Source organism: Kitasatospora kazusensis (genome assembly GCF_039529945.1).
GTDB lineage: Bacteria > Actinomycetota > Actinomycetes > Streptomycetales > Streptomycetaceae > Kitasatospora > Kitasatospora kazusensis.
Map to the genome: position 1 here is coordinate 1 of NZ_BAAANT010000011.1, position 57471 is coordinate 57471.

At 73.1% G+C, this 57471-nt stretch carries 47 protein-coding genes and 1 tRNA gene (1 of these 48 only partly in view); 16 read left to right on the forward strand and 32 right to left on the reverse strand.

All coding sequences use genetic code 11. The features are described 5' to 3' along the window. Window positions 1-578: 578 nt before the first annotated feature. Window positions 579-1298: an SDR family NAD(P)-dependent oxidoreductase gene (locus tag ABD330_RS11920; protein WP_344463851.1), complete on the forward strand. Its 720-nt coding sequence runs from the start codon at window positions 579-581 to the stop codon at window positions 1296-1298. A gap of 63 nt (window positions 1299-1361) precedes the next feature. On the opposite strand, the gene ABD330_RS11925 is transcribed toward ABD330_RS11920, so the two are convergent. Continuing rightward, window positions 1362-3635 (reverse strand): heavy metal translocating P-type ATPase, encoded by a 2274-nt coding sequence (locus tag ABD330_RS11925; protein WP_344463853.1) that lies wholly within the window; start codon window positions 3633-3635, stop codon window positions 1362-1364. A gap of 65 nt (window positions 3636-3700) precedes the next feature. Next, window positions 3701-3919, reverse strand: coding sequence for a heavy-metal-associated domain-containing protein (locus tag ABD330_RS11930; protein WP_344463855.1), 219 nt, complete (start codon window positions 3917-3919; stop codon window positions 3701-3703). A 252-nt stretch (window positions 3920-4171) separates the two neighbouring features. On the opposite strand from ABD330_RS11930, the gene ABD330_RS11935 reads away from it, so the two are divergent. Then, complete coding sequence (locus tag ABD330_RS11935) at window positions 4172-5359, forward strand: PP2C family protein-serine/threonine phosphatase (protein WP_344463857.1); 1188 nt, start codon at window positions 4172-4174, stop codon at window positions 5357-5359. A gap of 40 nt (window positions 5360-5399) precedes the next feature. Here the strand turns inward: ABD330_RS11935 and dhaL are convergent, their stop codons facing one another. After that, the gene (gene dhaL / locus ABD330_RS11940) at window positions 5400-6050 is read right to left on the reverse strand and encodes a dihydroxyacetone kinase subunit DhaL (protein WP_344463859.1); all 651 of its coding nucleotides are present in this window, start codon (window positions 6048-6050) and stop codon (window positions 5400-5402) included. 12 nt (window positions 6051-6062) lie between these two features. Continuing rightward, a complete protein-coding gene (dhaK, locus tag ABD330_RS11945) occupies window positions 6063-7058 on the reverse strand; it encodes a dihydroxyacetone kinase subunit DhaK (protein ID WP_344463861.1) in 996 nt (331 codons plus the stop codon). Between the two features lie 58 nt (window positions 7059-7116). On the opposite strand from dhaK, the gene dhaM reads away from it, so the two are divergent. Next, window positions 7117-7515 (forward strand): dihydroxyacetone kinase phosphoryl donor subunit DhaM, encoded by a 399-nt coding sequence (gene dhaM, locus ABD330_RS11950; RefSeq protein WP_344463863.1) that lies wholly within the window; start codon window positions 7117-7119, stop codon window positions 7513-7515. Between the two features lie 150 nt (window positions 7516-7665). Here dhaM and ABD330_RS11955 read toward each other — a convergent pair whose 3' ends face one another. Continuing rightward, complete coding sequence (locus ABD330_RS11955) at window positions 7666-9345, reverse strand: bifunctional 3'-5' exonuclease/DNA polymerase (RefSeq protein WP_344464143.1); 1680 nt, start codon at window positions 9343-9345, stop codon at window positions 7666-7668. 188 nt (window positions 9346-9533) lie between these two features. Between ABD330_RS11955 and ABD330_RS11960 the strand changes: the two genes are divergently transcribed. Further along, a complete protein-coding gene (locus tag ABD330_RS11960; RefSeq protein WP_344463865.1) occupies window positions 9534-11564 on the forward strand; it encodes a M3 family metallopeptidase in 2031 nt (676 codons plus the stop codon). A gap of 105 nt (window positions 11565-11669) precedes the next feature. On the opposite strand, the gene ABD330_RS11965 is transcribed toward ABD330_RS11960, so the two are convergent. Further along, window positions 11670-12368, reverse strand: coding sequence for a G1 family glutamic endopeptidase (locus tag ABD330_RS11965; protein ID WP_344463867.1), 699 nt, complete (start codon window positions 12366-12368; stop codon window positions 11670-11672). Window positions 12369-12593: 225 nt separating this feature from the next. On the opposite strand from ABD330_RS11965, the gene ABD330_RS11970 reads away from it, so the two are divergent. Next, window positions 12594-13556: a helix-turn-helix domain-containing protein gene (locus tag ABD330_RS11970; RefSeq protein WP_344463869.1), complete on the forward strand. Its 963-nt coding sequence runs from the start codon at window positions 12594-12596 to the stop codon at window positions 13554-13556. Window positions 13557-13610: 54 nt separating this feature from the next. Here ABD330_RS11970 and ABD330_RS11975 read toward each other — a convergent pair whose 3' ends face one another. Together ABD330_RS11975 and ABD330_RS11980 are read right to left on the reverse strand one after the other, a co-directional pair. After that, the gene (locus ABD330_RS11975) at window positions 13611-15053 is read right to left on the reverse strand and encodes a glycoside hydrolase family 5 protein (RefSeq protein ID WP_344463871.1); all 1443 of its coding nucleotides are present in this window, start codon (window positions 15051-15053) and stop codon (window positions 13611-13613) included. A 60-nt stretch (window positions 15054-15113) separates the two neighbouring features. Next, window positions 15114-15860, reverse strand: coding sequence for a TetR/AcrR family transcriptional regulator (locus ABD330_RS11980; protein WP_425555509.1), 747 nt, complete (start codon window positions 15858-15860; stop codon window positions 15114-15116). A gap of 103 nt (window positions 15861-15963) precedes the next feature. Between ABD330_RS11980 and ABD330_RS11985 the strand changes: the two genes are divergently transcribed. Next, window positions 15964-17184 carry an acyl-CoA dehydrogenase family protein gene (locus tag ABD330_RS11985; RefSeq protein ID WP_344463875.1) on the forward strand — a complete coding sequence of 407 codons (1221 nt, stop codon included), beginning with the start codon at window positions 15964-15966 and terminating at the stop codon, window positions 17182-17184. A 57-nt stretch (window positions 17185-17241) separates the two neighbouring features. Here the strand turns inward: ABD330_RS11985 and ABD330_RS11990 are convergent, their stop codons facing one another. The 4 genes from ABD330_RS11990 to ABD330_RS12005 all read right to left on the reverse strand — a co-directional run bounded on the left by ABD330_RS11990 (window position 17242) and on the right by ABD330_RS12005 (window position 19755). Further along, on the reverse strand, window positions 17242-17829 hold the full coding sequence (locus ABD330_RS11990; RefSeq protein WP_344463877.1) for a phosphatase PAP2 family protein: 588 nt from the start codon (window positions 17827-17829) through the stop codon (window positions 17242-17244). Window positions 17830-17914: 85 nt separating this feature from the next. Continuing rightward, complete coding sequence (locus ABD330_RS11995) at window positions 17915-18700, reverse strand: enoyl-CoA hydratase/isomerase family protein (protein ID WP_344463879.1); 786 nt, start codon at window positions 18698-18700, stop codon at window positions 17915-17917. Window positions 18701-18731: 31 nt separating this feature from the next. Next, window positions 18732-19151 (reverse strand): RidA family protein, encoded by a 420-nt coding sequence (locus tag ABD330_RS12000; protein ID WP_344463881.1) that lies wholly within the window; start codon window positions 19149-19151, stop codon window positions 18732-18734. 58 nt (window positions 19152-19209) lie between these two features. After that, window positions 19210-19755: a GNAT family N-acetyltransferase gene (locus tag ABD330_RS12005; RefSeq protein WP_344463883.1), complete on the reverse strand. Its 546-nt coding sequence runs from the start codon at window positions 19753-19755 to the stop codon at window positions 19210-19212. Window positions 19756-19819: 64 nt separating this feature from the next. Between ABD330_RS12005 and ABD330_RS12010 the strand changes: the two genes are divergently transcribed. Continuing rightward, window positions 19820-20554, forward strand: coding sequence for a TetR/AcrR family transcriptional regulator (locus tag ABD330_RS12010; protein ID WP_344463885.1), 735 nt, complete (start codon window positions 19820-19822; stop codon window positions 20552-20554). A 97-nt stretch (window positions 20555-20651) separates the two neighbouring features. On the opposite strand, the gene ABD330_RS12015 is transcribed toward ABD330_RS12010, so the two are convergent. Then, a tRNA-Arg gene (locus tag ABD330_RS12015) sits at window positions 20652-20727 on the reverse strand. A gap of 631 nt (window positions 20728-21358) precedes the next feature. On the opposite strand from ABD330_RS12015, the gene ABD330_RS12020 reads away from it, so the two are divergent. The 5 genes from ABD330_RS12020 (at window position 21359) to ABD330_RS12040 (ending at window position 27029) form a co-directional block, all read left to right on the forward strand. Then, window positions 21359-21949, forward strand: a complete 591-nt coding sequence (locus ABD330_RS12020) for a single-stranded DNA-binding protein (RefSeq protein WP_344463887.1) — start codon at window positions 21359-21361, stop codon at window positions 21947-21949. A gap of 329 nt (window positions 21950-22278) precedes the next feature. Next, on the forward strand, window positions 22279-23661 hold the full coding sequence (locus ABD330_RS12025) for a Cys-Gln thioester bond-forming surface protein (RefSeq protein ID WP_344463889.1): 1383 nt from the start codon (window positions 22279-22281) through the stop codon (window positions 23659-23661). A 321-nt stretch (window positions 23662-23982) separates the two neighbouring features. Then, window positions 23983-25647, forward strand: coding sequence for an energy-dependent translational throttle protein EttA (gene ettA, locus ABD330_RS12030; protein WP_344463891.1), 1665 nt, complete (start codon window positions 23983-23985; stop codon window positions 25645-25647). Window positions 25648-25782: 135 nt separating this feature from the next. Next, window positions 25783-26229, forward strand: a complete 447-nt coding sequence (locus tag ABD330_RS12035) for an acyl-CoA thioesterase (RefSeq protein WP_344463893.1) — start codon at window positions 25783-25785, stop codon at window positions 26227-26229. A gap of 41 nt (window positions 26230-26270) precedes the next feature. Continuing rightward, window positions 26271-27029 carry a DUF8185 domain-containing protein gene (locus tag ABD330_RS12040; protein ID WP_344463895.1) on the forward strand — a complete coding sequence of 253 codons (759 nt, stop codon included), beginning with the start codon at window positions 26271-26273 and terminating at the stop codon, window positions 27027-27029. A gap of 117 nt (window positions 27030-27146) precedes the next feature. On the opposite strand, the gene ABD330_RS12045 is transcribed toward ABD330_RS12040, so the two are convergent. From ABD330_RS12045 to ABD330_RS12090, 10 genes are all read right to left on the reverse strand, one after another. Next, the gene (locus ABD330_RS12045; RefSeq protein WP_344463897.1) at window positions 27147-27551 is read right to left on the reverse strand and encodes a globin; all 405 of its coding nucleotides are present in this window, start codon (window positions 27549-27551) and stop codon (window positions 27147-27149) included. A 123-nt stretch (window positions 27552-27674) separates the two neighbouring features. After that, on the reverse strand, window positions 27675-28775 hold the full coding sequence (locus ABD330_RS12050) for an ABC transporter permease (protein ID WP_344463899.1): 1101 nt from the start codon (window positions 28773-28775) through the stop codon (window positions 27675-27677). Further along, window positions 28772-29623 (reverse strand): ABC transporter ATP-binding protein, encoded by an 852-nt coding sequence (locus ABD330_RS12055; protein ID WP_344463901.1) that lies wholly within the window; start codon window positions 29621-29623, stop codon window positions 28772-28774. Before ABD330_RS12055 ends, ABD330_RS12050 begins: the two co-directional genes overlap by 4 nt. A gap of 170 nt (window positions 29624-29793) precedes the next feature. Beyond that, window positions 29794-30858, reverse strand: coding sequence for an FHA domain-containing protein (locus tag ABD330_RS12060; RefSeq protein WP_344463903.1), 1065 nt, complete (start codon window positions 30856-30858; stop codon window positions 29794-29796). Between the two features lie 112 nt (window positions 30859-30970). Then, window positions 30971-32305, reverse strand: a complete 1335-nt coding sequence (locus ABD330_RS12065; protein WP_344463905.1) for a VWA domain-containing protein — start codon at window positions 32303-32305, stop codon at window positions 30971-30973. A 138-nt stretch (window positions 32306-32443) separates the two neighbouring features. Beyond that, window positions 32444-33568 carry a protein phosphatase 2C domain-containing protein gene (locus ABD330_RS12070; protein ID WP_344463907.1) on the reverse strand — a complete coding sequence of 375 codons (1125 nt, stop codon included), beginning with the start codon at window positions 33566-33568 and terminating at the stop codon, window positions 32444-32446. Window positions 33569-33572: 4 nt separating this feature from the next. Further along, window positions 33573-36050 (reverse strand): serine/threonine-protein kinase, encoded by a 2478-nt coding sequence (locus tag ABD330_RS12075; RefSeq protein WP_344464145.1) that lies wholly within the window; start codon window positions 36048-36050, stop codon window positions 33573-33575. A 5-nt stretch (window positions 36051-36055) separates the two neighbouring features. Continuing rightward, entirely contained in the window at window positions 36056-37387 is a 1332-nt protein-coding gene (locus ABD330_RS12080; RefSeq protein ID WP_344463909.1) for a hypothetical protein, read from the reverse strand. 99 nt (window positions 37388-37486) lie between these two features. Further along, on the reverse strand, window positions 37487-38503 hold the full coding sequence (locus ABD330_RS12085) for a glutamate ABC transporter substrate-binding protein (protein WP_344463911.1): 1017 nt from the start codon (window positions 38501-38503) through the stop codon (window positions 37487-37489). 12 nt (window positions 38504-38515) lie between these two features. Next, window positions 38516-39799 (reverse strand): hypothetical protein, encoded by a 1284-nt coding sequence (locus ABD330_RS12090; protein ID WP_344463913.1) that lies wholly within the window; start codon window positions 39797-39799, stop codon window positions 38516-38518. 367 nt (window positions 39800-40166) lie between these two features. On the opposite strand from ABD330_RS12090, the gene ABD330_RS12095 reads away from it, so the two are divergent. After that, the gene (locus tag ABD330_RS12095; protein WP_344463915.1) at window positions 40167-40742 is read left to right on the forward strand and encodes a nucleosidase; all 576 of its coding nucleotides are present in this window, start codon (window positions 40167-40169) and stop codon (window positions 40740-40742) included. A 42-nt stretch (window positions 40743-40784) separates the two neighbouring features. Here ABD330_RS12095 and ABD330_RS12100 read toward each other — a convergent pair whose 3' ends face one another. Next, window positions 40785-41399, reverse strand: a complete 615-nt coding sequence (locus ABD330_RS12100) for a cysteine hydrolase family protein (RefSeq protein WP_344463917.1) — start codon at window positions 41397-41399, stop codon at window positions 40785-40787. A 71-nt stretch (window positions 41400-41470) separates the two neighbouring features. Here ABD330_RS12100 and ABD330_RS12105 point away from each other — a divergent pair, with 71 nt between their 5' ends. Further along, complete coding sequence (locus ABD330_RS12105) at window positions 41471-42421, forward strand: GlxA family transcriptional regulator (RefSeq protein WP_344463919.1); 951 nt, start codon at window positions 41471-41473, stop codon at window positions 42419-42421. A 129-nt stretch (window positions 42422-42550) separates the two neighbouring features. Here the strand turns inward: ABD330_RS12105 and ABD330_RS12110 are convergent, their stop codons facing one another. The 7 genes from ABD330_RS12110 to ABD330_RS12140 form a co-directional block, all read right to left on the reverse strand. Then, window positions 42551-43582 (reverse strand): N-acetylglucosamine kinase, encoded by a 1032-nt coding sequence (locus ABD330_RS12110; RefSeq protein WP_344463921.1) that lies wholly within the window; start codon window positions 43580-43582, stop codon window positions 42551-42553. Window positions 43583-43675: 93 nt separating this feature from the next. Beyond that, complete coding sequence (locus tag ABD330_RS12115; protein WP_344463923.1) at window positions 43676-44962, reverse strand: 6-phospho-beta-glucosidase; 1287 nt, start codon at window positions 44960-44962, stop codon at window positions 43676-43678. After that, a complete protein-coding gene (locus ABD330_RS12120; RefSeq protein WP_344463925.1) occupies window positions 44962-45852 on the reverse strand; it encodes a carbohydrate ABC transporter permease in 891 nt (296 codons plus the stop codon). The genes ABD330_RS12115 and ABD330_RS12120 overlap by 1 nt, the downstream gene beginning before the upstream one ends. A gap of 8 nt (window positions 45853-45860) precedes the next feature. After that, entirely contained in the window at window positions 45861-46820 is a 960-nt protein-coding gene (locus tag ABD330_RS12125) for a carbohydrate ABC transporter permease (protein WP_344463927.1), read from the reverse strand. 10 nt (window positions 46821-46830) lie between these two features. Beyond that, window positions 46831-48153, reverse strand: coding sequence for an extracellular solute-binding protein (locus ABD330_RS12130; protein WP_344464147.1), 1323 nt, complete (start codon window positions 48151-48153; stop codon window positions 46831-46833). A 138-nt stretch (window positions 48154-48291) separates the two neighbouring features. Further along, window positions 48292-49539, reverse strand: coding sequence for an ROK family transcriptional regulator (locus tag ABD330_RS12135; RefSeq protein ID WP_344463929.1), 1248 nt, complete (start codon window positions 49537-49539; stop codon window positions 48292-48294). Between the two features lie 336 nt (window positions 49540-49875). Continuing rightward, window positions 49876-50994, reverse strand: coding sequence for a mechanosensitive ion channel family protein (locus ABD330_RS12140; RefSeq protein ID WP_425555510.1), 1119 nt, complete (start codon window positions 50992-50994; stop codon window positions 49876-49878). Window positions 50995-51389: 395 nt separating this feature from the next. On the opposite strand from ABD330_RS12140, the gene ABD330_RS12145 reads away from it, so the two are divergent. Further along, window positions 51390-52028, forward strand: a complete 639-nt coding sequence (locus ABD330_RS12145) for an HNH endonuclease (RefSeq protein WP_344463931.1) — start codon at window positions 51390-51392, stop codon at window positions 52026-52028. Window positions 52029-52189: 161 nt separating this feature from the next. On the opposite strand, the gene ABD330_RS12150 is transcribed toward ABD330_RS12145, so the two are convergent. Then, window positions 52190-56170, reverse strand: coding sequence for a beta-N-acetylglucosaminidase domain-containing protein (locus ABD330_RS12150; protein WP_344463932.1), 3981 nt, complete (start codon window positions 56168-56170; stop codon window positions 52190-52192). A 402-nt stretch (window positions 56171-56572) separates the two neighbouring features. On the opposite strand from ABD330_RS12150, the gene malQ reads away from it, so the two are divergent. Next, window positions 56573-57471, forward strand: partial view of a 4-alpha-glucanotransferase gene (gene malQ, locus ABD330_RS12155; RefSeq protein ID WP_425555511.1) — the 5' portion only. Its footprint extends 1273 nt past the window's final position; only the first 899 of its 2172 coding nucleotides appear in the window; its start codon is at window positions 56573-56575; its stop codon lies beyond the right edge, outside the window.

Genomic DNA, 57471 nt, shown 5'->3' on the forward strand with positions numbered 1-57471 from the left:
GCAAAACGCTCGGCTGGAGAACTCCAGCCGAGCGCCTGCGTGATCTACTGACGACCACATAGATCATCAGGTGTTGCGAGGACCCCAAGAATCCGCCGTGCGGCCGGGCCCCTTCGCGTTCCCCTGGACGAGGGGAGGAGCAGGTCGGCGCACGACGCCCGGAGGCGGCTCGGGGAGGGAACGGCCGCTCAAAGCGTTCCCGGCCCACCGCCCCCGGCGTCGTGCGCGAAGACCGCCGAACCGGTCGGCAGTCGTCCCGGGGCCCGCCGGAGCCCCGTCGGCGGCAGTGGTGGCCGCGCGGAGACACGTCGCCGTTCAACGTGTCGCCGCCCACCGAAAAGCTGCCGCACTACAAAAGGTAAGACGTATCAGGGGGTGCAAAGTTACGGGTCGGGAGTGTGAGTTGCCTCTCTCCACGCTCCGTGTGCGTTTGGTGCCCCGTGCATACCACATGCTCCACGGCGAGTGACCTCACCCTCCCCGCAGTGATGGCAACCCAGCGTGATAGGAATCGTCTCATTCCGGTACGGACCGCCCGCACCCTCAGCGGCGCGGCCGGGCGGGGAGGGAGTGCGCAGATGGCCAGGAACGTAGTCGTCACGGGCGGTGGCACCGGTATCGGTTACGAGGTGGCCCGCCGGTTCGCCCAGGCGGGGGAGCGGGTCGTCATCGTCGGCCGCCGACGGGCGGTGCTGGAACAGGCCGCGGCCGATCTCGGGCCCAATGTCACGCCGCTGGTCTGCGACCTGGCCGACCCGGATGCCGTGGAGGCGACGCTCGGTGACCTGCCCGCCCAGATCGACGTCCTGGTCAACAACGCCGGCAGCCGGGAGACCGTGATCGGGGCCGGGCCGCACGCGGTGCTGGCGCGCTGGCGCGGGGACTTCGAGCGCAACGTGCTGACCGTGGTGCTGCTCACCGAGTCGATCCGGGACCGGCTCACCCAGGGCACCGGCCGGGTGGTCACCGTCAGTTCGATCGCGGCGCTGCGCGGAGCCGGCTCGTACGGGGCCGCCAAGGCCTCGCTGCACGCCTGGAACCACTTCCTCGCCGCCCAGCTCGGCGCCTCCGGCATCACCGCCAACATCGTGGCCCCCGGCACCGTGTCGGGCACCGAGTTCTTCGGGCCGCGGCTGGACGAGGCGGAGGTGTCCCGGCGCGCGGCCCGTACGCTGCTCGGCCGGATCGGCGAGTCGGGCGAGGTCGCGGCGGCCGTCCACTTCCTGGCCTCGGCGGAGGCAGGGTTCATCACCGGCGAGATCCTGCACTGCAACGGTGGCGAGCTGCTCGGCCGCTGAGGGACACCGCTGCGGACGGCCCGGCGCGGACCGACAGGCACGGACCGTCCGGAGCCGGGCGGATCACGCCGGGGTGAAGTGGCGCAGGCGGAGGCTGTTGGTGACCACGAAGACCGAGGAGAAGGCCATCGTGGCGGCGGCCACCGTGGGGCCCAGCAGGCCGGCCGCGGCCAGCGGGATCGCGGCGACGTTGTAGGCGAAGGCCCAGAACAGGTTCGCCCGGATGGTGGCGAGGGTCCGGCGGGCGAGCCGGATCGCGTCGGCGGCCGCGCGGAGGTCGCCCCCGACCAGGGTCAGGTCGCTCGCCTGGATCGCCGCGTCCGTCCCGGTGCCCATGGCCAGGCCCAGATCGGCCCGGGCCAGCGCGGCGGCGTCGTTCACGCCGTCGCCGACCATCGCCACCGAACGGCCCTCGGCCTGGAGCCGCCGGATGACGGCGGCCTTGTCCTCGGGCAGTACCTCGGCGATCACGTCGGTGGCCGCGATGCCGACCTCGGACGCGACCGCCGCCGCAGCGGCCCGGTTGTCGCCGGTCAGCAGCACCGGGCGCAGCCCCAGCGCGCGCAGCCGGGCGACGGCCTCGGCGCTGGTGGGCCGGACGGTGTCGGCGACCACCAGGACGGCCCGGGTCGCGCCGTCCCAGCCGACCACGACGGCCGTCCGCCCGGCCGCCTCGGCCGCCGCCTTGGCCTCGGCGAGGCCGGGCGGCAGGTGCTGGGCCAGATCCGCCAGCAGGGCCTCGCGGCCCGCGACCACGGCGTGGCCGTCCACCGTGCCCCGGACACCCCGGCCCGGGATGTTCTCGAACCCCTCCACCGCGGGCAGCTCGCCGACCCGGGCCGCCGCCGCGGCGGCGACGGCGGCCGCGATGGGGTGCTCGGAGGCGTGCTCCAGGGCGCCGGCCAGGCGCAGCGCCTGCTCCTGCGGCACGTCGTCGACGGTGTGCACGGAGAGCAGCGCCATCCGCCCGGTGGTCACCGTGCCGGTCTTGTCCAGCACGACGGTGTCCACCCGCCGGGTGGTCTCCAGCACCTCCGGGCCCTTGATCAGGATGCCCAGCTGGGCGCCCCGGCCGGTGCCGACCAGCAGGGCGGTCGGGGTGGCCAGGCCGAGGGCGCACGGGCAGGCGATGATCAGCACGGCCACGGCGGCGGTGAACGCGGCGGCCGCGCCGTCGTCGGCGAGCAGACGGCCGACCAGGGTGGCCAGCGCGATCAGGATCACCACCGGGACGAAGACCGCCGAGATCCGGTCGGCCAGCCGCTGCGCCGCCGCCTTGCCGTTCTGCGCCTCCTCCACCAGCTTCGCCATCTGGGCGAGCCGGGTGTCGGCGCCGATCCGGGTCGCCTCGACCACCAGCCGGCCGCCCGCGTTGACCGTCCCGCCGGTCACCTGGTCGCCGACGGCGACCTCGACGGGTACGGACTCGCCGGTGAGCATCGAGGCGTCCACGGCGGAGCCGCCCTCGACCACGCGGCCGTCGGTGGCGATCTTCTCGCCGGGCCGGACCACGAAGTGCGCCCCGACGGCCAGCCGGGAGACCGGCAGCCGGGTCTCCCGGCCGTTCAGCAGGACGGTGGCGTCCTTGGCGCCCAGGTCGAGCAGTGCGTGCAGGGCGGTGCCCGCGCGGCGCTTGGCGCGGGCCTCCAGGTGGCGGCCGAGCAGGACCAGCGTGGTGACGGCGGCGGCGGTCTCCAGGTAGAGCATCGAGGAGGCGCTGCCGGCGGCGGCCGTGAGCGCGAACTCGTGCCTCATCCCGGTCATTCCGGCGTGCCCGAGGAAGAGCGCCCAGACGGACCAGCCGAAGGCGGCCAGGGTGCCCAGCGAGACCAGGGTGTCCATGGTGGCGGCGCCGTGCCGGAGGTTGCTCCAGGCGGCCCGGTGGAAGGGCAGGCCGCCGTAGGCCACCACCGGGCCGGTCAGCGCGAAGGCCAGCCACTGCCAGTTGTCGAACTGGAGCGCCGGGACCATCGAGAGCAGCACGACCGGGACGGTCAGCGCCGCGCTGATCCGCAGCCGCTCCAGCGCCGGGTCGGCCCCGGCTCCGGCGGTGGTGTCGGGCTCGGTGGTGTCGGGTTCGGGGGCCGGCGGCGGGGGGAGCTCGGCGGTGTAGCCGGTGCGTTCCACGGTGGCGATCAGGTCGGCGACGCCGACCCCCGGGCCGAAGTCCACCCGGGCCTTCGCGGTGGCGTAGTTGACCGTCGCCTCGACGCCGTCCAGCCGGTTGAGCTTCTTCTCGATCCGGGCGGCGCAGGAGGCACAGGTCATGCCCCCGATGGACAGCTCCACCCGCTCGCGCAGGGCGCCGGGGTCCGTGTCGGGGGTCGTGGTGCTCATGCTCTTCCGCTCCTCTGTGCGCTGCGTGCGGGGGCGCGCGGGCGGCGTGCGCCCCCGCACCGGGCTCAGGCCGTCCGGCCGACCAGCTCGTAGCCCGCCTCGTCGACGGCGCTGCGGACCTGGGCGTCGTCGATCGGGGACTGCGAGGAGATCGTCACGGTACCCGCCTTGGCGTCCGCCGCGACCTCGGTGACGCCGGGGATGCCCGAGACCTCGGAGCTGACCGACTTCTCGCAGTGCCCGCAGCTCATTCCGCTGACGGTGTAGGTGATGGTGCTGGACATCGGGGCCTCCGGATGGGTCCTGTCCCGGGTCGGGGCCCGGGCTTGTTTTCCTGCACAACGATGATACCCCCAAGGGGTATTCCGGCAGGGGTGGCGGGTGTTGCCGCACTCCCGTCGATAGCAGAGGGTATTGGTTCGGTCACCCGTTGCGCCGGTTGCCGCCGCGCGGGGGCGTGTCCCGGCGGCCCCGGCGGGCTCCGGATCGGTGTCAGGGGCGGAGCGCGGGCCTGCGACGTCCGATATGTTCGGTATGTGTTCCGGATCCGCCGCGCCCAGTCGCTCTCGGCCCCCAGAGCCAGCGGGCTCCCGCGGGCCCGGCGGGAGCGTGCGATCCTCGCCACCGATCTGCAGGACCTCCCCTGGTGGCGCCGGGCCGGGCCGGCCCTGCTGGCCATCCTGGTGATCTCGCTGGCCGACTTCCTCTCCGGCCGGGACAGGTACCTCGCCCCGCTGATGGTCGTGGTGCCGTCGATCGCCGCGCTCACCCTGCGGCCGGTGGAACTGCTGCTGGTCTGCCTGTTCGGCCTCGCCGCCCTGATCGGGCTCAGCCGGTACGACCAGGTGAGCGAGCTGCACGACGGCCGGTTCCTGTTCGGGGCGATGGCCAGCTACACGGCGCTGACGCTGTTCAGCGCCGTCCTCGCCCGGCTCCGGATGCGCCGCGCCGCCGCGTTCGCCGCCGTCAGCTCCGTCGCGGAGGCCGCACAGCGCGCGCTGCTCAGCCATCCGGGCCCCTCGGTCGGGCCGCTGCGGCTCGCCGTCCGCTACGTCTCGGCCGCCGACGCGGCCCGGATCGGCGGCGACCTGTACTCCGTCCTGGAGACCCCGCACGGGACGAGGGTGCTGGTCGGCGACGTCCGCGGCAAGGGGCTCGGCGCGGTGCAGACCGCCGCCGTGGTGCTCGGGGCCTTTCGCGAGGCGGCGTACGACGAGAACGGGCTGTACACGGTCGCCGACCGGATCGAGGCGAGCGTCGAGCGGCACGTGCCGGACGGCGAGTTCACCACCGCGCTGTTCGCCGAGTTCCGCCGGCCGGGCGCGGTCGAGCTGCTGCACTACGGGCACGTGCCGCCGATCCAGGTCAGCCGGGAGGGGCTGGTGACGGTACTGGAGGCCGCCGACCCGTGGGTGCCGCTCGGCCTCGGCCGGCTCGCCACCGGCCGCCCGCAGAGCATGGACCTGCCGTTCGGCGCGGACGACGTCCTGGTGCTCTGCACCGACGGCGTCGTGGAGGCCCGGCACCACCGCTCGGGCGAGTTCTACCCGCTCGCCGAGCGGGCCGGCCCGCTGGTCCGGGACGCGGCCCGCTCGGCGGCCGAGCTGGAGTCGGCCGTCGGGCGGCTGTTCGACGACCTGTTGGCGCACACCGGCGGCGAGCTGGGCGACGACGCCCTGCTGCTGCTCATCACCCGGACCGACCGGGACCGCGCGCGGCTCTGAGCCTGCCGGGCGGGCCGGACGGTACGGACGCGGCGCTACGTCAGCCGGGCGAGCCGGACGGGCCGGACGCGGCGGTGACCCGGGCCAGGGCCTGGAACAGCAGCTCGGTGGAGGCCGCCCCCGGGTCCGGATGTCCGATGCTGCGCGGCCCCAGGTAGGAGGCCCGGCCCTTGCGGGCCTGGAGCGGGACGGTGTCGCGGACGCCCTGGGCGGCGGCCTCGGCAGCCGCCGAGGCAGCGGCGGCCAGGGTGGCGTCCGGCTGGCCGAAGGCGGCCAGCGCGGGCGTCCAGGCGTCGACGACGGTCTTGTCGCCCGGCTCGGCCGCGCCCAGCTTCCGGATCGCCGCCAACCCGGCCGCCAGCGCGGCGGCGAACTCCGCCCGGTCGGCGCGCTCGCCGGGCAGCGCCGCGCCCATCGCCCGGAAGGCGCTCCCGTACAGCGGGCCCGAGGCACCGCCCACCTTGGAGATCAGCGTGGTGCCGGTCCTGGTCAGAACGGCTCCGACGGAGGCCGGGGTCAGGTCGTCGAGCGCGGCCAGCACGGCCGTGAAGCCCCGGCGCAGGTTGCTGCCGTGGTCGCCGTCGCCGATCGCGGAGTCGAGCTCGGTCAGGCGGCCCTCCTGCTGTTCGACCGCGGCGGCGATCTCGCGGACCCAGGCGAGGGCGAGCGGGATGTCGACGGTGTCGTGCATCCGGAGCTCCTTTCAGGACCAGGTCAGGGCGGCGGTCGTGACGGGGGCGTCCCACAGGTCCAGCAGGTCCGGGTCGGCCTTGGTGAGGGTGAGCGAGAAACCGGCCATGTCCAGACTGGTGACGTAGTTGCCGACCAGGTTGCGGGCGATCCGGATGCCGCGCTCGGCCAGCCGGGCGTGCACCTCGCCGTACACCACGTACAGCTCCAGCAGCGGCGTGCCGCCGAGCCCGTTGACCAGGGCGATCACCTCGTCGCCCGCCGCCAGGTCGTGGTCGGCCAGGATGGTGTCGACCACCTCGGCCACCAGCTCCCGGGCCGGGCGCAGCGCCTCCCGGCGGCGGCCGGGCTCGCCGTGGATGCCGACGCCGACCTCGATCTCGTCCTCGGGCAGGTCGAAACCCGGCTTGCCCGCCGCCGGTACGGTCGCGGCGGTCAGCGCGATCGCGAAGGACCGGGACGCGGCGTTGACGCGCTCGCCGAGCGCCGCCACCTCGGCCAGGCCGGCGCCGCGTCCGGCCAGTGCGCCGACCGCCTTCTCGACCACGACGGTCGCGCCGGTGCCCCGGCGCCCGGCCGTCCAGGTCGAGTCCTCCACGGCGACGTCGTCGTCGACCAGGACGGTGCGGACCTCGATGCCCTCCTCGGCGGCCAGCTCGGCGGCGAGGCCGAAGTTCATCACGTCGCCGGTGTAGTTCTTCACCACCAGGAGCACGCCCGCGCCGCTGTCCACGGCCCGCGCGGCGGCGAGCACCTGGTCCGGTACGGGCGAGGTGAAGACCTCGCCCGGGCAGGCCGCGTCGAGCATCCCCGGGCCGACGAACCCGCCGTGCAGCGGCTCGTGGCCGGAGCCGCCGCCGGAGACCACCGCCACCTTGGGGGCGGCCGGGCGAGAGCCTCTGACGATCACCCGGTTGTCGAGGTCCACCGTCAACTCGGGGTGCGCGGCGGCGAATCCGGCCAGCGCGTCGGCGAGCACGGTGTCCGGAGTATTGATCAGCTTCTTCAAGGCGGGCTCCTTCGTCAGCTCTTGCAGGCGACGTTACGCCGAGCCCCGCTCTAAGGTCGTGAGCATGGCAGAACATGTTGGCATCGTCCTCGTCTCGCACAGCGCCGCGATGGCGGCCGGACTCCGGGAGCTGCTGCTCGAACTCGGTTCCGGGAGCGTCCCCGTGCTGCTCGCCGGAGGCACCGAGGACGGCGGGCTCGGGACGAGTTACGACCTGATCGTGCGGGCGGTCGCGGCAGCGGACCGTGGCGCCGGCGTGGTGGTGCTGCCGGACCTGGGCAGCTCGGTGCTCACCGCGCGGACCGCGCTGGAGGACCACCCCCGCGAGGACGTGGTGCTGGTGGACGCCCCCTTCGTGGAGGGCGCGGTCGCGGCGGTCGTCACCGCCTCGGCCGGGGCCGGCCTGGCGGCGGTGGTCGGCGCAGCCGAAGGGGCCCGGGACTTCCGCAAGTTGTGACGGTGCAACGTGCGCAAACGGGTAACCCGAGCAGGGGCGCGGGGAACTGCGCGATCAACCGTGCACCACCGTTGCTCCCGCTTCGCGCAGTCTCCGCGCCCCCAGGGGGGCACCCCGTCCCGAACGGTCAACCCGTGCCCCCCGGGGGGGCTATTTCGCGTCGGCGTAGCACCCCACCACCGCGGTGCTGAGCGGAAAGCGGACGGGGGTGTCGCCGAAGACCAGGGCCCGGGCCTCGTCGCCGGCGGCGGCGACCGCCGCGGAGACCTGGTCGGCGAGGTTGGCGGGGGTGTGGACGACGACCTCGTCGTGCTGGAAGAAGACCAGGTGCGGGCGGTCCGGGCCGGACTCCAGGGCGGTGAGCCGCCGCCGCAGGCCGGCCAGGAGGGCGAGAGCCCAGTCGGCGCCGCTGGCCTGGATGACGAAGTTGCGGGTGAAGCGTCCACGTGCCCGGGCCGAGCGCCCGCCCGCCTCGCCGGAGGTCTCCGGGGCCTCCGTCAGGTCGAGCCACTCGTCGGACGGCGGCGGGCAGGCCCGGCCCAGCCGGGAGTGCACGATGCCGCCGTCCTCGCCGGTGCGGGCGGCCGCCTCGACGTAGCCCATCGCCGTCGGGTACTGGCGGCGCAGGGTGGCCAGCAGCGGGCCGATGTCGCCGCTGGTCTGGCCGTACATCGCGCCGAGCAGGCCGAGCTTGGCCTTCTCCCGGTCGCCCTGGAAGGCGTGGGCGGCCAGGGCCGCGTACAGGTCGCCCTCGGCGGCCGTCCGGGCCAGGCCCGCGTCCTGGGAGAGGGCGGCCAGGACGCGTGGTTCGAGCTGGGCGGCGTCGGCGACCACCAGGGACCAGCCCGGGTCGGCGACCACCGCGCCGCGCAGGATGCGCGGGATCTGCAGCGCCCCGCCGCCCCGGCTGGCCCAGCGGCCGGAGACCACGCCGCCGACCACGTACTCGGGGCGGAACCGGCCGCCGCGCGCCCAGGTGTCCTGCCAGGCCCAGCCGTGGGCGGCGTGGATCCGGGACAGCTCCTTGTAGCGGATCATCAGCCGGGCGGCCGGGTGGTCGACCTTCTCCAGCTCCCAGGAGCGGGTGGATTCCAGCCGGATGCCCTGGTCGGCGAAGGCGCGCAGCACCTGGGTGTGCGAGTCGGGGTTGAACGGGCGGGAGCCGAGCGCCTGTTGCAGCTCGGCCGTGAGGTCGGCGAGCAGCCTGGGCTGGGTGCCCGGTACCTGCGGGCGCGGGCCGAGCAGGTCGGTGAGCAGCCGGTCGTGCAGATCGGCCCGCCAGGGCAGCCCGTCGTAGGTGATCTCGGTGGCGAGCAGGGCGCCCGCCGACTCGGCGGCGATCAGCAGCCGGAAGCGGTACCGGGCCGCCTCGTCCTCGATCGCCAGGAGCCGGCGCTGCTGGTCGGCGTGGACGGCGACCACCGCCGCCAGCGGGTCGGTGCCGGGCGGGAGTTGCAGCCGGTCGGGGGCGAAGAGGCTGTCCTGGTCGTCCGCCGTGCCGCTGTCCGCCAGGTCGGCGGGGACGGGCAGCCGGTGCAACCGGGCCCAGGCGGCGCCGAGCGAACGCGGACTGCCCCAGTGGCCCTCGTGCCCGAGCAGCAGCGCCTCGGTCAGCCGCAGGTCGTGGCAGCGGGCCACCCGCAGCGGCAGCAGCGGCGCGTAGGCGCTGTCGGCGGCGGCCCAGACCCAGCGCGGGCCCTCCGCGCGTTCGTGCCGCGTGACGGCGGCGGCCAGATCCGGGGCGTGGACGGGCGCGCCGAGGGCGCTGCCGTCGTCGGCGAGCGGCTGGAGACGGCCGCCCGGACCGTGCTGGTCGGGTACCAGGGCCATGCGGGGTGCCACGGGCGGTTCTTCTCTCGGAGGCGGATCGGACGTGAGTTCGTCCGACGGTAGCGCTCCGCACCGACAATCGCGCGGACCCGGGGCCGGGGCGCGGCCGAGCCCGCCCGGCAGGGCCGCCGGGGCGGCTTGCCGAGGCCGTCTGCCGCCCGGTCCTGACACCCAATAGGCTCGGAAGAATGAGTGACAACCCCTTCTTCGCCGCCAGCACCCTGGTCCACGAACTGCCGCCGTTCGCCGAGATCCGGGAGGAGCACTACCTGCCCGCCTTCGAACGCGGTATGGCCGACCAACTCGCCGAGATCGCGGCCATCGTGGCCGACCCCGAGGCGCCGACCTTCGACAACACCGTGGTCGCCCTGGAGCGGTCGGGTGCGCTGCTGGGGCGCGTCCGGCTGGTCTTCGAGAACCAGGACGCCTCCGACAACACCCCGGCCGTCCAGGAACTGAGCGCGCGGATCAGCCCCCGGCTCGCCGCGCACCGCGATGCGATCCACCTCGACGCCGCGCTCTACGCCCGGGTCAGCGCCCTGTACGAGGCCCGCGACACGCTGGGGCTCGACCCGCAGGACCTGCGCCTGCTGGAGCGGCACCACCTGCGGTTCGTCCGGGCCGGCGCCCGGCTGTCGGCGGCGGACCAGGACCGGCTGCGCGAGATCAACGCCCAGCTCGCCACGGACGCCACGGCCTTCCAGCAGAACGTGCTCGCCGCCAGCAGGGCCGGCGCCGTCGTGCTGGACAGTGCCGAGCAGCTCGACGGCCTGTCCGCCGACGCGGTCGCGGCGGCCGCCGAGAACGGCCGGGTGCTGGGCCACCCGGGCAAGTACGTCCTGAACCTGAAGAACACCTCGCACCAGTCCGAGCTGAGCCGGCTCACCGACCGCGGGCTGCGCGCCCGGCTGCTGGCGGCCTCCGTCGACCGCGCCGCCGACACCAACGGCCCGCTGGCCATCCGGCTGGCCGGGCTGCGTGCCGAGCGGGCCGCCCTGTTCGGCTACCCGAACCACGCCGCGTACGTGGTCGCCGACGAGACCGCCGGGACGGTCGAGGCCGTGGACACCATGCTGGCAGGCCTGGTCCCCGCCGCCGTCGCCAACGCCGAGCGGGAGGCCGCCCGGCTGGCCGAGGCCGCTGCGGCGGACGGCGTCACCGGGATCGCCGCGCACGACTGGGCGTACTATTCGGAGCGGGTCCGGCAGAGCGCCTACGACCTGGACGCGGCCTCGCTGCGCCCGTACTTCGAGCTGGAGCGGGTGCTGCGGGACGGTGTGTTCTTCGCCGCCGGGCTCGCCTACGGGCTGACCTTCACCGAGCGGCCCGACCTGCTCGGGTACCACCCGGACGCCCGGGTCTTCGAGGTGTTCGAGGCTGACGGCACCCCGATCGGGCTCTTCCTCGGCGACTTCCACGCCCGCGACTCGAAGATCGGCGGGGCCTGGATGAACGAACTGGTCCACCAGTCCGGGCTGTTGGGCCAGCTTCCGGTGGTGGTCAACAACCTCAACATCCCCAGGCCGCCCGCCGGGGAGCCGGTGCTGCTCATCTGGGACGAGGTGCGCACGCTCTTCCACGAGTTCGGGCACGCGCTGCACGGGCTGTTCTCGGACGTCCGCTACCCGTTCTTCGCGGGGACCGAGGTGCCCCGGGACTTCGTGGAGTTCCCGTCCCAGGTGAACGAGATGTGGATGACCTGGCCCGAGGTGCTCGCCAACTACGCCCGGCACCACGTGACCGGCAAGCCGCTGCCGGAAGAGGTGGTCCGGAAGATGGCCGCCGCTGAGAAGTTCGGCGAGGGCTTCAAGACGGTCGAGTACCTGGCCGCCGCGCTGCTCGACTGGGCCTGGCACACCGTCCCGGCCGGGCAGGAGATCGCCGACGCCCGGGAGTTCGAGGCGGCGGCGCTGGCCGCGGCCGGGCTGGCGGTGCCGGCGATCCCGCCGCGCTACCGCAGCACGTACTTCACCCACGTCTTCGCGAACGACTACAGCGCCGGGTACTACGCCTACATCTGGTCCGAGGTGCTGGACGCCGACACCGTCGAGTGGTTCCGGGGCAACGGCCGCACGGTGCGCGAGAGCGGCGGGGTGTTCCGCGCCGAACTGCTCTCCCGGGGCGGCAGCGTCGACGCGCTCGACTGCTTCCGTGCGGTGGTCGGGCGCGACCCGGAGATCGCGCCGCTGCTCGCCCGGCGCGGGCTGGCCGGGGTCTGACGGGTGCCCGGTCGCTCGGCAGCGCGGGCCGGGCCGCGCTGCCGAGCGGGTCGTCAGGTCAGGTCGTCAGGTCAGGCCGTCAGAGCGGTTCATCAGACCGGGTCGTCAGGCCGGGACGATCGAGAACGACCCGTTGCTGATCCCGGTCTCGGTGTACTGGCCGCTGTCGATGGCCTGCGGGTTGTAGGCGTCGAAGATGCTGCCGTTCACCACGACGTTGGAGAAGTCCAGGCTGTCGAACGAGGGGTAGCTCTGGCTCGGGGACTCGATCACGGCCTCCGCGCTGACGTTCTGCGCGCGGATGGACTTCTGGACGGTCCTGGTCCAGCCCCGGGAGTTGTCGGTGAGCTTCAGGGTGTAGCTGGTGCCGCCGGTGTAGACGACCGAGGCGGTGAACCTGTCGCCCGCGCCCACCGGGTTGCTGAAGAACACCGGCGGGGCCGGGTACATCTCGTACCAGCCGGAGTAGACCGGCGAGCCGCTGGAGCAGTCCACCTGGACGCCGGTCTGCTCGACGGTCTGCGAGCCGTAGCCGTCGATGCCGACCCACGGGGCGAACAGGTCGTTGTAGCTGTTGCACTGGACGTCGGGCATCGTCCAGGAGCCGGAGATCGACCGGAAGCCGCGGCCCTGGGCGACGTAGCCGCCCCAGACGCCGCCGGCGTAGCCGCGCGGCGAGCCGTAGGTGTGCGCGGCGCCGTAGCCGTGGGTGGCGGCGGAGGCGGACCCGGGGAAGGCCAGCGCGGCGCCGGAGAGGGTGAGTACCGCGGCGAGGGCGAGCCGGCCGGTGCGGGCGAGGGACATGAAGGACTCCTTGTGGGGGGTGGGATCCTGAGCGGTCCGGGTGGTCGAGAGGTGGGGTCGACCAGCGGGCCGGAGCTCCAAGGCTGCTGGTGACCTGGGCCGTTCGGAAGGCGTACGGGGGGTCAGGAACCCGACATGGCGGAAACATGTCATGCGATCAAAGCCTTGATTTCCGGACAGCGGTGCCGCACAGTCTGGACTCGTCAGGGATTGAGGAGGAGGCCCGTGCCGGGTACAGGCAGGTTCGCCGGGCTGGGCCTGGGCAGTACCGAGGAGGAGGTTTACCTCCACCTGCTCAGCACCTCGGGCGGCTCCGTCCAGCAGCTCGGCTCCCGGCTCGGGCTGACCCCTGAGCAGGTCGTCGACGCACTGGAGGGGCTGTCCGGCAACGGGCTGGTCGACTGCCCGCCCGGGCAGCCCCCGGTCTGGAGCGCCGTCCCGCCCGACGTGGCGCTGGAGGAGCTGCTGCTCCGGCGGGAGATCGAACTGCGCCGGGCCCGGGGCCGGATCGCCGAGCTGGTCCGGACGTACCGGCGCGGCCGTCCGGACTCCGGGGCGGGCGAGCTGGTGGAGGTGATCACCGGGCGGGAGTCCATCGCGGAGCTGTGGCGCACCCTCCAGCTCGGCGTCCGGAAGCAGTTGCTGATCCTGGACCGGCAGCCCCACATCCGCCGGAGCGATCCGGAGACCGAACTCGCCGTGCTGAGACGGGGAGTGTCCGTGCGGGTGGTGTACGAGAGCCGGGTGCTGCGGGAGCCGGAGCGGCTGGCCGAGATCCGGACCTTCGTCCACGCGGGGGAGCAGGCCCGGGTGCTCCCCGGGCTGCCGCTCAAACTGGCCCTGGTGGACGACCGGTGGGCGCTGCTCCCGGTCAGCGCAGGGAGCGAGCTGCAGAGCGTACTGCTGGTCCGCCCCTCCTCGCTGCTGGACGCGCTGTTCGGGATGTTCGAGCTCTACTGGTCGCAAGCCGTGCGGATGCCCACGGCGGACTCCGGCGCCGCGCCGGTGGACCGGCACCGGCAGCTGCTGGCACTGCTCGCGGCCGGGCTGACGGACGAGAGCATCGCCCGCCAGATGGGCGTCTCGCCCCGGACGGTGCAGCGCTGGGTCCGTGAGCTGATGGACCGCTTCGGCGCGCGGACCCGCTTCCAGGCGGGCATCCAGGCGGCCAGGGCCGACCTGCTCTAGCGCTGCGCCGCGCGGGGCGGGTGGGTGCGGCGCCGTCGCCGCCGGCGCGCCCGGTCAGCGCGGGCTCAGGGTCAGCGTCACATGGCGGCCGGGTGGCAGCAGTACGCGGGCCGATCCGGCCCGGTCGCCGCGTGGTTGGTCGAGGTCGACCGCGTAGGGCCGCGCGCCGCCGACGGCCAGCCGCGCGCCGTGGGGGTACGCGGTGCCCGGGACGACCAGGTCCGTCCAGCCGTCGCCCGTGGTGAAGGCCGCCGAGTAGACGCCGCCCGCATAGGACTCGGTGGCGGGCGTACCGGCGACCGCGGCGGCGTACGGGGCGAAGGCGGGTTCGTCGCCGGGCGCGGGCCGCCCGTCCGGGCCCAGCCCGCAGTAGCCGCCGCTGCCCTGGCACCAGTACCACATCGTCCACGCGGTGGCGAAGCCGGACATCGCCGCGACCTGCCGCCGCACCAGCTCGGTGTTGCCCGGGGTGCGGGAGTCCGGCGGCCCCCACTCGCCGACCAGTACGGGCAGGTGGCCGGCCTGCGGGTAGGCGGTGATGGCGGCGGTGTAGTGGTCGACGAAGCCGTCGGACGGGTCCCAGTCCTGGCCCGCCTCGACCGCGGTGTCGTAGAAGTGCGGCGCGTAGCCCAGCCGGGCGGCGCCGGGCCGGGGGTCGGTGAAGGCGGGCAGCCGGGTCGGCACTCCCTCGCCGACCAGCACGGTCGGCTCGACGAACAGCCAGGAGCGGCTGTCCACCCCGCGGACGGCCGCGATCAGCCGCTGGTACATCGCGGGCAGCCGGCCCTGTTCGAGCTCAGCGGAGGCGGCGGCCAGGACGGCGGGGTCGGACGGGTCGCCGTCGATCGGCCCGGACGGCTCGTTGAACAGGTCGTAGCCCAGCAGCGAGCGGTGGCCGCGCAGTTCACGGGCGATCCGGGTGTAGAAGTCCGCCTGCCACTGCCGCAGGTCCGGGTCGTCGTAGAGGTGGCGGAAGGCGGCCTGCACGGCGGGCTGGAAGTACCCGGCGAACCAGTCGTCCGGGTCGGGGACGAACGGGAGGCCTTCGTCGCGGGTGGCCCACTCGGGGATGCCCCGGTCTCCGCCGCCGTACTTCGGCCCGTACACGTCCTGGTGGAAGTCGACGACGGCGAGCAGCCCGTACCGGTCCGCCCAGCCCAGCACCCTTTGGAGCTTGGCCAGTTCGCCCTGGTCGTAGTGGTCGCGGGCGGGCTCCAGCCGGGCCCAGGAGATCGCCACCCGGACGAGGGTGAACCCGTGCCCGGCGATCGACCTGACGTCGGCCTCGGTGGTCTCGTCGTACTTGTCGATGTTGAAGCCGCGCAGTTGGAGCGCGCGGCCGAGGGGGTCGGCGAGGACCGTCCGGCCGTCCGGGGCGGTCGTGCTGCCGGTCGGGAAGTCGGCGTACCGGTAGCCGCTCGCGGCCTGGGCCGGGGTGCTGCTCAGCAGGGCGGCGGCGGCCAGGGACAGGGCGACGGCGGTTCGGCGGACACGCACGGTGCACCTCGCGAAGCGGCGGGGGAGTGGTGAGCGCCGATCCTGCCGCACCGCCCTGCGCTACACAAGAGGTGAGTCAGGCTCATGTTCGCTCGACCCCACGGCCGGTGGCGCGGCCGGCGGCGGGGGCGTGATCGCCTGCGGCAGCTCGGCCGCCGCCGCCAGCCGGCCCCAGAGCAGGTCGGCCAGGGCCTGCACCATCCGTGCGCGCGGGCAGGGGCGCTGGTCCAGCCACCAGTCGCCGGCCGCCAGCACCATGCCGGTGATCGCCCGGCCCCAAGTCTCGGAGATCAGCGGGCTGTCCGCGCCCAGGTCCACCTGGGCCTGCACGGCTCGGGTGATCTCCTCGGCGATCTGCCGCAGCGCGGGCGCGAGGGCGTTGCCGGCCCCGGTCGGGTCGCCCGCCTCCGGGTGGGTGAGCAGCCGGTACACCTGCGGGCGGGCCTCGATGCCGGCCAGGTACGTGTCGAGCACCCGCTCGACCAGGTCGCGCCGCTCCAGCGGTTCGGCGAGCGCGGCCCGTACGGCGGTGAGCAGGCCCGAGGTGTGGCGTTCCGTCAGGGCGCGGATCAGGCCGTTCCGGTCGCCGAAGTGCCGGTACAGGATGGGCTTGGTGATGCCCGCCTCGGCGGCGATCGCGTTCATGCTCGCGCCCGGCCCCTCGCGCTGGACGACCCGGTCGGCGGCGTTGAGCAACTGCTCGCGGCGGGGCTCGCCGGTGGCGGGGGTGGCTGGGGCGGACACGGTGGTGCTCCTTGCTGCGAGAGGCCGGAGGGGCGTTTGGAGGCGGTCGGCGGACGTTGACATGCCTGACCTATCAGTAGCAGACTCGCCAGGTGTTACCGAAGGTAACACCCCTGTGGCGTGGGCGGTCGTGCCCGCCCGGACCCCCTGACCGGAGGCATCCACCATGAGCACCTTCTCCCTCGACCCGGGCGCGGACCAGCTCGCCGTGCGCGACTGGCTGCACGGCTTCGCGGCCGACGTGATGCGGCCCGCCGCCGCCGAGTGGGACGAGCGCGAGGAGACCCCCTGGCCGATCATCCAGGAGGCCGCGAAGATCGGCATCTACTCGCCGGACTTCTACGCCCAGCAGTACTTCGACCCCTCCGGCGTCGGCATCCCGATCGCCATGGAGGAGCTGTTCTGGGGCGACGCCGGCCTCGGCCTCGCCATCGTCGGGACCACGCTGGCCGCCGTCGCGGTGCTCGCCAACGGCACCGACGAGCAGATCGGCACCTGGGCGCCGCAGATGTTCGGCACCCCGGACGACGTCAAGCTCGCCGCCTTCTGCTCCTCCGAGCCGGACGCCGGATCGGACGTCTCCGCGCTGCGCACCCGGGCGGTGTACGACGAGGCCAAGGACGAGTGGGTGCTGAACGGCACCAAGACCTGGGCGACCAACGGCGGCATCGCCTCGGTGCACGTGGTGGTGGCGACGGTCGACCCGGCGCTCGGCGCGCGCGGCCAGGCCTCCTTCGTCGTGCCGCCCGGCACGCCGGGCCTGTCCCAGGGGCAGAAGTTCAAGAAACACGGCATCCGCGCCTCGCACACCGCCGAGGTCGTCCTCGACGGCGTCCGGCTGCCCGGCAGCTGCCTGCTCGGCGGAAAGCCGAAGCTCGACGAGCGCCTCGCCCGCGCCCGCGAGGGTGCCCGCAAGGGCACCGGCAAGAACGCCGCGATGGCCACCTTCGAGGCCTCCCGCCCGGCCGTCGGCGCGCAGGCGATCGGCATCGCCCGGGCCGCGTACGAGGTCGCACTCGACTACGCGAAGACCCGGGTGCAGTTCGGCCGCCCGATCATCGACAACCAGGGCATCGCCTTCACCCTGGCGGACATGAAGACCCGGATCGACGCCTCGCGACTGCTGGTCTGGCGGGCCTCCTGGATGGCCGCCACCAACCAGCCGTTCACCTCGGCGGAGGGCTCGATGTCCAAGCTGTACGCGGGCGAGACCGCGAAATGGGTGACCTCGCAGGCGATGCAGATCCTCGGCGGCAACGGCTACACCCGTGAGTACCCGGTGGAGCGGATGCACCGGGACAGCGCGATCTACACCATCTTCGAAGGGACCAGCGAGATCCAGCGCCTGGTCATCGCCCGGAGCATCTCGGGGCTGCCGATCCGCTAGGAGCACCCCGAGGGGCAGTGCGAGCGGCTGCCGGGGCGAAGGTCGCCCGACGCGGCGCTAGCGGCTGAACCAGAAGGCGAGCCCCGCGGAGACCGCGCCGACCAGCGCGCCGACGACGGTCTGGGCGGGAGTGTGGTCCCGCAGCACCACGCGGGACCACGCGATCGCCACCACCAGCGGGTACGCCAGCAGCCACCACGGCCCGAGCGCGACGGCCAGGCAGGCGATGGCGCCACTGGCCACGGCGGTGTGCACGGAGACCTTCCACCAGACCGTGATCACCATGATCGGGACCAGCGCGGCGAACATCGCCACCACCATCGCGGTCATGTCGGCGGGCGCACCGGCCCAGACCATCACCCCGAGGCTGGTCAGCACCGACAGCATGATGAACGGGATCACCACCAGGCGCCGCTTCCGCTGCCCGACGTGGCGGTCCTCCCAACGGCCCTGCCGCATCCCGCGCTTGATGAACCAGGTCGGCAGGACGGCCGCGAAGAGGACGGCGAACAGCCCCCAGCCCAGCCCGGTCGGGCCGTAGCGCAGCGTACCGAGCAGTGGCAGCAGCGCGATGATCACGTTCTTCGGTTCCACGCCGTCGGTCACCCGCCGGGCCCAGACGGTCTCGGCGGCGGTGCTGCTCATCGGGCGTACTCCAGGGGTGCGGGCGGGGCGGGCGGGGCGGACCAGGTGAACCAGGCGGACCGGGCGATCCTAGTGCCTGGGCCGGTCAGAACCGGGGCTCGCGGCGCTCCAGGAAGGCCGCCAGGCCCTCCCGGACGTCGGGTGCCTCGCGGGACTTCCGCTCCCACGGTGCCACCGCCGCGGCCGCGTCCTCCGGTGGTCCGGCCAGCGCGGCCTTGACCGCGCCGATGGTCTGCGGGGAGCGCCGGGCCAGCAGGCGGGCGAACTCCAGCGCGCGGGCGTGCGTCGCGCCGCCTTCGACCACCTCGTCCACCAGCCCGAACAGCTCGGCCCGCCGGGCGGTCACCAACTCCCCGGAGAACAAAAGGTACTTGGCGCGGGCCGGCCCGACCAGCCGGGCCAGTCGCAGGGTCGGGACGGCCGGGTAGACCACGCCGAGCTTGGCCGGGGTGATGCCCAGCCGGGCGTCCTCGGAGGCGATCCGCAGGTCGCAGGCGGCGGCCAACTGGCAACCGCCGCCCACACAGAAGCCCGTCACCACCGCGATGGTCGGGCGCGGGAAGGCGGCCAGCGCCTCCTCCGCCGCGACGTTGTCGGCGTGGTAGGCATCGGCCCGCTGCGGGTCCGCGTACACGTCGGCCAACTCCGTGATGTCCGCACCCGCGCTGAACGTGCCGCCTGCTCCCGTCAGCAGCAGGGCCCGGACGTCCGCCCGCGCCGCGAGCTGCTCCAGTATCCGGGGGATGCCCCGCCACATCGCGAGGGTGACGGCGTTCCGGCGCTCCGGCCGGTCCAGTACGAGGACGGCGACGCCGCCGTCCTCCACGGTCAGCCGCAGGCCGTCCACCCCGGTGTCGACGAGCTGGGGCATGGTCTCTCCTCCGGATCCGCCGAATCTGGCCTCAGCCTTCCACAGCGGACTCCTCGGGCACCACGGCGGTGACTGTGATCTCCACCAACTGCCCGGTGTAGCCGAGGCAGGCGACACCGAGCAGGGTCGAGGTGTGCGGGCCGGAGGTCAGCCCGGAGGCCCTCACCTCGTCCCACACCTCGGAGAGCGGACCCGGCTCGGCGGCGACCACGTACACCGTGCTCGCGACCACCAGCGGCAGGGCGCTGCCGACGGCGTGCAGAGCGGTCTCCAGGTTCGCCAGCGCCTGGCGGGTCTGGAGGAGGTGGTCGCCCGGGCCCACCAGGCGGCCTTCGGCGTCCAGCGGCACCGCCCCCGCCAGGAAGGCCAGCCGCTCACCCGCCCCGACCACGGCGGCGTGCGCGTAGCCGGGCGGGGGGAACAGGGCGGGGACGGTACGGTGTTCGGCCATCAGGGTTCCCCTCGGATCGGCTGTCGACGGCCGATCCTGTCCGGTCGGGCGGCCGCTGTCACGGGGTTTTCCACTCGTGGGCCAGCAGGGACCAGACCTCGTAGTCGTGCCGGACGCCGTTGTAGAGGGAGTACTCCCGCAGGACGCCGTCCAGGTGCATGCCCATCCGCTGGGCGACGGCGCGGCTCCGGGCGTTCCGGCTGCTGCTGTACCACTCCACACGGTGCATTCCGCGTTCCACCAGCGCGTAGTCGATCAGGTGCCGGACGGCGGCGCTGATCAGGCCGCGTCCCTCGCCGGCCGCCTCCGCCCAGACGCCGATCTCGCAGTTGCCGCCGGCGGCGTCGAAGCGCACGAACATCACTCCGCCGACCAGGGTGCCCGCGTCCCAGATACCGAAGATCCGGCCGGTGTCGGTCGCCTGCCTGTCCGCGTACCCCTGGAGCGTGGCCCGGGCGGACGCCAGATCGGAGGAGCGCGTGGCCCAGGGGATCCAGGGGTCGACGTTCGGCCGGGCCCGCTCGATGTGGGTCAGGAACTCCTCGGCCTGCCACGGTTCGAGCGGGCGCAGCTCGGCGTCGTCGGCGAGCGGAATCGCGTACACGGGGCCTCCGTAGGCAGTCGTGGGTACGGTACATAACAAACGTTTGGTAGGTACCATAACGCGCATGACGCCCGCCCGTGGAGACCATGACGCCCGCCGGACCGAGGTCTCCGAAGCGGTCTGGCAGGTGCTGGCCGAACGCGGCTTCGGCGGGCTCACCCTGCGCGCGGTCGCCGCCAGGATGGGGGCCAGCACCGGGCTGCTCACGCACTACTTCCCGAACAAGCGGGCGCTGGTGGCGTACGCGCTGGACGTGCTGGACCGGCGGTCCGCGCAGCGGCCGCGCCCGGCGGCCGAGGCGGCTGGGGCGGCGGGGGTGGCTGGGGCGCCTGGGGCGGCTGGGAGTGCCGCAGCGGGTGTGGTGCCGGGGGCTGATGGTGCTGCTCCGGCTGGTGGTGCGGTTCCGTCTGGTGGTGCAGGTGGTGCAGGTGGTGCAGGTGGTGCAGGTGGTACGGAGCTGGCGATGCTGCGGGCCGTACTGCTCGACATCCTGCCGCTGACGCCCGCCGGCGTGGCCGGCAACCGGATCTGGGTCGGCTCCTGGGACGTGGCGCTGGCCGATCCGGAGCTCGCCGCCGAGCATGCGGAGCGGTACCGACGTGCGCGCGAACGGATTACCGCGCTGGTCGCCGACGCGCAGCGGGCCGGGGGACTGCCCTGCGAGCGGCCGGCCGAGGAGCTGGCGGCGGCGGCGCAGAGCTTCGTCCTCGGCCTGGTCGTCCAGGCGCTCTTCGCACCGCAGGAGTTCCCCCCGGAGCGGCAGACGGCTCTGCTGGACGCCTACCTCGGTGGGGCCTGAGAGGCCTGGGGCCCTGCGGGGCCCAGCGGGCTCTTCGGGGGCCTGGCGGAGCCGGGGCCGACGGGTGGGGTGCGGCCCGTGGGGGCGTGGTGGCAGGTGGTGCCCCCAGCAGGATTCGAACCTGCGACCTACCGCTTAGAAGGCGGGTGCTCTATCCGCTGAGCTATGGGGGCGTGACAGGCATCCGCCCGGGAGGGCGTCGGCCGGTTGCGGACGGGGTGGCGAACCCCTGCTCCTGTCCGCGACAGGATGTTCCGGGACAGGATAAGGGGGGCTGGACACTCCCCCGGGTCTTCAGGCGTCGTGCCGGGTGTGTCGGCCTTGGTGGAGCGGTCCGATAATCGCAGGTAGAGGCTGGCCGTGCAGCGGTCTGACGCGTTCTGACGCTGGACGTTGTGCAGTCGTTACGGGGCTGTCGCCCCTCCCGTTATGGATTCGGTGCGGACAATGCCCCGGCGCGCGCAGCGGGTGGGGGCGGGTTTTGCTTCCGTCGGTCGGATGACGTGGACCGATGCGTCCGATGCCCACCCGTTCGGGGGTCGGACGGGCTGGCCGAGCGGGCAGCCCCGGGATACCCGGGGGCGGTGCCGCGAGCGGTGACATAAGTTGTCATGACCTCGAAAGATCTGCGGTCCCAGTGGGGCGATTTCCGAATCGGATTCACTCCGGAGAGTGACATCGGTTATCCACATGCGGGAGTTGTCCACAGGAATCCGGAAGGAACTGGCAGCGAATTCCCAGGATGGGTCACTCTTCTCGCATTGGCGATTCCACTCGGTGATTTCCGATGGGCGGAGGCGTTCCGTGAACGAGACTTTGGTAACCATCGTCGGCAATGTCGCTTCGGCGGTGAGCTATGCGCAAACCTCGGCCGGGGTCCCGGTGGCGAACTTCCGAATGGCGGCCACCGAGCGTCGGTACGACCGGGGTAAGGGCGACTGGGTGGACGGTGACACGAACTGGGTCACGGTGGTGGCGTGGCGTTGGCTGGCGACCAATCTGGTGAGTTCGGTGAACAAGGGCGATCCGGTCGTGGTGAGCGGCCGACTCCGGGTCAGGGAGTGGGGTGAGGAGGACAAGCGCCGCAGCGTGGTGGAGATCGACGCCAGGGTGGTCGGCCACGACCTGGCGCGCGGCACCTCGGCGTTCCGGTGGGCCGTCCAGGCCAAACCCGAGCTGGTGGCGGGGCGTTCGGCCCGCGAGGAGGTGCCCGCGCTCCCGTCGGCCGTCGCCGTGCCGGCGGTCGCTCCGGTGGAACAGGCGGTGCCCGACTGGATCGTGGCGGCGGTGGAGGCGAGGCGCGCCGCCGAGTCGGCCGATGTGGTGATGGGGGAGGTGGTGCGGGAGACGGTTCGCGAGGGCATTGCGTGTACTGACCGTGTCACTGCCACTTGAGAGCGAAGAGTTGCCCGACGGCGACACTTCCGGGTGGGAAGTGTGCAGTGCGGCGGCCGTTCTTGATTCCTGATGAGATTCTGTTGAGCCGTCAACTCATCCGATCGCTCAGCTCCTTGATAACGATATAGATACGGAACCGTTCTGGGCTGGTGGGGAGGTTTGCGGACGTCCGGGGCTCAATATGATGCGTCTGGTTCACACAAGTGCAGCAGTGCCGCACAGGGCGCACTGCTTTGCAAGGCGGGCTGCCATCGGCACGGCCCAGCCCGGAGGGATCTTTCATGTTCCACAAGCAGGGGCGGGCTCTCTCCCGCATAGCTACTGTCATGCTCACGTCCAGCCTGGCCGTGGGCGGTGGGCTCCTGACGGTGGGTCCGGCCTCCGCCGCGACTCCGCTCGGCTCCGGGGTGACGGCACGTCTCCTCCCCGGCATGAGCCACGGCGAGTCCGTCAGCTACGGCGCCCCTGGGCACCAGGCGGCCGGCGAGGCGGGCCTCTTCGCCATCCAGGCCTCGGACGGCAGCGAGCTTCCCGTCTACTGCATCGACCTCCTCAACCACACGCGTGAGGATGCGAAGTACCAGGAGACCGACTGGGGCTCCAGCTCGCTGGCCGGCACGGCCGGCTCGAAGATCAAGTGGATCCTGGAGCACTCCTACCCCAGCGTCAGCCCGCAGCAGATCGCCTCCGACGCCGCCGCCAAGGGCGCCCAGCTCGACGGTCTGACGGCGGACGAGGCCGCCGCGGGCACCCAGGTCGCGGTCTGGTCGTTCTCCGACCCGAACGTCCCGGTGAACCAGGACGACCCGAAGGCCGCGAAGCTCACCCAGTACCTCATCGACCAGGCCAAGGGGGCCACCGACGAGGAGCCGAAGGCCACCATCGCCCTGACCCCGGGCTCGGTCTCCGGCAAGAGCGGCGACCGGCTCGGCCCGATCACCGTCGACACCACCGCCGCGACGGTCGCCCTCGGCCTCGACCCGGTGGCGGACAAGGCCGGTGTGGTCCTCACCGACGCGGCCGGCAACGTCGTCAAGAGCGTCAAGGGCGGCGCGACGATCTTCGCCAAGACCCCGGCGGGCGCGGCGGCCGGGACGGGCACCATCACCGCCACCAGCTCGGCCGAGATCCCGCTGGGCCGGGTCTTCACCGGTGCCGACGGCGACGGCAACCACAGCCAGACCCTCATCCTGGCCGGCGCCAAGTCGGTCTCGGTCTCCGCCACGGCGACCGTCACCTGGGCCCCGACCGGCCCGATCCCGGCCGTCACCGCCAAGGTCGACTGCGCTCAGGGCGCGGTCGTGGTGACCGCCACCAACAACGGCGACCAGGACTTCGTCTTCACCCTGGCCGGCCAGACCGTCACGGTGAAGCCCAAGAGCACCCAGACCGTGCCCGTCAAGGTGGCAGAGGGCCAGAAGTACGACATCGTCGTGACCGGCCCGCACGGCTTCAAGCAGGAGTTCGCCTCCGTCCTGAACTGCAAGACCACCAGCAGCACCGGCACCCCGACCCCCACCCCGACCGCCGGTCACGGCGTCACCCCCACCCCGACCGGCACGGGCACCCCCGCGGGCGGCCTGGCCTTCACCGGCGGCGGCGGTGAGACCCCGATGCTCGCCGGGATCGCCGGTGCGCTGGTGCTCGCCGGTGGCGCCTCGGTCTTCGCCCTGCGCCGTCGCGGCCGCCACAGCCGCACCAGCAGCTGACACCGCAGCCGTACCGGCGGCTGAACCTCAGCCGTACCGGCGGTCGGCACCGGAGCAGTCCGGGCTGACGTCCACCGACGTTCCCGGGCAGTACCGGGCAGTACCGAGCAGTACCGACCGGCTCCGTCCCCTTCGATGGGGGCGGAGCCGGTCGGCCTTCGGCCAGGCTCCGTTGACCGAGGCCGCTGCCCGGATCCGCTGCGCGCCCGTATCTCGCAGCTCAGGGCGCCTGTCGACGGCCGGTTCGGGAGGTGCGGCCCAGTGCGGCACAATGGAAAGGTTGCAACCCGAATACTCCCGACGACGCCGGAGCGATCTCACGTGGCGGAATTCATCTACACCATGCGCAAGGTGCGCAAGGCACACGGCGACAAGGTCATCCTTGACGACGTGACGCTCAACTTCCTCCCCGGGGCGAAGATCGGCGTCGTCGGCCCCAACGGCGCCGGCAAGTCCACCGTGCTGAAGATGATGGCCGGTCTGGAGCAGCCCTCGAACGGTGAGGCCTACCTCTCGCCCGGTTTCAGCGTCGGCATGCTCCTCCAGGAGCCCCCGCTCGACGAGACCAAGACGGTCCTGGAGAACGTCCAGGACGGCGTCAAGGAGGTCAAGGGCCAGCTCGACCGGTTCAACGAGATCGCCGAGCTGATGGCGACCGACTACTCGGACGAGCTGCTCGACGAGATGGGCCGGCTTCAGGAGAAGCTGGACCACGCCAACGCCTGGGACCTCGACGCCCAGCTGGAGCAGGCCATGGACGCCCTGGGCTGCCCGCCCGGCGACTGGCCCGTCACCAGCCTGTCCGGTGGTGAGCGCCGCCGCGTGGCCCTCTGCAAGCTGCTGCTGGAGGCCCCCGACCTCCTGCTCCTCGACGAGCCCACCAACCACCTCGACGCCGAGTCGGTGAACTGGCTGGAGCAGCACCTCGCCAAGTACACCGGCACCGTTGTCGCGGTCACCCACGACCGGTACTTCCTGGACCACGTCGCCGAGTGGATCCTCGAACTCGACCGCGGCCGCGCGTACCCGTACGAGGGCAACTACTCGACCTACCTGGAGACCAAGCAGTCGCGTCTCAAGGTCGAGGGCCAGAAGGACCAGAAGCGCGCCAAGCGCCTCAAGGAAGAGCTGGAGTGGGTCCGCTCCAACGCCAAGGGCCGCCAGGCCAAGTCGAAGGCCCGCCTCGCCCGGTACGAGGAGATGGCGGCCGAGGCCGACAAGATGCGGAAGCTGGACTTCGAGGAGATCCAGATCCCGCCGGGCCCGCGCCTGGGCAACATCGTGGTCGAGGTCAACAACCTCTCCAAGGCGTTCGGCGAGAAGATCCTCATCGACGACCTCAGCTTCACCCTGCCGCGCAACGGCATCGTGGGTGTCATCGGCCCGAACGGCGCCGGCAAGACCACCCTGTTCAAGATGCTGCTCGGCGAGGAGACCCCGGACAGCGGCAGCATCAAGGTCGGCGACACGGTCAAGACCAGCTACGTCGACCAGAGCCGCGCCAACATCGACCCGCAGAAGTCGCTGTGGGCCGTGGTCTCGGACGAGCTGGACTGGATCAACGTCGGCCAGGTCGAGATGCCCTCGCGGGCGTACGTCTCCGCCTTCGGCTTCAAGGGTCCGGACCAGCAGAAGCGGGCCGGCATCCTCTCCGGCGGTGAGCGCAACCGCCTGAACCTGGCGCTGACCCTGAAGCAGGGTGGAAACCTCCTGCTCCTCGACGAGCCCACCAACGACCTCGACGTCGAGACGCTCTCCTCGCTGGAGAACGCCCTGCTGGAGTTCCCGGGCTGCGCCGTGGTCATCTCGCACGACCGTTGGTTCCTGGACCGGGTGGCCACCCACATCCTCGCCTACGAAGGCGAGAGCAAGTGGTTCTGGTTCGAGGGCAACTTCGACTCGTACGAGAAGAACAAGATCGACCGGCTGGGCGCCGACGCCGCCCGTCCGCACCGGGCCACCTACAAGAAGCTGACCCGAGGCTGACCTCCGGGTCGCAGGGCGGGCGCAACGTCCGCGCAACAACGGCCCGGCAGACTGACCTGTGAGGGTGGTCTGCCGGGCCGCCGCCGGTCGCCCCCGAGGGGCCGGCGGGTAATCCAGAGCTTGAGGAGAACGTTCGTGGCACGCCACATATACGCCTGCCCCCTGCGGTGGTCCGACATGGACGCCTTCGGGCACGTCAACAACGTGGTCTTCCTGCGCTACCTGGAGGAGGCCCGGATCGACTTCATGTTCACCCAGGCCACCGCCGCCGGTGCCGGGGAGTTCGCGGGCGGCTCGGTGGTGGCCCGCCACGAGATCGACTACAAGCGTCCGCTGGTGCACCGGCCCACGCCGGTGACCATCGAGACCTGGGTCACCAAGATCGGCGGAGCCTCGCTCACCGTCTCCTACGAGATCAAGGACACCGCCGAGGACGGCACCGAGACGGTCTACGTCCGGGCGTCCACCGTGGTCGTCCCCTACGACCTGGCCGAGGGCCGGCCGCGGCGGATCAGCGCGGTGGAGAAGGAGTTCCTCAGCCGGTTCACGGACGAGCTGCCGGTTCCCGTCCCCGTCGGCTGAGCCCCGTCCCCACCCGCCCCCTCTCCGAGTGAGCTGATCCGTTGACCACGACCGACCGCCTCCTGCTCGCCGACACCGGGGAGGCCGCGGACCTGTCCGCCTTCCTGGTCCGCCTGCTGCGCTTCGACCGGGCGGCGGCGGTGCGGCTGCAGGCCGTTGCCGCGCCCGGTGCGCCCGGCGCACTGGGCACGGCCGCCCCGACCGCCCCGACCGCCGGCGCAGGGGCGCCCGAGGCGGCGGCGGGTGTGCTGGCGGTGTTCGGACGGCTGCCGCTCGGCAGCGCCGGGGCACTGGCGGTGCGGACGGTACGGCTGGAGCGGCTCGACGCGGCAGCCGACCGCACCGTCTCGGCGGGCCAGTTGCTGGAGGCCGTCGACGACCGGGACGGCACGCTGCGGCTGCCCGCACCCGTCACCGGACCGGCCTGGGCCGGGCTGCTGCCGCCCCGTACGGGCTGGCAGCCGGTCGGCGAGCCGTCTGCCGAAGCGGTCTTCCCCGAGGTGACGGCCGCCGTCCGGGAGTTCAAGGAGCGCAGCGAGGCGGTGCCGGAGCACCACCGCACCCGTACGGTGCTGGACGCCCTCGCGGACGAGATCTGGGCCCGCCCGCTCGCAGCCGTACCCGAGCTCCCGCTGCGGGCCGCGCACGCGGCCTACGTGGTGGGGTTCCTCAAGCCCGCCACGGCGCTGACCGTGCACCGAGCCGGGAGCTGGCGGCGTCTGAGCGCGCCGGCCGGGTCGATCGCGGTGCGGACGGCTGCCGCGCCGGGGGCCGGGCTCGGGCTCAGCCCGCTGCGCTAGCCCGCCGGGGCCGGACCGTTACGCGGGGTGTCCCGGCAGGGCGCTCCGGCGGGATGTGCTCCGGCGGGTGTGGCCGGTAACGCCCGTCCGGGCCGGCTGCGCGGGTGTCCCGGCCCCTCAGCCCGCCGTGTTGACCATGGAGGCGGCGGCGTAGGTCAGGTAGTCCCAGAGCTGCTGCTCGGCGCCCTCGGCGAGGGCCAGTTCGTCCACGGCCGCCCGCATGTGCTTCAGCCAGGCGTCGTGCGCGGCCTGGTCGACCTTGAACGGGACGTGCCGCATCCGCAGCCGGGGGTGACCGCGCTCCTCGCTGTACGTCCGGGGGCCGCCCCAGTACTGCATGAGGAACAGGGCCAGCCGCTCCTCGGCGGGGCCGAGGTCCTCTTCGGGGTACATCGGGCGGAGCAACTCGTCCGTCGCGACGCCCTGGTAGAACCGGTGCACCAGCCGCCGGAAGGTCGGCTCGCCGCCCACCGCGTCGAAAAACGTCTCCTCGCTGAGCGTGTCACGCCGGATTTCAGTCACCTGACCATGGTCGCAGACCGCTGCGGGGCCGTACACCAGGACTTTCGGCGTACGACCCCGCGCGCTCGGAGGCCTCCGGAGCGCTTCACAGCCCTTCGGGAGCCTCCGTCCCTATCCGTCGGTCTACACGTCGTCCCAGCTGAAGAAGCGCCAGGAGATCGCGGTGAGCACCGCCGCGAAGGCGAGCAGGCCGCCCATGGCCGGCAGGACGTCCATCACCCCGCCGCCCTTGGTCAGCACCGACTGGGCGGAGGTGACCATGTACCGGAGCGGCAGCAGGCGGGAGAACGACTGGAGCCAGCCCGGTGCGTTGTCCAGCGGGATGAACGCGCCGCCGAGGAAGGACATCGGCAGGATGATGATCTGGTTGATCCCGTTCGCAGCCTCCTCGGACTTGGCGAAGGAGCCGGTCAGCAGGCCGATCGACATGAAGGCGACGGTCGCACAGGCCACCAGCGGCAGGACCAGCCACCAGTTGCCGGTGAGTTGCAGCCCGAACAGCGGCATGGTCGCCACCAGCAGGAAGATCGCCGTCTGGACGAACGCGACCAGGACGCTGACCGCCACCCGGGCCGCGACCATCGACCCGATGCTGACCGGGGCCATCCGCAGCCGCCGCAGCACCCGCTTCTTGCGCCAGTTCACCAGCGTGAACGAGGTGCCGAAGACGGCGCCGGTGGCGATCGCCCAGCCCAGCAGGCCGGGGGTGAGGTACTGGATGGGTTTCAGCGAGTTGTCCTCGACCTGGCTGGGCACCAGGGTGAAGGCCGGCTTCTGCTTGGTGGCCGCCTGGTTGGCACCCTGCACCAACGAGTTGACGACGCTGGTCACGATCCCGGACTTGACCCGGTCGGAGGCGCTGAAGCGCACCAGCACCTGGCCGTTCGGGCCCTCCTCGACCAGCCCGTCCAGGTCGCCCTTCTTCACCTTCGCCAGCGCCGCGTCCGCGTCGCTGTACTTGGTGATGGTGACGGACCTGTCCAGATCGTCCCGGTCGGCGCCCTGGACCGCGTCCAGCACCTGCACCTGGCCGACCTCGGCGATCTTGACGTGGGCCGCGCCCGCGCTCTTGAACAGCACCCCGAAGAGCAGCAGGAACATCAGTGGCATGGCGAGCGTGAAGAACAGTGCCGTGCGGTCGCGGACGAACCCGACCAGCATCACCCGGGAGAGGCTGGCGAACGCGCTCACCCGCTCCTTCGTCTCGGTCGTGGCGGCGCTCATGCGCGGTACTCCCGTCCGGTGAGCTGGAGGAAGACGTCCTCCAGGGTGGCTCCGCGCACTTCGAGCCCGCGCAGGGCGTTCTGCTCGGCCAGCACCGAGAGCACCGGCCCGGGCGCGCGGGTCGACACGGCGAGCGAGACCCCGTTGTCGCCCAGGTTGGTGACCTCGGCCCCCGCCGCCGCGAACAGCTCGCGCGCCGCCTCGACGGTCAGCAGCCCGGACTCGACGCTGACCCGGACGGTGTCGTCGATCTCCCGGACCAGGGCCGCCGGGGCACCGGTCTTCAGCACCTTGCCGTGGTCCATCACCGAGACCCGGTCGCAGAGCACCTCCGCCTCGTCGAGGTAGTGGGTGGTCAGCACGACCGTGCGGCCCTCGGCGTTGATGTCCCGGAGCAGGTCCCAGAGGTTGCGGCGGGCCTGCGGGTCGAGGCCGGTGGTCGGCTCGTCCAGGAAGACCAGCTCCGGGTCGTGCGCCAGCGCGCAGGCGATCGAGAGCCGCTGCGCCTGCCCGCCCGACATCTTGTCGGTGAGCACGGAAGCGGAGTCGGCGAGGCCGACCCGCTCCAGCATCGCGTCGGCCCGCTTGGGCCCGACGCCGTAGAAGGAGGCGAAGGTGCGGATGGTTTCACGCGCCGTCAGCTTCACGAAGAAGGCCGACGCCTGGAACTGCACGCCGATGCGCGGCAGCAGCTTGGTGTTGCGCGGCCAGGGTGCCATCCCCAGCAGCTCGATCCGGCCCTCGTCGGGCTCGCGGATCCCCTCCAGGATCTCCAGAGTGGTGGTCTTGCCGGCCCCGTTGGGCCCGAGAATTCCGTAGAATTCGCCCGTTTCGACGGTGAGTGACACACCGTCGACAGCTTGTACATCCCCGTACCGCTTACGGATTCCGTCAGCGGATATTGCTGCAGTCATGACCACAGACCCTAGGGCTTCGGGCAGGCCCTGCGAAGTCCGTCTGCGCGATTGTTGAGGAAGCGCGTCGGCCGGGGCCCGTCCGGGCCCCGGCCGACGGTCCGTCAGGCGCGGTGCAGTGTGATGGTGGTCCAGGCGCCGATGTGGACGCGGTCGCCGTCGTTCAGCGGGATCGCGGTGTGCGGCGGCACGGGCTCGGCGCCGCCGTTGACGGTGGTGCCGTTGGTCGAGTCCTGGTCGACCAGCACCCAGCTGCCGTCCGCCTGTTCCGCCAGCATGGCGTGCTGGTGGGAGGCGCCCGGGTCCTCCGGCGGGACGGAGAGGTCGATCTCCGGCACCGTGCCCCGGTGCTGGCTGCGCCGCCCGATCCGCAGCTGGCCGCGCCCGGTCAGCGGGATCCGCCGCTCGGGGCAGTACGGCGGGAAGAACAGCCCGGCCGCCTCCGGGCCGCTGCGCGCCATCATGTCGGTGAAGTAGTCGCGGTCGGCGCTGACCACCGCCATCCAGGTGGTCCGGACGGGCTGCGCCGGGGGAGCGGCGGGCGCTCCGGCGGGCGGGCCGCCGGGCGTACCGGTGGGCGGCGCCAGCCGGAACGAGGTGCCGAAGTCGTCGCCCGGTCCGTTCTGCCCGGGCTGGGCGTACACCGGCCCGGTCTGCTCGAAGCTCCCGTCGGGTTCGGGGAACTGCGGGGCCTGGGTGTACGGGGCCTGCTGCCCGTAGGCGTCCGGGCGGCCGTAGTCGGGCCGGCCGTGCGGCGGCTGGTTGTGGGGCGGCTGGTTGTGCGCGGGCGGGGCCTGCGGCGTCCGGCCGTAGTCGGGCTGCCCGTACGGAGCCTGTGCGGGCGGCGCGGGCTGCGCGTACGGGTCCGGCTGGGCCGGCTGTCCGTACGGCGCCGGTGCGGGCGGCGGGTAGCCGTACCCGCCGCCGGGCGCGGGGGGCTGGCTCTGCCGCTGGGGGGACGCGGCGAGGTCGTAGTCGTACCCGCACTCCTCGCAGTACCGTCCGGTCTGCGGGGTCCGGCAGATCGGGCAGGTGACCAGACCGGCCGTGATGTCCGGCCGCGCCTGCCCGTGGGCCGGCGGCGGGGCCATCGGCGGCGGCCCGGCGGGTGCCGAGGGCGCGCCGAAGGGGGCTGCGCCCGGTACCCCGACGCCCGGTGGCGCGGTCATCGGGAAGCCGCAGAAGTCACACCAGTCCTCGGCCTGCGACTCGTGGCCCCTAGGGCAGATCGGCATTAGTTCCCCCACATTCCGGCAGGTCCGGTTCGACCTGATGAACCGGTCACTTCTTCACCCGTACGGTTTTGGTCGACCGGGTCTCAAGGGTCATCGAGTCGGCCTCGCTCACGTTCTTACGGAACCGAACCGTACCCTCCTTGGGATCGACCACGTCGACCACCTTCTGCAGGAGTTTGAACGTGCCGTCGTTCCCGGTGCGGTGCGCGATCCGTACGGCGGCCCCGAGCTTGGCCGTCGCGCGGTCCAGATCGCCCGCGCGGTGCGCCTCCAGGCCCTCCTGGATGGACTCCGCCAGCTCGGCCTGGCCGGTGTAGTGGGCGACCTGCGGGCTGATCCGGGTGGAGGAGGCCAGGTCGTCGGTCCAGATGGCCTTCACCAGGCCCTGCGAGAGCACCTCGACGGTGCCGTCCGCCCGGGGGAGCACCAGGCTGATCCGGGCCGCGAGCATCTCGTTGCCGACGGCGGCCGAGGGCACCTCGACGCAGACGTGGTAGTCGCGGCTCTCGTCGCCCCAGGAGCCGGTCGGGTAGTCCCCGGCGCGCGGCCCGGCCTCGGCGCGGCGTTCGGTGAGGTCCTCCACGGCGGGCGCGACCTGCTTGACGTACTTCACCACCGCGTTGGCCGGCGTCCAGACCCGCAGCGCCACGTCGGCGATCTGCTTGCCCATCGCGTTCTGCATCATGGTGCGGAAGTCCTCGGCGAGACCGGAGGACTCCGCGACGATGTCGACGGTGCCGAGCAGGGTGGAGGCGATCTTGCGCAGCTCGGCGACCTCCCAGTCGGTGCCGACCCCGCGGCAGTCGACGGTGAACCGGCCGCTGACCTTGTCCAGGACGCGCTGCAGGTCGGCGGGCTTCTCGTGCTCGTTACGGCCGTCGGTGAGCAGGATGCCGTGCCGGATGGCGATGTCGGCCCGGCGGGCGAACAGCTTGTCGGCCATGGTGAGCCAGGTGCTGATCGCGGTGCCGCCGGACGCCTTGAGCTTGCGCAGCGCCTGCTTGGCCTGCGTGCGGGTGTCCTCGGAGGCGACGGCCAGGCCGCCGTTGTCCGGGTAGATCTCGGTGGCCTCGTGGGTGCCGGCGACCACGGCGAAGGCGACGCCGTCGCGCAGGGTGTCGATGGCCTTGGCGGTGGCCTCGCGGGCGTTGCGCATTTTCTCGGAGGGGTAGTCCATCGAGCCCGAGCAGTCGACCATGATCACCACGGCGGCGTCCGCGGCCGTCCCGCCGTCCGCGGGCGTCGCCGAACGCGCGGCCGTCCCGCCGCCGGTCGCGGTGACCGTGACGATCGCGCTGACCTCGCGGGCGCCGTCCGCGAGGTACTCGTTCTGGAAGATGTCGACGGCGAAACTCGGGTGGGATTTGGACAGCGTGGCCATCGTTGCTCCTGTCGAGCGGTCAGGGTCTGGCGGTCAGGTGGGTGGTCGCCGGCCGGACGGGCCGGCCTACCGAATCGGGACGGCCAATCGGGATGGCCAATCGGGCCGGCCGGCGTTCGGCCGGCGTTCGGCCGGCGGTCAGTCGGCGGTGCCGGGCTGCACGACCGGCAGGTCCAGCAGGGTCGGGGAGTACTCCTCGTCCGCGTGCGCCGGGCCGTCGGCGGCCACGGGCGTGATCGGCAGCACGGCGACGGTGATGTTGTCGTGGCCGCCCGCCGCGACCGCGAACTTCACCAGCACCTGGGCGGCCCCCAGCGGGTCGGTCCCGGCGTCGGCGGGGACCACCTCGGCCAGGTCGGTGGCGGCCTCCGCGTAGTTCCACAGGCCGTCGGTGCAGATCAGCAGGACCCCGGGCACGTGCGGGGTGAAGCTGACGGTGTGCGGGTCGATCTCCTCGGCGTCCGCGCCCAGCCAGCCGGTGATGGCGTGCGCGCGCGGGTCGGCGTACGCCTCCGCCTCGCCCATCAGCCCGGCGGCGACCACCCGGGCGGCCCAGGAGTCGTCCTCGGTGAGCCGGTACGGTTCGGCACCGGCCCGGTCGTCCGGCACCCAGTACGCCCGGGTGTCGCCGACCCAGCCGATGGTGACCAGCCCGGCGGCGTACACCGCGCTGACGTAGGTGCAGGCCGGGGCGTTGAGGCTGCGGCCGGGCGGGTTGGCGCCGTCGTGGGCCAGCGCGGCGACGGCCCGTGCCGCCACGTTGATCGAGTGGCGCATGGCCGCGGTGGGCTCCCGCCCCTGCTCCATGTCGGTCAGCAGCGACTCCGAGGCGGCGTCCACGGCGGCCGCCGAGGCCTCGTCGGGCCGCGCGGAGGAGGAGACGCCGTCGCAGACCACCGCGACCACGGCGGGTTCGCCGCCGGGCAGCGTGGTGGCGGCGACGGTGAAGGCGTCCTCGTTGCGGTGGTGCCGCAGGCCCCGGTCGGTGACCCCGGCGACGCCCGCCAGCGACCGTTCCTGGTGGTCGCGCGGACGCGGCTGGACCCCGCCGCAGGCCTCGCAGTAGCCGTCCTCGGCGACCTCGGCCGCGCCGCAGTGCACGCAGTCGGGCCCGGCCCGGCCGACCGGTGCCGACGGCTGCTCAGGACCGGCCGGCCGTGCGGGCGGCTCCGGCGCCAGCAGGCTCAGGCCGCACGCCCCGCAGAAGACGTCCTCCTGGTCCAGCGGTTCGGCGCAGTTCGGGCACTCGGTCTGCTGAGGCATCGGTTCACACCCACGTTCGGGGGCGGGCGCGGTTGGCCCGCTCCACCATCTCGATCCTGGTCTCGGCGCGGTCGGACAACCGCGCCAGTACTCGGTAGGAGTGTTCCAGGGCGAACCGCAGTTCCCGCTCACCGGCCGGATGTCCGAGTACTTCGATCTTCTCGGGCGCGGCGGGTGCGACGGCCGGCCGGCCCGCGAGCACCCAGTTCAGTGCGCTGTCCAGCACCTCGACCGAGAGTTCCTCGCGGCGCCGGGCGTCCAGCGTGAGCGCGCCGAGCTGCTCGGAGCAGCGGTTCAGCTCCGGCCCGAGGGCGTCGCCGGGGGCGCGGCCGCGCAGCCGGGCCCGGACGGCGCCGATCCGGGCCGCCGTGTAGTGGGCGGAGGACTCCGGTACGGCCTCCAGGGCCAGCACCGCGCCCGCCCGGTCGCCGGCCGCCAACCGGACGCGGGCCAGCCCGAAGGCGGCGCTCACGTAGGCTCGGTCGGTGCTGCCGACCAGCCGGTAGAACTCGGCGGCGTCCTCGCCCTCGCCGAGCAGTTCGGCGCAGACGGCGAGGGCCAGCTTGGGCGCGGGCTCGCCGGGGAAGGCGTCGTACACGGCGTCGAAGGATTCGGCGGCCTGCCCGGGCCGGTTCGCGGCCAGCGCGGCCAGACCCCGGTACCAGACCACCCGCCAGTCGTCCGGGTGGTCCGCCTCCAGTGCTGTCAGCGACTCGGTGACGGCCTCCTCGTCGTTCAGTTCCAGGTGCGCCCGCAGCCGGCGCAGCGACAGTTCCACCGAGGGGACGGGCGCGTTGCGCAGCACCGCCAGCGACTCGGCGGGCGAGCCGGCGACCAGGGTGGCGAGGTAGCCGGAGTTCGGGTCGGCGGCGTCCACCCGGGGGACGGGCAGGGCCAGGGCGGCGGCCGCCGCACCGATCGGCGCGGTGGACAGCTCGGTGTCCACCACCCGCAGTTCGGGTCCGAACAGGGTGGAGAGCGCGGGCCGGGGCCGGCCGTCCTGGAGGCTCAGCACCTCGCGCAGCACACCGGTCAGCTGGTCGGCCATCTCCTCGGCGGAGGAGAACCGGCGGGCCGGGTCCGGGTCGGTGGCACGGACCAGGAAGCGGTAGTACGACTCGTACCGGGTGAACAGCGGCACCTGCTCCGGCTCGGGCAGCTCGTAGCGGTAGGTGGTGCTGTAGCCCTGGAAGTCGAAGGTCATCACGGCCAGCGTGCGGGCCACCGTGTAGAGGTCGGAGGCGGGTGACGGGCCGTCGGCGGCGATCTCCGGGGCCTGGTAGCCGACGGTGCCGTAGATCGGGCCGTCGTCGTCGAAGCGGCGGACGGCACCCATGTCGATGATCTTGAGCGAGTCCTCGCTCTGGATCACGTTGTCTATCTTGAAGTCGCAGTACACCAGCCCGCGCCCGTGCAGGTAGCCCATCGCGGGCAGCGCCTCCAGCGCGTACGCGATGGCCTGCTCGACCGGCAGCGGCTCGCGCCGGCCGTCCGCCGAGCGGCTCTCGTTGGCGATGTCCTTGAGGGACTTGCCGCCGACGTACTCCATCACGATGTAGCCGTCGACGGAGCCGGTCCGGGAGTCGGGGTGCTCGACGAAGTTGATGATGCGGACGATGTTGGGGTGGTCCACCTCGGCGAGGAAGCGGCGCTCGGCGATGGCCACCGCGAGGGCGTCCTCGTCACCGGTGTCCAGCAGGCCCTTGAGCACCACCCAGCGGTCGCTGACCCGGCGGTCCACCGCCAGGTAGATCCAGCCGAGCCCGCCGTGCGCCAGGCAGCCCAGCACCTCGTACTGGCCGCCGACCAGGTCCCCGCGCACCAGCTTGGGCGTGAACGAGTACGGCGTGCCGCACTTGGTGCAGAAGCCGTCCGGGCGGCCCGGCACGCCGTTCTTCTCCCGGCCCACCGGGGCCTCGCACTTGCTGCAGTAGCGCTTGCGCTCGGGCACCTCGGGGTTGGCCAGCACGGCGGCCGCCGGGTCCTGCTTCGGCACCGGCGGGACGGTCACCAGGCCGGCGCCCAGATTGCCGCGCCGGACGGTGCCGGTGCTGCCCTTGCTGCTGCGCACCGAGACCGAACGGCCGCTGCCGGTACGGGAGGAGCGATGTGAGCGGGAGCGTCCGGACATCGTCCGGGAGGAGCCGCTGCGGGACGAGCCCGTCCGGGTGGAGTCGGGCGAGACCCGGGCCGCCGGGACGCGCGGTGCGCCCTTCGGCGCGGGCTCGGCGGCCAGGCCGCACTCGTCGCAGTAGCCGTCCGCGTCGATGGTGCCCGGGCAGCCCCTGGTGCAGGCGCTCCCCGCGCCGCCGCTGCCGCCGCCGCTACCGCCGCTACCGCCGCTACCGCCGCTACCGCCGTTGCCGCCGCCGCCCGACGGCACGGCGGCCGGCTGTGCGGCGAGGCCGCACTCGTCGCAGTAGCCGTCCGCGTCGATCGCACCGCTGCCGGAACACTCCGGCCGCCCACACGCCTCGCCCATGAAACTCAAGCCCCCTGACCGTCCTGATACGTAGCGGCCGGCTTCGTCGCCGGTCGCAGTGCCTGCTGGAACCGCCCCACCGCGTCCGCCGCCGCCCGCAGGTCGCACGGAGCGCTCCAGAGCAGCCAACGGGCCTTCTCGAAGCGTTCGATCACCTCCGGGTCCTCGGCGACCCCGAGCCGGGCGGCCATCGCCTTGTACGCCTCCAGCCGGCCGCGCAGCTCCGCGCGGACGGCCAGCGGCTGGGCCACCTCGGTCAGCGACTGCCTGGCCCGGGCCAACTCCTTGGCCGCGGCGTCCTCCAGGGTGTCCAGCAGTGGCGCCAGCCGGTGCCACTGCCCGGTCTGCTGGAGCTCCACCGCCAGCACGATCCGCTCGCGCAGCGCCGAGGCCGGCCCCGGCACCGCCGGGACCTCGGTCGCGGCGATCTTCGCCAGCACCTCGCCCCGGGCCCGCCGTGCCTCGGCCAGCGTGGCGTCGGCGCGTTGCAGCAGGTCGCCGACCTGCTGGAGCCGCTCGTGCGCCTCGTCGCGCAGCCGCAGCAGGCCCTCCAGCTCGACCCGGACGCCGTCCAGCGCGCGGCCGGCCCGGTCGAAGCGCGCGGTGTCCACCGCGCCGGGAGGCGCCGAGAGGGAGGCCGTCCCGACACCGCCGCCACCCTGCGCGGGCACCCGGCCCGGCCGCCAGAGCGCCAGCGGGTCGGCCAGCACCTCGGCTCGCAGCGCCGTCAACTCCTCGTTCAGCTCGGCGAGATCGTCCGCCATCGGGTGCACGCCGGGCTGCACGCCGACCGAGCCGGAGAGCATCCGGACCCGGCCCAGTTCGGCCAGCAGCAGGTCTATCCGGGCGGGCAGGGCGGACCAGACGGCGTCGGCGGCGTTCACCACCTCCAGCACGGTGGCGTACCAGGCGTTCATCCGGTTCACCAGCTCGGCCAGGCTGACCTGCTCGACCAGCCGGGCCGGCACCGGGCTCGCCACGTCCGGCAGTTGGCTGCCCGAGACGGTGACGGCCGCGCCGCCGAGCAGCTCGCTCAGCTCGGCCAGCTCCGGGGCGCCGGGGCGGCTCCGCCGCGAACGCACCGCGCGGGCCGAGGCCAGTGCCTCGGAGTAGCGGTCGAACAGCGCCCAGAGCAGTGTCAGCCCCTGCTCGGCGACGGACCAGCGCTCCTTGGTGCGTCCGCTCAGCGCGGCGCCCTCCAGCAGGCGGCGCCCGGGATGGTCCTGAAGGGACAGCAGTGCGGCCTCGACGGCCTCGCGCTCGGCGCTCAGCCGCACCAGGGCGCGGTCCACCTCCTCCCGGTTCATCGCCGGGCCGGCAGATCCTGCCAACGCCATGTCCTTCCTTCTTCCCCCGTGAGCCCCGGGGCCGCCGCCGAGCGGCTTCGCCACCGAGGTGTTGGTCCGTGCGGCCGCGACCGCGGCCGACCGGGCAGCCTACGGCAGGTACTGGGCCGAGGAGACCCCCATGCTCGGTGCCAGCCAGCGGTTGTAGCTGTCCTGCCAGCCGCCGTCCGCCCGGTAGTCCGCCAGGACCTGGTTGACGCGGGCGACCAGGTCGGTGTCCTCCTTCTTCATGGCGATCCCCATGAAGGCGGGGGCGATCGTCTCGCCGGCCATCTCGACCGTCGGGTCCTGGGAGGTCTGGGCCGCCGCGAGCACGGTGTCCGTCAGGGTGGCGTCCACCTGACCGAGTTGCATCAGCACCAGGCAGTCCAACTGGTTCTCCACCACCTTGACCGAGGCCGCGCCGCGCGAGTTCCGGGCCAACTCGGTCTGTGAGGAGGACTGGTCGGCCACGCACGCCCGCCTGCCCTTCAACCCCTGCGCCACCGAGGTGACCTTCGCCGCCTTCGGCACCACCAGTCGCTGGCCGGAGGAGAAGTAGGGGGCGGAGAAGGAGATCTGGGTCAGCCTGTCGCAAGTGATCGTCATCGTACGCGTGATCAGATCGACCTCGCCGTTCTTGACGGCTTCTATACGCCTGGCCGTCGGCACGGTCTTGAAGGTGATCTTGTCCGGATCCCCGAGGATCGACTTCGCCACCGCCCGCGCGAGATCGATGTCGAAGCCCTCGATCCGCCCGGTCTGCGGGTTGCGGAACCCCCAGTGGTAGCTGTTCTGGTCCACGCCGACGACCAGCTTGCCGGCCTTCTTGATCGCCTGGACCTTCGACCCGCCCTCGTACGTGCTCGGCGGCAGGCTGCGCATGTCGCAGCCGCTGTCCGCCGGGGCAGCCGGCGCGAGCCGCGGTGCGGCCGCCACCCGCTCCGTCGCGCCCTGGGAGGTGCCCGCGCCGAGCGCACCGGCGGCCAGCGCGACCACCGCCACCAGCACCCTCGCCCGGGCCGGCCGCCGGGCTGCCCGACCCCGTGCCGCCGGGCCCTCGGTGGCCGGACTCCCTGCCGCCGGACCGCCCGCCGCCGAACGCGGCTTCACCGTACGCATCGTCATCTCAGCCCCCCGCTACCGGTACTCGGCCAGTCGTCGGCCGAGGCCGACGACGACGCCTGCTGTGGCCAGCGCCGCGAGCAGCGCCACCCCTGCCGCCAGGATCCCCAGCGACCCGTCGACGTCCTGGGCCGCCGATCTGAACGCCGCCTGCTCGACGGCCGCCGCCCGGGCGAGCTGCTGGTCCATGGCGTTGAACGCGCTGTCCGAGCTGTCGGTGCCCGGGCTGCCGACGGTCGTCCGCAGCGCGGCGGCGTAGTCCCCCGCGTTGTTGCTCGCGGCGGCCGACTGGTGCCGGGTGTCCCAGGCGACGAACTGCGCCCTGGCCTGCGCCAGGGCCGCTCCCGCTTCGGCCGGCGCACCGGCGCGGGCCCGGTCGAGCATGCCGCCCTGGGTCCGGGCCTTGCCGTCCGCCGCCGGGCCCGCGAGCAGTGCGGTGACGGTCGTCCAGGTCTTGGTGTAGCTGTCGCTGGCACCGCGCGCGACCAGGTCGAGGTTCTCGGCGGCCCGGGACTGCAGGGCCTCGATCCGGGCCTGGTTCAGCGCCCGCAGCGGCAGTGCGCCGTGGCTGCGGCTGTCCGACAGGTCGAGGCCGCCGGAGACCGTGCCGAACACCAGCCAGACCAGCGCCACCAGCACCGAGGCGGTCGCGCCGAGCAGGCCCGGGTTGAACACCCGGTTGGTCCGGCGCAGCAGCAGCACCTGGCACAGGACCAGCGCGCCGAGCGCGACCAGGCCGAGCCCGATGGACGCCCACGGGAGGCTGCGGGCGTCCGCGTAGTCGCCGTCCAGCTGCCCGGACTCCACGTCGGCCAGCTTCTGCGCGGACGGCAGCATGGTGCCCTGCATCAGGGTGGAGGCGTAGCGCAGGTACGCCCCGCCGAGCGGCAGGCCCTGCCGGTCGTTGGCCCGGGCGGTCTCCACCAGGCCCGCGTACTGCGGAAGCTGCTGGTTCAGCTGCGACACCCACTGCTGGGCGCCGGAGGCGGAGCCGGTCCGCGCGGCGGCCTGGGCGAGCAGCCGGCCGGCCGTCGCGAGGTCGTTCCGGTAGCGGTCCTGGACGGCCTGCGGCGCGTCACCCGCCAGCAGGAAGCCGCCCGCCGCCGTGGTGTCGGCGTCGGCCAGCGAGCGGTAGATCTCGGCGGCGTCCTGGTTGAGCGGTTCGCTGTGCGAGACCACCTGGCCCGCCGCCTGCGAACGGGCGCCGACCTGCCAGGCCGTCAGCGCCCCGAAGGCCAGTACCAGGACGGTGAGCAGCACGGTCGCCAGCCGCAGCCGTCCGGGCGCGGTGTCGGTCACCCCCCGAAGCCGGGCCACCCCGCGCCGGGCCACCCCGCGCCGGGCCACCCCGCGCCGAGTCGGCGGCGGTGCCGCCGGTCTGCTCGTCTGTGCCGGTGCTGTCGCCATCTGGCACCCTCCCCTGTGGACCCGCCCCAAGCTCCGGGCGTCGGCCCGATGCCAGCAGTATGGCCGCCGAGTCCGACGGCCACACCCGAGTTGCGCCGATCTTGAGCTTCGGGCGTCGGCGCGTCACCGGGCGGTCGCGCGGAGTTCCGCTGCGGGGCGTGCGGAGCACTCGCGTGGCCGGCCGGCCCGGCCGGTCGCCGGTCCTCCGGTCGGGGGGATCCCTTCGGTTTCGGGCGGGCGGGATGTCACCATGGATCCCATGCGTCTGCTCGGAACGATCACGCCCACCCGTCCGCTGTTCGTCGTCGCGATGGAGGAGGAGGCCGCCTACCTCGGTGACGCCTTCCCCGTCCTGCTCACCGGCATAGGCAAGATCAACGCGACCGCCGCACTGGCCACCGTGCTGGCCCGGGGAGAGCACCCGTCGGAGATCGTCAACCTCGGCACGGCGGGCGCGCTGCGCCCGGGATGGTCCGGGACGCACCAGGTGGCGCAGGTGCTCCAGCACGACATGGACACCCCGGCACTGCTGGCGCTCACCGGGTACCGGTACGGCGAGGCGCTCAGCCTCGGCGAGGCCGCCGGACCGACGCTCGCCACCGGCGACCTCTTCGTCTCCGACCCGGCCGCCCGCGAGCGGCTCGCGCAGACCGCGGACCTAGTCGACATGGAGGGCTACGCCGTCGCCACCATCGCCCAGCGGGCCGGGGTGCCGGTCCGGCTGATCAAGCACGTGAGCGACGAGGCGGGCGCGGGGGCGGTCCAGAGCTGGCAGCAGTCGGTGGACGGCTGCGCGAAGATCCTCGCCGAGTGGGTGCACGCCCAGCAGTTCTGACCCCTCCCGGAGCCTCCCGCCTGTCGCCTGTGGTTTCTCGCCCTACGCCTGCCCGTCCGGCTGCTCCTGCGCCGCGGCGAGCAGCGCCTCGGTGGTGACCACCTTGGCGAAGCGCATGTGGTGCAGCGCGGCCGCCGTGCTGCGGGAGAGTTCGGCGGCCGGGATCGTCACGCCGTCCGGGCCGGCCATGTCGAAGCCGTGCATGGCGTCGATCGGGAAGACCACGTCGTAGCCGAGGTTGCCGCCCATCCGGGCGGTGACCTCGTTGCAGGCGTTGGTGATGATCCCGACCGTCACCAGCTGGGTGGCGCCGCGCTCCTGGAGCCAGGCGTGCAGGTCGGGTGTGCCGTAGAACGCGCTGTTGACGGTCTTGGTGATGTGCAGATCCCGCTTGGCGCCCGCCACCACCGGCTTGAGCTCGTACCCGGGCGTGCCGGGCACCAGCGGACCGGCGGCCGACCGGTGCTGCACCACCACGACGGGCCGGCCGGTGGCCTGCCAGGCCTCCAGGATCCGGGCGATCCGGTCCTCGGCGTCGGGGTTGTCCCGAGGGCCCCAGAACTCGTAGTCCTCGAAGCCCTGTTGGACGTCGATCACGATCAGGACGGCGTCGTCGGCGATCTGCAGGGGGGCGTCGAATGCGCTGGTGTTGGTCATGGCTCCATCGTGCCGTCCGGCGGCCGGGGCCGGTGAGCGTTCCGCCCGCCGGTGATCGATAGATTTCTGCCATGCAAACGGTGGGCTGCCTGATCTTCGACGGTGTGCGGGTCTTCGACTATGCCGTGATCAGCGAAGTCTGGTCCGCACGACCGAGCCGGCCCGAACTGCCCGCCTTCGACCTGCGGATCTGCGGCCCGGACGAGAGCCGGGTCCGACTCGGCGGCGGGCTCGAACGACTGCCCGACCATGGGCCGGACGTGCTGCTCGACTGCGACTTGGTGGTCGTCCCCGGCGTCGAGGACCCGCAGGGATGCCGGGCCCCCGAGGTACTGGACGCGGTACGCGCCGTCCACGCGCGCGGCATCCCGGTCGCCTCGCTCTGCACCGGGGCGTTCGTCCTCGCCGAGGCCGGGCTGCTGGACGGCCGCCACGTCACCACGCACTGGATGCTGGCCGCCGAACTCGCCCGGCGCCACCCCGCCGTGCAGGTCGACCCCGACGTGCTGTTCACCGGCGACGGCGAGGTCTGGACCTCCGCCGGAGTCGCGGCCGGGATCGACCTCTGCCTGCACCTGATCCGCTCGGCGCACGGCCAGCAGGCCGCCGCGGCCGTCGCCCGCGAGATGGTCACCGCACCCTTCCGGGCCGGCGGCCAGGCCCAGTTCATCCCCTCCCCGGTCCCCGAGGAGAGCGACCGGGACGACCCGCTCGCGGTGGTCCGCTCCGCCGTCCTGGCTTCGCTGGAAACACCCTGGACGGTAGGCCAGTTGGCCAAGCTGGCGATGATGTCGGAACGCTCCTTCGCCCGCCGCTTCACCGAGGCGACCGGCACCTCCCCCCTGCGGTGGCTGCTCGAACAGCGCGTCCTGACGGCCCAACGCCTGCTGGAGGAGACCGACCTGCTGGTCGACGAGATCGCCGTCCGCTGCGGCTTCGGCTCGGCGGTCTCACTCCGCCCGGCCTTCGTCCGCAGGGTGGGGGTCGCCCCCCGCGAGTACCGCCGGGCGTTCCGGCGGTAGGATCCCGGGCCGCCCCGGAACCGTACGCACCTGGGCAACCACAACAGGGGCGCGGGGAACTGCGCGCGCAACCGTGCACCTCCGTCGTGCCTCGGTCGCGCAGTTCCCCGCGCCCCCATCGGAACGCCGTCAGGCCGCTATCGGCTGGCCTGCCGCGTAGGCCCCGCGGAGGCGGTGCTGGGCGGTCGGGCCGCCGCCGCGGCCGGTGGCCGCGAGGTGGTCGAGGCCGAGGAGGGCCGCGCCGAGGACGGGTGGGGCGACCACGATCCGGGGCTCCGCCAGGGGCGCCCCCGCGGAGAGCCGGGCGATCACGTTGTCGAGCAGCAGCGGTTCGCGGGAGGCCAGTACGCCGCCGCCGAGCACGACCGGGACGGGCTCGGCGAGCAGGTCCAGCCGGGTCAGGGCGATCACCGCGAGGCGGGCGATCTCGTCCGCCTGGCGGTCGATCAGTTCCAGTGCGACGGCGTCGCCCGCCTGGGCCTCGGTGAACAGCAGCCGGACGATCTCGTGCAGCCGTTCCCGTTCGACCAGGCCGAGGTGCATCGCCTCGGCGACGGCGTTGGCACCGGGCAGCCCGAAGTGCCTGGCGATGGCGGCGGAGAGGCCGGTGGGTCTGCCGCGGCCGTCCTCGGCGCGCGCCGCGTACCACATGCACTCGGTGGCGAGCCCGCCGCCGCCGCCCCAGTCGCCGGTCAGCGTGCCGAGGGCGGGGAAGCGGGCCGTCCGGCCGTCCGGCAGCAGGCCGACGCAGTTGATCCCGGCGCCGCAGACCACCGCGACGCCGCGCGCGTTCTCGATGCCGGCCCGGAGCAGTCCGAAGGTGTCGTTGCAGACCGCGCTGGAGCGGCCCCAGGGCCGGGCCGCGACGGCGGCCTCCAGCCGCTCCTCCTCGACCGGCAGGTCGGCGTTGGCCAGGCAGGCGCTGACATGGCTGGTCAGCAGCTGTCCGGGCGACAGCCCGGCTTCGGCGGTGACCGCCTCGACGAGGGGGACGAGGCCGGCGATCGCGGCCTCGGCACCCACCAGCTGGGGTTGGAACCCGCCGCCTCTGGCGCTGCCGAGCACTCTGCCGTCGGCGCCGACCAGGGCGACGTCGGTCTTGCTGTTCCCGGCGTCGATGGCGAGAACGCCCGGTAGTTGCTCAGTGTCGTGGTGGTCCATCAGGTCCCGGTCCCCGCTCGTACGTGTCCCGGCCGCCCCGGCCGGGAGTCTCCGCTGCTCGTCGTTCGTGTTCGGTGTAAGCCGCTCACCCGGTCACGCCCAGCCGAGGTGGGCCCGGTTGTGGGCCAGTAGGCGGTCGGTCAGCCGGTCCGCGAGGTCCAGCTGTCCGACCAGCGGGTGGGCGAGCAGTGCGTCGAAGACCCGGTCCCGGCCGCCCTTGAGCGCCGCCTCCAGCGCGAGCTGCTCGTATGCGGTGACGGCCGCGATCAGGCCCGCGTACAGCGGTTCGACCGGACGCTGCGGCAGCGGGCGCACCCCGGCCGCGTCGACCTCGGCGGGGACTTCGATCACCGCGTCGTCGGGCAGGAAGGGCAGGATGCCGTCGTTGCGGGTGTTGACCACCTGCACGCTGGTGCCGGCGTCGGTGCCGAGCAGGGAGGCGATCAGCTGGACGGCCGCCTCGGAGTAGAACGCGCCGCCGCGCTTGCTCAGCAGCTCGGGCTTGGTGTCGAGCGCCGGGTCGGCGTACATGGTGAGCAGTTCCTGCTCGATCGCCGCGACGGCCGAGGCGCGCGACCCCTTGCTCTTCAACTCCTCGACCACCTGGTCGTGCTGGTAGAAGTACCGCAGGTAGTACGAGGGCACCACGCCGAGCCGCCGGATCACCGGCAGCGGCAGCAGCAGGTCCTCGGCGATCTCCTTGCCGAAGCCGCTGAGCAGCTCCGGCAGCACCTCGCGGCCGGTGGCGGCGCCGGGTGCGTCCAGCAGGGTGACGCCGCGCTCCCAGGTGAGGTGGTTGAGGCCGACGTGGTCGAGCCGGATCAGCTCGGGGGCGACGTCCAGGTGGGCGGCGAACCTGCGCTGGAAGCCGATCGCGACGTTGCACAGGCCGACGGCCTTGTGCCCGGCGGTCTGCAGCGCGCGGGTGACGATGCCGACGGGGTTGGTGAAGTCGACGATCCAGGCGTCGGGGTTGGCCCGGCGGACCTGCTCGGCGATGTCCAGCACCACCGGGACGGTCCGCAGGGCCTTGGCCAGCCCGCCCGCGCCGGTGGTCTCCTGGCCGACGCAGCCGCACTCCAGCGGCCAGGTCTCGTCCTCGTTCCGCGCCGCCTGTCCGCCGACCCGCAGTTGGAGCAGCACGGCGTCCGCGCCGGCCACCCCGGCCGTGAGGTCGGTGGTGGTGGTCACGGTGCCGGGGTGCCCCTGCTTGGCGAAGATCCGCCGGGCCAGCCCGCCGACCAGCTCCAGCCGGTCGGCGGCCGGGTCGATCAGCACCAGTTCGGCGATCGGCAGCGTGTCGCGGAGCCGGGCGAAGCCGTCGACCAGCTCCGGCGTGTAGGTCGAACCGCCGCCTACGATTGCCAACTTGAGCGACATCAGCCCTTGACCCCTGTCAGTGTCACGCCTTCGATGAAGGCTTTCTGCGCGAAGAAGAACAGCACGATCACCGGCGCCATCACGAGCAGCGTGGCGGCCATGGTGAGGTTCCAGTTGGTGTGGTGGGCGCCCTTGAAGGACTCCAGCCCGTAACTGAGCGTCCAGGCGCCCGGGTTCTCGCTGGCGTAGATCTGCGGGCCGAAGTAGTCGTTCCAGCAGTAGAAGAACTGGAACAGCCCGACCGCCGCGATGGCCGGCTTGGACATCGGCAGTACCACCCGCAGCAGCGTGCGCAGGTCGCCGCAGCCGTCGATCCGGGCCGCCTCGATGTACTCCTTCGGGACGGTCAGCAGGAACTGCCGGAGCAGGAAGATCGAGAACGCGTCGCCGAACGCCATCGGGATGACCAGCGGCCAGAGCGTGCCGGTGAGATGGAGCTGCTTGGCCCAGAACAGGTACATCGGGATGACGGTGACCTGCGGCGGCAGCATCATCATCGAGATGACCGCCATCAGTGACAGGTTCCGGCCCCGGAAGCGGAACTTGGCCATCGCGTACGCGACCGGGACGCTGGAGACGACCGTCAGCACCGTGCCCAGGCCCGCGTACACCAGGGTGTTGCGCCACCAGGTGAGGAAGCCCGGGGTCCGCCAGACCTTCAGGTAGTTGCCCCACTCCCACTGGTGCGGCCAGAAGTCGGTGGTCAGGGCCTGGCGGTCGGACATCACCGAGGTCAGGAAGACGAACACGAACGGGAGGACGAAGAACAGCGCGGCCGCGAGGGCCAGCGAGTGCACGGCCACCCAGTGCAGCGCTGCCCGGCGGCGGGCCGCCTTGGCGGCGGCCGTCCGCGTGGTCAGCGGGACGGAGAGGGCGGAGCTCAGGGTCATCTCTTCTCTCAGTCCTCGTTCGACAGGAAGCCGGCCTTGCGGCGCAGCAGCAGGGAGGTGAAGGCCATCGAGATCGCGAACAGCACCACGGCGATCACACAGGCCGAGCCGTAGTCGAAGCGCTGGAAGCCCAGGCTGTAGACCATCTGCGGCAGGGTCCAGGTCGAGCCGTGCGGGTAGCCGGGTTCGAAGGCCTGGCCGGAGCCGCCGATGATGCCGCTGGCGACCTTCCCGGCGACGATCGCCTGGGTGTAGTACTGCATGGTCTGGATGACCCCGGTGACCACCGCGAACATCACGATCGGCGAGATGTTCGGGTAGGTGACGTAGCGGAACCGCTGCCACGGGCCCGCGCCGTCCAGCTCGGCCGCCTCGTACTGCTCCTTGGGGACGTCCAGCAGCGAGGCCATGAAGATGACCATCAGGTCGCCGATGCCCCACATGGCGAGCATGGTGAGGGCGGGCTTCGACCAGTTCGCGTCGGTGAACCAGCCGGGCTGCGGCAGGCCCAGGTCGCCCAGGAAGTGGTTGACCGGGCCGGTGCCGGGGTTGAGCAGGAAGGCGAAGGCCATCGTGGCGGCCACCGGCGGGGCCAGGTAGGGCAGGTAGAACAGGGTGCGGAAGAAGCCGACGCCGGTCTTCAACTTGGTGACCAGCAGGCCGATCCCGAGCCCGAAGGCGACCCGCAGGCTGACCATCACCACGACCAGCCAGAGCGTGTTGCGCAGCCCCTGCCAGAAGTACGGGTAGATGTTGAAGACGAAGTTCCAGTTCTTCAGGCCGCTGAAGACCGGGGCGCTGAAGCCGTCGTAGTGCATGAAGGAGAAGTAGACGGTGGAGATCAGCGGGTAGAGGAAGAAGAAGCCGAAGCCGATCAGCCAGGGGGAGAGGAAGGCCAGGGTGCGGGCCGTCTCCCGGCGGCGCTTGCGCTTCAGCGCCGCCGGGACATCGTTGCGTGCAAGTGCCATGGTGCGTCCGTCACTTGGCCTGGTTGACGGCCGCGTCGATCTCCTGGGCCGTCTTGGTGAGACCGGCCTGGAGGTCGGCCTGCTTGCCGGACTCGAACTCGTAGCCGAAGTTCTGCATGCTGATCTGGTAGGCGCCGCCGTTGATGCTGGACGGCGTGGTGCTGGAGGCCGGGTTCTTGGCGACGTCCAGGAAGGTCTTGAAGTTCGCGTCGCTGTCCAGCTTCGGCGAGCTGAGCGCCGCGATGGTGCTCGGCACGTTGTGGATCGCGTTGGCGAAGCTGACCACGGCGTCGGTGTCGGTGGTCAGGTACTTGACGAACTCCCATGCGGCGGCCTGCTTCTGGCTGCCGCGGGCGATGCCGATGATGGTGCCGGTCTGGTAGCCGCGGCCGTAGGTGGCGGCCTGGTCGTCCGGCACCGGGAAGGGCGCGGTGGCCCAGTCGAAGGCGACCTTGTCGGAGGCGATCGAGGCCGTCCGCCACTCGCCGTCGATGGCCATCGCCACCTGGCCGGTCTCGAACGGGTTCTTCGCGCTGAACTCGTCGCCGAACGAGGCCCGGTACTTCTCCAGCTTGTCGAAGCCGCCGAGCTTGCCGATCAGCGCCTTCTGCCAGGTGTACATCGCGGCGATCTTCGGGTCCCCGGCGATGTCCGACTTGCCGTCCGTGCCGAAGTACGGGACGCCGTACTGGCCGAGGAAGTGCGAGGGGGTGGACTCGTAGCCGTGGTAGTCCGGCATGAAGCCCAGCTGCTTGTACCCGTCGCCGTTCGCGATCGTCAGCTTGACGGCGTCGGCGTCGAACTCGCTGAGCGTCTTCGGCGGCGCGGTGATGCCGGCCGCGGCGAAGGCGGTCTTGTTGTAGTACAGGCCGTACGCGTCGCCGAGCAGCGGCAGCGAGCACTGGCTGCCCTCGAACTGGCTGTACTTGAGCATCGGGGCCGGGAAGGTCTTCGCCGGGTCTATGCCGTCCTTCTTCAGGAAGGGCGCGAGGTCGGTCCAGACCTTGGCGGAACAGAACTTGCCGACGTTGTCGGTGGTGAAGGAGGAGACCACGTCGGGCGCGTCCGGTCCGCCGGCCCGCAGCGCCTGCTCGCTCTTGTCGTCCGCGATGTTGGCGACGACCTTGACGTGGATGTTCGGGTGCAGCTTCTCGAAGGCCGCGACGTTGTCGTTGATCGCCTTGGTCTCGTTGTCCTGGCTCCAGCCGTGCCAGAAGGTGATGGTCACGTCCTTGCCGGAGGCGGAGTCGTCCGTGCCGCCGGTCGAGTTGCTGCCGGTGCAGGCGGTGGCGAAGAGGGCCAGTACGGCGCTGCCGGCGACGGCGGCGAGCATCCGGCGGGATCTGCGAGGGGTGTGCACTGGAGAGTCCTCCTGGGGTACGGAAGGTGCGGGGGCAGGCGGCATCGCCCTTCGGCCCGCGCGCGGGTGGGGGGAGGGTGACGTCCGTGGAGCTGGCGGTGGGCGGAGCTGTCAGGGGGTGCTGCGCATGCGGGTCCCCCCGGCCGGAGCCTGCGACGGGGGGCCCGGGAGGGTCGAGAAGACCGCCTCCCGGGCGGTGGCGAGAGCGCGTTGGAGCGCGCCGTGCAGGACGGGCGAGCCCGGGACGGTGCTGCTGCGTACTTCGGGCCGGGGGATCGAGAGCCCGGCCAGGGCGTCCTGGACGAGCCCGCGCAGCCGGTCGCCGCCGGCCGTCGGGACGTCGCCGGAGATCACCACCAGCTCGGGATCGACCACCGAGACGATGACGGCCAGCCCGACGGCCAGCCGTTCGGCCAGGACGTCCAGGAACCGGTCGCCCGCGCCCGGGGTGTCCAGCGCGAGTTCGATGGCCGCCTCGGCGGTCGGTGCCGCCAGGCCGTGCTCGCGGGCCAGCGCGAGGACGGCCGGTGCACCGGCCAGTTCCTGGAAGCCGCCGGAGTTCTTCCGGCGGAGTCTGTGCACCACCGGTGCGCCCGGCACCGGCATGTAGCCGACCTCGCCCGCGCCGCCGGTGAAGCCGCGGTGCAGCCGCCCGGCGATCACGATCGCGGCGCCGATGCCCTCGGCGGCCCAGAGCAGGACGAAGTCCTCGCAGCCCTGCGCGGCACCGAAGGACTGCTCGGCGACGGCGGCCAGGTTGACGTCGTTCTCGATGCTCACCGGTGCGCCGAGCGCGGCCGTCAGCTCGGCCACCAGCCGGGGCGAGTGCCAGCCGGGCAGGTGCGAGGCGTAGCCGAGCTTGCCGGTGACCGGGTCCAGTGCGCCGGGCACGCCGATGACGATCTCGTGCAGGCTGCCGTCCGCGAGCCCGGCCTCCCGGACGGTGTCGGCGACCGCCGCGGCCGTCCGCTCCAGCGTCTCGGCGGCGGGCCAGCCCCGGCTGGGGACGACCTGCTCGGCGAGCGTGGTGCCGGTGATGTCGGCCACCGCGACCCGGACCCGGCTCGGCGTGACGTCCAGCCCGGCGACGTACCCGGCGGCCGGGTTGACCTGGTACAGCTGCGCGTTCGGGCCGGGGCCGCCGGCCGTGGTGCCGACCGACTCGACCAGCCCCGCCGACTCCAGCCGGGTCAGCAGCTGGGAGGCGGTGGGCTTGGAGAGGCCGGTGAGGGTGCCGAGCTGGGTGCGGGAGAGCGGGCCGTTGGCGAGCAGGAGTTCCAGCGCGGCGCGGTCGTTGATCGCGCGGAGCAGGCTCGGCGTCCCGGCGAGCGGGGGGCGGGCGGGTGTGGTGTCGGTCACGTACCCGATCCTCCTCTCTCCGCCGGTGCGACGGGCGCGCAGGGGTGATGTCCGTGGGGTGCAAGGGCGGCGACCGGAACTGTTAGGAAACTTTCCAATCACCGAGAAGGACGGTAGGCCCCGGGCCCGGAGAGTGTCAATGACCCGGTACGGGCTGGATGCCGAAGCGTTACCGACCACTCCCGTGGCGTGAGTCCCGGCGCGTGAGTCCCGCCGCGTCGGCCCCACCGCGGGGGTCCGCCGGGCGGATCCCGCTGAGCGGATCCCGCCGCGCGAGAGGCCCCGCGCTCCGTCGTCCCGGAGCGCGGGGCCTCTCGTGGGGCCGGGCCGGCGGCCTCAGTGCACCTGCTGCTGGTCGTCCAGCGTGTGCGTCGGCATCGGTATCGGCTTGGTGGACAGCGACTTGGCCGAGGCCGGATCGGCCAGCGCGGACGGCGGCGCGGTCTCGACCACGGGCACCGCGAGGGCCGTCGTCGGCTCCTCCTTCAGCCGGATCCCGGCCAGGTCGAAGGAGGCCTTCAGCCGCCAGCGCAGCGCCCGGGTGACCACCGGCGCCTTGCCCGGCATGGTCCGGACCTCGACCTTCAGCACCACCGACTCGGCGGCCACCGACTCCACGCCGAGCACCTTGGCCGGCTCCCAGAACAGCTCGTCCCAGGGGGCCTCCTTGGCCATTGCCTCGGCGGTCTCCAGGATCAGCGAGGAGACCCGGTCGAGGTCCTCCTTGTACCCGACCTGGACGTCCACCACCGCCGTCGACCAGCCCTGGCTCATGTTGGCGATCCGCTTCACCTCGCCGTTGCGGATGTACCAGATCTCTCCGTTGGCGCCGCGCAGCTTGGTCACCCGCAGGCCGACCTCCAGCACCTTGCCGGTGGCCACCCCGGTGTCGATCTCGTCCCCGACGCCGTACTGGTCCTCCATGATCATGAAGACCCCGGACAGGAAGTCCGTCACCAGGTTGCGCGCGCCGAAGCCGATCGCCACACCCGCCACACCGGCGCTGGCCAGCAGCGGAGCCAGGTCCAGGCCGAGCGCCGAGATCACCATCAGCGCGGCGGTGCCCATGATGCTGAACGAGGCGACGCTGCGCAGCACCGACCCCATCGCCTCCGAGCGCTGCTTGCGGCGCTCGGTGTTGACCACCCCGGCGTTGGCCAGCAGCCCGCCGAACCGGCTGAGGTCACCGTGCTCGTGGTGCTCGTGGTGCCGGGCCATCCGGGCCACCGTCTGCGAGATCAGCTTGCGGATCACCGCCCGCAGCACCATGGCCAGCAGCACGATGAGCACGATCTTCAGTGTGCCCTCCGCCCAGCTCTGCCAGTGGCTCTCGAACCAGCCGGCCGCCTGCTTGGTACTGGCCGACACCTCCGAGGCACTGGTCGGGAGCTTCAGCTGCGGCAGCTCCGCCGAGGGCGAGTGCGCTGCGGGCGAGGGGGACGCGTGGGCGGACACGCCGGCGACACCTTGCCAGGACACTTGCACGACCTTCCTGCTGACGTTCGAGGGGACCGCGGCCCGCCGGAGTCCGGTGCGCGGGCCGCCCGCCGGACTCGTGGGCCGTCCGGACCAGCCTATCGGCCCGCCGTCACCCCTTCGGCTGCCCGGCCGCCGGGTGCCGCCGAACCGCGCCGGTGCGGACGAAGCGTCCGAAAACCCGGGCCCCGCCGTGCATTGTGGCCACAGCCTGGGCATATCGGTTATGACGGAATCCACAGCCGGTCCGTTACACAGGAGTGGTGGCGCCCTACGACGGCGTAAGGCGACACTGGTGGAGATCGCGTCGGAAGGCGCGGTCACCCGCTCGTCCCGGCGCGAGCCACGCGCCGCAGGCGTCCAAGGAGGCATCCGTGCCACATGTCCTGGTCCTCAACGCGTCTTACGAGCCGCTCGGCGTCGTCTCCATGCGCCGCGCACTCATTCTGGTCCTCAACCACAAGGCGGTCAGCCTGGAAGAGTCCGGAATCACTCTGCACAGCGCCACCAGCGCCATCACGGCGCCGTCCGTCGTCCGACTGACCCGGTTCGTCCGGGTCCCCTTCTGCGGGCCCGTCCCGCTCACCCGCCGCGCCCTGTTCGCCCGCGACCACGGGCGCTGCGTCTACTGCGGGGCCGCCGCGACCAGCGTCGACCACGTCATCCCGCGCAGCCGGGGCGGCCAGCACCGGTGGGACAACGTGGTGGCGGCCTGCCGCCGCTGCAACCACACCAAGGCCGACCGGCACCTCACCGAGCTCGGCTGGCGGATGAAGCGCCCGCCCGCCCCGCCCAGCGGTCTGGCCTGGCGGATCATCGGCACCGGCATCCGGGACCCGCGCTGGCGGCCCTACCTGGAGCCGTACGGCGGTGTCGAGCAGTTCCGCGAGTACGAGCACTTCGACCATCCGGAACACACCGGCAGATCGCACCCCGGCCCGAACGGCCATCCCGTCCAGTCCGTCCACCACTCGGTCCACCGCGGTGAGCAGCCGGAAGCACTCTCGGCCTGACCCACCGCCCGACAGACAGGGCCTGCCCGACATCCTTCGGTACGCCTCATGGGCCGCCGTCACACCCCTGGTGGGAGTGCCGGCGGCCCGCCGCGTTCTCCCCTGCGGGGTGCCACGGGGCTGCGCGAAGCGGGGGTGCGGACCCGGCGGGGCCCGGTTCCCTACGGGGTCGGGGAGGGGGAGGCCGAGGGCGGCGCCGTCGGTGCGGTCGAGGGCTTGGGGGACGGCGATGCCACCGGCGGGACGGGCAGGACGGGGGGTATCGGCGGGGTGGGGGACACCGGGGGAGTGGGCGGCGTCACCGGCGGGGCCGGGGTCACCGCGTAGGCCTCGATGCCGAAGAGCGAGTAGCCGTACTTCGTCGCCCGGGAGACGCCCTGGATCCGCAGGTACTGGGCGCCCGGCGCGTCGAAGCGGACGGTCTCGGTGCCGCCCCTGCCGTCGTCGACGGCGGCCACCGTCGTCCAGTTCACGCCGTCCGCCGAGGTCTGCACCTGGTAGGCGGCGGCGTACGCGTCCTGCCAGTGCAGCACCACCGAGCCCAGGTGGGCGGCCTGCGGCAGGCGCAGCTGCACCCAGGCGTCGTCCGTGGCGGGGGAGGACCAGCGGGTCTTCGGGTCGCCGTCGTTCACGTTCTTCGCCGGGAAGGCCGGGGTCTCGTCGCCGGAGGAGCTCGCCACGGCGGTCGGCGCGAGGTCGGGCCCGCTGGTGGGCGGTACCACGTGCACCTGGAGCACCTGGCTCACCGTCAGGGCGCCGGCCGTGAAGGTCACCGGCACCTGGTACGTCCCCGAGGGGGTGTCGGGCGTGGCGGTGACCAGCAGCGGGGCGGTGACCTGGCTGCCGCGCGGCACGCTGAGCGCCGCCGACGGGGTGACGGTCAGGCCCTTGGCGACCGCCGGGACGGCGGTCTTCAGCTCCCCGCTGATCCCCTCCGGGCGCCCGGCCGACACCACGGCCCGGGTCTGCGCCGGGAGGGCCTCGCCCGTCACCACGTCGATCGAGGCGTCGGAGAGGCTCAGCTGGGCGCCGGGGGTGTCCGTGTACCAGGGGACGATCTGGTTCACCACGGGCGGCTCGCCGCCGGGTGCCCAGGTCAGCCGGATGGCGTCGGCGGACAGGCCCCCGGCGGGCAGCTCGTTGTAGCCGGGCTGCGCGATGCCGATCGCCGCCCAGCCGCCGTTCGCCCGCCGCACCTCGACGGTGGCGGTGGCCCGGACGGTGGGGTCGGTGAGCACGGTGACGCGGTCCAGCGGACGGCTCGCGCCCAGCTCGACGGTCAGCGGGGCGTCCGCCGCGGTGGGTGCGGCGGCCGCGTGGTACGCGGTGTCGGGGTTGCCGTCCAGCACGGCGGAGAGGGAGGAGCCGGGCGCGGGGGCCGGTCCGCCGGTGACCGTCGCGGGGGTGTCACCGGGCGCGGTGACGGTGAAGTCCCGGACGGCGACGGCCGTCCGCTGGGTGGCGGTGGCCCGCAGCCGGACGGCCTTGGCGACGGTGCCGGGGGGCGCCACGCCGGTGACGCTCTTCTGGTTGTGGACGGTGGCCAGCGGCTTCCAGCCGCCCTCGCCGGTGGTGTACTCCAGCACGCCGTCGCGGATGTAGTCGTCGGCGGCGGTGATCGCGTCCGGCCCGTTGCCCCAGGAGCCCATCAGCACGGTGACGCTGCCGATCGGGCGCCCGGTGCCGAGGTCGAGCCCGACGGCGTCCCCCACCTGCGGCGGGGCGGAGCTCCAGTAGAAGGTGTCGGCGGCGTCGTCCGTCATCAGCGCCGGACCGTGGTCGTACGCGGTGCCGAGCGTGCTGGTCGGTGCCAGCGCGCCCGTGCTCACGCCGGACCAGCTGTCGGCCGACCGCAGCGCGCGGTCCAGGAAGGGGTCGAGGACGCCCCCGCCGACCGTCGCCGCGCCCTGGGCCAGCTGGGTGCGCAGCTGCCGCAGCTGGACGCGGGCCTGCCAGGCGGCGGAGCCGTTGCCGCCGCGCTGCGCCAGCAGCATGTCCACGGCGGCCTGCCCGGCCCGGCCGTAGCTGCTCAGCCGGGCCAGCCAGGGCGCGGTCTCGGCGCCGACGGCGTCCTGGGCCAGGGCCTGCTGGGCGCCCGCCATCACGGTGAACGCGTCCCGGACGGGGGCGGCGGCCTCGGTCAGCTTCGCCAGGTCGGTGGTGTTGCCGCCGGTCGGCTCCAGGGTGGCCCAGAACCGGTCCAGCAGCGGGGTGAGGTAGCCGGACTCGGCGGTGGCGAGCGGCGAGGAGGCGCTGTTGCCGGCCAGCGCGGTGAGCGCGGCCAGGCCCGCGTCGCTGCCGGCCAGCGGGCGCAGCGCGGCCCGCAGCGAGTCGGCCGGGCGGTAGCCGGCCGGGTTCCAGGCGAAGTCGGCGGCGGTCGCCAGCGGGATCCGGGAGGCCACCGGCTGGGTCATCGCGGCCGTCAGCAGGACGGCCGACCTGCTCGCCAGCTCCGGGTCCCGGCCGGTGTAGGCGCCGAGGTAGAGCCGGTCGGGGGCGGAGTCGTTGACGGGGTAGTTGTCCAGCGTCATCAACGGGCGGTGGAACAGCGCGGCGGTGTCGGCCGTCTGGCTGCCGGTGATCTTCGCCGGGATCACCGAGCCGCCGCTCCAGGCGACCTGCACCCCGGCGGGCAGCGCGGCGGCGAGCGCCATCCGGTACGGCGAGGCGCCCGAGCGCTGGTACTCGGTCGGGACGACCGAGAGCGGGGCCAGCTCGGGGTGCTTGGCCATCAGACGGGCCTGCACCTTGGCGACCAGCGCCGCCTGCGCCTTCGCGGCGGCGGCGGGGCCGGTGCCGTAGTCGCTCCGGTCGGCGGAGCAGTGCCACTCGTCGTAGCTGACGTCCAGGAACTGGAGTTGGAAGGCGTCGAAGCCGACCGACCGCATCGCCTCCAGCTTGCCGACCAGCGCGTCGACGTCCCGGGCCGAGCTGTAGCAGAACGACTGGCCGGGGTCGATGGAGTAGGCGAGCGTCACGTGGTTGGCGCGGGCCCGGGCGCCGAGCCCGCGCAGCACCTCGGTCTGCGCGGCGGGGTAGGCGTCGCGCCAACGGGAGAGGCGGTACGGGTCGCCGCCGGGGGCGTAGAGGTAGAAGTTCTGCTTGCTGCGGCCCAGGAAATCCAGCTCGTCCAGCCGCTGGTCGGTGGTCCAGGGGGTGCCGTGGAACGACTCGGCGGTGCCGCGTACGGCTGCGCCGCTCGGCCAGTCCCGGATGCTGACACCGGGGAAGCCCTTGCCGCCGTTCCCGTTCTGCTCCTGGCCCGGCCCCTGCCCCTGGCCCTGTCCGGGGCCGATCGGCGCGAGCAGCTGCCGCAGGCTCTGCGCGGCGTAGAACGTCCCCGCCGGGTCGATGCCGGCGAGCACGATCGCGCCGTACGTGCCGCCCACGGTGGGGAGTTGGCCGGATGCCAGCAGGTACCCGCCGGCCGGCAGGCCCGCGTACGACGGGCCGGAGGTGTCCTTGCCGCCGGCCGCCGCGGTCAGATCCCGCAGCACCCGGTCGGTCGTCCCGTCGGCGCCCTCGGCCGGGCCGCCGACGTAGACCACCAGCGAGCCGGGCATCGGGGTCTGCGACTGCTGGAGCAGCGGGCTGACGTCGGTGGCCCCGGCCGCGCCGAGCACGTCCCGGACGGCGTCCACGGCGGGGCCGTCCGCCTGGTCGGCGAGCACCAGGCCGACGCTCTTCGGTACGCTGACCGGCTGCCCGGCGCTGGTCAACTCCTGCGGACGCGGGTAGATCTGAGGGTTCGTCAGGCTGCCGAGCGGGGCCTGCGCCGAGACCGGCCCGCTGGTGGCCGAGGTCCGCTCGAAGCCCGGCGCGGCGTAGCCGGGGGCGCTCACCAGCAGCCCGCCCACCACGGCCGCCGCCGACAGCGTGGCCGCGATCTGCAGCGCCGCCCGCCGCCGCCCGGGGCGGGCCGCCCGCCGCTCGGCCCGTACGGACGCCAGCAGCGGTTCGGTGCCCTTGAGGTCGGCGATCAGGCGGTCGGCGGTCTTCGGCGCCAACTGCCGCGCCGTCCGTGCCGTCGCCCGGCGCGCGGCCAGCGCCGCCGGATGCTGCAACACCTCACGCAGGGGCCGGCTCTGCTCGATCTGCTGCCTCAGGCGTCGCCCCGCGACGACGGACACACGCGCCTGCAACAGGAGCCTCCTCGTACCGACCACCCAGCCCGCAGGCCGGTCTCATCACCCGGACCGCTCCGCCGCCACAGCCCACCAGGTGTTACGTCCGGTGTCAACGCGGCTGGGGTCAATGTCTCTTTTGTCCGCCAATGCTGGGAGTCTGCCCGGAATCGGTCGTCGGGCGGGTGTGCGGATCCGGCGGAGAGTCAGGGGATTCGGGTGGCCTGTGAGGACGACGGGTGTGGCCCGGCCACAGGTGCTGCCCGCCGTGGCCGTCCGGACGTCCCCGGTGGACCCCGCGCCGCGAAGTTCACCCGTCGTGCCGAATCGGAGCCCGTGTCGTGCGGGGTCGGGCGGCCCGGGCGCGGGTAGGACTGGGGGGTCCCGTACGGCGTCTCCTCAGAGCACAGGAGCCCAAGAGTGGCCGCATTCCTCGACCCTGCCGTTGACCCTGCCGACTCCGGTCTCCAGCCGGCCCCCGCCGAGGACGCGCCCGCGCCTCCGCCGGAGCTGGTGGCGCTGGCGCACGCCCACGGGGTGGACAGCACGTACGACCCCGGTAGCGGGCCGCTGCCGGTGGCCGCGCACACGCTGGTCGCGGTGCTCGCCGCGCTCGGGGTGGACGCGAGTACGCCCGAGGCGGCGAAGGAGGCGCTGGAGCGTCACCGGGCCGAGCTGGCGGGCCGGTTGCTGCCGCCCTGTGTGGTCGTCAGGGCCGGCCGGCGGACGGCGGTCGACCTGCCGGCCGAGGCGGTGCTGACCGTCGAGCTGGAGGAGGGCGGCTGCTGGACGCTGCCCGCCGGGCACTCGCACTGGCTCCCCGCCGACCTCCCGCTCGGCCGGCACCGGCTGCGGGCGAAGACGCCCCGGCGGGAGCAGGAGGCGACGCTGATCGTCGCGCCGCAGCGGCTCGAACCGCTCCGGGAGCGCGGCTGGGGCTTCCTGGCGCAGCTGTACTCCGTGCTCTCCGACCGCTCCTGGGGCATGGGCGACCTGGGCGACCTCGCCGAGCTGGCCCAGTGGTCCGGCAACGCGCTCGGGGCGAGCTTCCTGCAGATCAACCCGCTGCACGCGGGCCTGCCCGGCGCACCGTCCGACCCGTCCCCGTACCGGCCCTCCTCGCGCCGGTTCGCCGACCCGGTGCACCTGCGGATCGAGGCCGTCCCCGAGTTCGCGTACGCGCAGGGCCTCGGCGACCTCGGCGACCTCGGCGAGCTCGTCGAACGCGGCGCCCGGCTGCGCGGCGAGGTGCTGCGGCACGACGGCCTGATCGACCGGGACGGGGTCTGGGCGCTGAAGCGGCAGGCGCTGCAGATCCT

Excerpts from the sequence above, each read along its gene's own strand:
- ABD330_RS12080 (WP_344463909.1), bottom strand. The coding sequence starts at position 37,387 with ATGGCGTTGGCAGGATCTGCCGGCCCGGCGATGAACCGGGAGGAGGTG.
- ABD330_RS12120 (WP_344463925.1), bottom strand. The coding sequence starts at position 45,852 with ATGACCCTGAGCTCCGCCCTCTCCGTCCCGCTGACCACGCGGACGGCC.
- ABD330_RS12100 (WP_344463917.1), bottom strand. The coding sequence starts at position 41,399 with ATGACCAACACCAGCGCATTCGACGCCCCCCTGCAGATCGCCGACGAC.
- ABD330_RS11955 (WP_344464143.1), bottom strand. The coding sequence starts at position 9,345 with ATGGCCCTGGTACCCGACCAGCACGGTCCGGGCGGCCGTCTCCAGCCG.
- ABD330_RS11985 (WP_344463875.1), top strand. The coding sequence starts at position 15,964 with ATGAGCACCTTCTCCCTCGACCCGGGCGCGGACCAGCTCGCCGTGCGC.
- ABD330_RS12070 (WP_344463907.1), bottom strand. The coding sequence starts at position 33,568 with ATGCCTCAGCAGACCGAGTGCCCGAACTGCGCCGAACCGCTGGACCAG.
- ABD330_RS12105 (WP_344463919.1), top strand. The coding sequence starts at position 41,471 with ATGCAAACGGTGGGCTGCCTGATCTTCGACGGTGTGCGGGTCTTCGAC.
- ABD330_RS11990 (WP_344463877.1), bottom strand. The coding sequence starts at position 17,829 with ATGAGCAGCACCGCCGCCGAGACCGTCTGGGCCCGGCGGGTGACCGAC.
- ABD330_RS12115 (WP_344463923.1), bottom strand. The coding sequence starts at position 44,962 with ATGTCGCTCAAGTTGGCAATCGTAGGCGGCGGTTCGACCTACACGCCG.
- ABD330_RS12125 (WP_344463927.1), bottom strand. The coding sequence starts at position 46,820 with ATGGCACTTGCACGCAACGATGTCCCGGCGGCGCTGAAGCGCAAGCGC.
- ABD330_RS12000 (WP_344463881.1), bottom strand. The coding sequence starts at position 19,151 with ATGGCCGAACACCGTACCGTCCCCGCCCTGTTCCCCCCGCCCGGCTAC.
- ABD330_RS11965 (WP_344463867.1), bottom strand. The coding sequence starts at position 12,368 with ATGTCCCTCGCCCGCACCGGCCGGCTCGCCCTCGCCGCGGTACTCACC.
- ABD330_RS12110 (WP_344463921.1), bottom strand. The coding sequence starts at position 43,582 with ATGGACCACCACGACACTGAGCAACTACCGGGCGTTCTCGCCATCGAC.
- dhaL (WP_344463859.1), bottom strand. The coding sequence starts at position 6,050 with ATGCACGACACCGTCGACATCCCGCTCGCCCTCGCCTGGGTCCGCGAG.
- ABD330_RS12130 (WP_344464147.1), bottom strand. The coding sequence starts at position 48,153 with ATGCTCGCCGCCGTCGCCGGCAGCGCCGTACTGGCCCTCTTCGCCACC.
- ABD330_RS12050 (WP_344463899.1), bottom strand. The coding sequence starts at position 28,775 with ATGAGCGCCGCCACGACCGAGACGAAGGAGCGGGTGAGCGCGTTCGCC.
- ABD330_RS12010 (WP_344463885.1), top strand. The coding sequence starts at position 19,820 with ATGACGCCCGCCCGTGGAGACCATGACGCCCGCCGGACCGAGGTCTCC.
- ABD330_RS12095 (WP_344463915.1), top strand. The coding sequence starts at position 40,167 with ATGCGTCTGCTCGGAACGATCACGCCCACCCGTCCGCTGTTCGTCGTC.
- ABD330_RS11995 (WP_344463879.1), bottom strand. The coding sequence starts at position 18,700 with ATGCCCCAGCTCGTCGACACCGGGGTGGACGGCCTGCGGCTGACCGTG.
- ABD330_RS12065 (WP_344463905.1), bottom strand. The coding sequence starts at position 32,305 with ATGGCCACGCTGTCCAAATCCCACCCGAGTTTCGCCGTCGACATCTTC.
- ABD330_RS11920 (WP_344463851.1), top strand. The coding sequence starts at position 579 with ATGGCCAGGAACGTAGTCGTCACGGGCGGTGGCACCGGTATCGGTTAC.
- ABD330_RS12075 (WP_344464145.1), bottom strand. The coding sequence starts at position 36,050 with ATGGGCGAGGCGTGTGGGCGGCCGGAGTGTTCCGGCAGCGGTGCGATC.
- ABD330_RS12085 (WP_344463911.1), bottom strand. The coding sequence starts at position 38,503 with ATGACGATGCGTACGGTGAAGCCGCGTTCGGCGGCGGGCGGTCCGGCG.
- ABD330_RS11930 (WP_344463855.1), bottom strand. The coding sequence starts at position 3,919 with ATGTCCAGCACCATCACCTACACCGTCAGCGGAATGAGCTGCGGGCAC.
- ABD330_RS12025 (WP_344463889.1), top strand. The coding sequence starts at position 22,279 with ATGCTCACGTCCAGCCTGGCCGTGGGCGGTGGGCTCCTGACGGTGGGT.
- ABD330_RS11925 (WP_344463853.1), bottom strand. The coding sequence starts at position 3,635 with ATGAGCACCACGACCCCCGACACGGACCCCGGCGCCCTGCGCGAGCGG.
- ABD330_RS11960 (WP_344463865.1), top strand. The coding sequence starts at position 9,534 with ATGAGTGACAACCCCTTCTTCGCCGCCAGCACCCTGGTCCACGAACTG.
- ABD330_RS12060 (WP_344463903.1), bottom strand. The coding sequence starts at position 30,858 with ATGACCGCGCCACCGGGCGTCGGGGTACCGGGCGCAGCCCCCTTCGGC.
- ABD330_RS11980 (WP_425555509.1), bottom strand. The coding sequence starts at position 15,860 with ATGTCAACGTCCGCCGACCGCCTCCAAACGCCCCTCCGGCCTCTCGCA.